Below are 56,610 nucleotides of genomic sequence, written 5' to 3'. Positions count from 1 at the left end.
CCTGATCGTATTCCGGATCAACGAGCATCTCGGCGCGATCCGCGATCGGGACGGGGCAATGCACTGAGGCGAACGGCACCCGGCCGAACGCGACCGACCGCGGGGCTGTGGTTAATCCGAAGTAGCACCCGCGCGCAAATGCCCGCGAAATTCCAACCGGGATTTTAAAACCACTCGCGTACAGCCTTCCGCATTGCCAAGACCAACGCGGGGGCGTCGTGAATTCCAGGAATTTTGTTGCCGTGAGGCCGGGTGCCGAGCCGGGCTTTACGACCGAGGATATTTTATGGGCTGTCGGCATCTGGTCGGTGATCCTGACCCTGGCGCCGGTGATCGTGTTTTATTTGCTGATGGTGGCGTGAGGGCATCCCCTCCGTCATTCCGGAGCGATGCGTGAGCATCGAATCCGGAATCTCGAGATTCCGGGCTCATGCTTCGCATGCCCCGGAATGACTCCAATATTCTCGACGACAAAAAACGCGCGGGAGCCGCGCGTTCTTTCCATTTCAAACCAAAACGGCGTTGTTACGCCGCCTGCTTGTGCATCGTACCGGACGCCGACGCCGTGCCGCGGATCGCCCTGATCGAGCGTTCGATTGCGGCCCACAGCCGATTGATCTCGGCGGCAGCGCGGCCTTCGGCATAATATTCGCGGGCGCCTTCGCCCTGGCCGAGCGCCATCAGCAGATCGGCGCGGTTGGTGATCTGGCCGCTCCACACCGGTGCGCGGAATTTCGCCAGCGCCTCGCGCGCGATCGCGACGATGCGGCTTTCGGCGCCGTCACGCTGCGCGGGCGCACCGTTGATCACGACGGCGTAGGGCTTGCGCATCGAGCGGCAGGTCTGGATGGTTTCCTGCACGGCGTTGACGTCGAACACGCCGGGCCGCGCCGGAATGATCACCATCGTGGCGTTCTTGATGGAGTCGTCGACCACGGCCGAGAGGTTCGGCGGCGTGTCGATGAACACCCACTCGATGCCGTCACGCTTGGCCTGGGCAACGATCCCGCTGACCGAGTTCACCGCCGTCTTGATCGCCGGCTCGTTGGTGCCGCGCAGTTTATGCCAGAGAGTCAGCGAGCCCTGCGGATCGGCATCGATCAATAGACAGGGCTTCGTTGCCTTGTGCACTTGCGCGGCGAGGTGAGCAGCCAGGGTACTTTTTCCCGAGCCCCCCTTACGCGAAGCGAAAACAATCACGTTCATACGTTGGCCTCCAGATTGACCCCAGGAGGCGAAAATGAATCAGCACGCTGATTCGCGAAAGAAAAAATTTCTTGCAATCCGCAAAGCGGCCAAGATTACCGGCGCGTTTTGCTTTTTGAGTCACACCGAACTTATGACGCAACCGCAAATGGAAGCGCTAAGCGTTTGATTTGACTCAGTGCCTAGCGTTTTCCGGCAGCTTTCGCGCGCTCGCGCTCGATCCACTTGCGCTCGATCCAGCCGAGCAATTGCGCGGTCGGTTTCTGCAGGAACGGAACGTCCTGCGCGAACAAAAGGAGTCCGAGCGGCAGCATCCAGAGTCCGAGCACCGGCAGGAAGCTGAAGATGCCGCCGATGATCAGGAGGATCGCGAGCGGAATCCGCACATAGCGCGACGACGGCTTGCGCAGCCACGCGACGAAGCGCGCCGGCTTTTCCGGCAGCTTGGCTTCGAACCAGGCGAAGTGCCGATCGATCTCTTGCTTGTAGTATTCGCTCACGCGTCCCACTCCATCCGTTCCACAGGCGGAACGGATTTGGCAAACCACACAAGTCCCACAGATGATGCTGCGTGACAGCGTCACAAGGCGTCAGTCTGTCGCGCATGACCGACTTGAAATCGCAGCCAGACGATCTACCGCGCATTTCGCGCGAAGCGCACGATTGCGCGACGACACGCGTCAAGCTGGTGACCCCTCGCCTGCGCGCGATGAGAGCCAGGTCAGTGGGCCGACTTCTTCGCCTTGTGCGATTTGGAGACCTTCCGCTTGGCAGGCCGCCGCTCGACGCGTTCGCTCGCCCTACGCGGCTCCGGATCGGCGTGGAAGAACACGCGGCAGGCCGGCGAGAGCTGCGCCTTGTTCCTGATCATGCAGGCCGTGATGCGATCGACGTCGGGAATCTCGGGGCTACAGAGCCGGAACGCGTCGGGCGTACAGGCCTGCTGCTGATCCGGCGTGTAGGCCTCACTTCGGCCCGGCAGCAGCAGCGCCGCCAAGGCAACCGCTGATATCAACGCAAACGAAAAACTCCTTGAACCGGCGATCCCCATGCATCCCCCCAAAGGTGTCACTAGGCGTCGTTAAGGCGTCGTGTCGGTCAGTTTGGGTGACGGGACAGAGAAGTGCAAGCGGACGCGATGACACGCCGGGCGCTAAGGGCGAGCGACCTTGCGATGGCCCGATCTTGCGATGTAGCTCTGAGTGATCTTGCGGATGGTACAGTTGGGTGGGCTCGAACCACCGACCTCCTGTTCCACAGACATAGCAAGGGCTCCGCCGGCACTACGCCATTCCCGCCATTCGTACGAAAACGATAGTATTATCAATATATAAGACCGTCGACCTCCGCCTTACCTGCGCTGCAATTGGGGCTATGGTGGTAGCTACTTGGTAGCTACAGAGGCGATAGATGGCCGTTTCGAATATCACGATCCGCGCAGTGCAAGCACTCAAGCCGGGCGAGACTATTTGGGATGCAGACCACCGCGAAGCAGTGCGTGGCTTCGGCATTCGGCGTCAACGGGACCAAGCGACCTACGTCCTTAAGTACCGAGTGTTCGGCCGGCAGCGCTTTGTCACCATCGGTCCTCCTCACGGCGCCCCCTGGACACCAGAGCTTGCACGCAAGGAGGCTAAGCGGCTGTTGGGCCTGGTTGCCAACGGTAAAGATCCGGCGGACGAGAAAGCCAAGGCGCGCCTGCAGGCGGCCGACACACTGCGAGCAATCGCGGATCAATATCTTCGTAATGCCAAGCAAAGGCTGAAGCCCCGGACCTATTCGGACGTAGAACGATACCTACTGGTCAGCTGGAAACCCCTGCATCCCGTCTCGGTCTTCCAGATCACCCGACGTCATATCTCGGCTCGTGTCGCTGACATCGCATCAGCTCATGGAGCGGTCTCAGCAGCCCGCGCCCGCACAGCCCTGTCCTCAATGTTCAACTGGGCTATACGCGAGGGCCTCGACATTGCTGCGAACCCGGTTCTTGGCACCAACCGACCCGTGCAGCCGGGAAGTCGCGAACGGGTCCTCACGGAGTCGGAGCTATCAGCCATCTGGCGGGCATGTGGCGACGACGATTACGGACGCATTGTGCGTTTGTTGCTGCTCACAGCGCAACGCCGTGATGAAGTGGGCAGCATGCAATGGGCCGAACTGGATTCCTTATCGGGGCTCTGGACGCTGCCAACCGCCCGGACCAAGAACCATCGCGAGCACTCGCTACCATTGGTGCCCGCCGCCCTAACTCTACTCCCGCACCGCAAAAACGGCCGAGCCTTCCTCTTTGGTGACGGACCCCGACGCAGCGGTGACCCGCATCGTGGGTTCTCCGGCTGGTCAAAGTCGAAGACGGCGCTTGATGCACGGATTGCGGAAGCCGTGGGCGCCCCCCTACCCCATTGGACCATCCACGATCTTCGGAGATCGGCGTCCACGGTGATGGCCGACAAGCTTGGCGTCTTGCCACACATCGTGGAGGCGATCCTAAACCACGTCAGCGGCCACCGGGCTGGCGTTGCCGGGGTATATAACCGCGCTCGGTATGCGACTGAGATGCGCGAGGCACTTCAGCGCTGGGCACAGCACGTTGAGGCCCTGCCAGCCGACAAGCTGGGAAAGGTCGCGGCGTGATAGCGGGCTCCGGGCTTTCACCACCTGGTGTCCTTACGGGGGACCTGCCAATACCCGTCTCGGTCGCCATTTTCTCAGGCCGTGGTTGGCCCGGATGTTTGCGTTTCAATTTGACCGCTCTCGCCAGCGTGGGGGTTTATCCCCATCGAGGTCGGCTCGAAGAACGCTTTCGCCTTTCGATGATTTCGCAACGCCGCGGGCCTGTAAGGACCAAAGCTCGTGAAGTTGCGGACCGAGTTCATAGCGAGCCGTTCATAGACCGTCTGGTGAAGTTGCGCGGTCTCCGGTACGTCGCGGATCGCTTTCGACCAATGGAGCGCGGTTCCGCCCATTCCGACCATGCATTCGTCGTGCATCATTCCATCGGCCGACGGATAGAGCCGTAGCAGGCTCTTGTCGACGATTACGCGACCCGCCTCGGGGATCTTGTCGGTGATAAATTCCACCATCCAATCGAGCGTGATGTCAGACAGCCGAGACTCATTCTCGGGATAGCTTCCCCCAATGTCCGCGTGGTTGCCCGCGAACCAGATCTGATCGAATTGCTCCGGCTCGCCCTGCCTGTCGGGCCACTTCACGGTTCCGCTCCCTCCCCATGGCACCCGTTTGAGGTCCTTCCGGCCTTCGTCGATCGATTGCAGCCTCGGCAACCGCAAAGCGGACGATCACCGGCTTCCCGTCTGCGGTAAGCGTGACAGCGCGCTCGGCAACCAGCACGCGCTGGCCGCCCGGTCCGAACGCTTGGTGCTGGTGCGTTTCACCTAGGCTCAGCCGATCCGCCGGGAGCTCCATCGCGGAATCCCACAGCGAGCGCGATCACAGAAGCTGCCCGCGGTCGTCGCTGACCTGCCAATACAGACCTGACAGAGGATCGGCGAAGAAGCGGCTCAGCCGTCAATGGCGTGCTCCATGCGAACTAGCTCGCGGATCTTGGCCGGCGAATCGGCGACCCTGGACAGTCCCACGGCACGGAAACTGCCCCGTACATCGCCGTGTCCACCCGTCGCGCTGATCATGTGCGGCGCCACGAGCCATGCCGCTGTCGAGAGCCTAGTCTTCCTTTTGGATTCCGAGGTCTTGTCGTTTGACCCCTTTCGCGACCGGGAGCCGCCAACCACGCCTGATCGCCATGACGCGAAGCAAGAAGCACGAAATCAGCGCGACGGTCGTCACCGCGGCCACCGGTAGCTGCAGCATATGGCCGATCACCACGATGGCCGCCGCCGCCAGCGCCGCGACCGCGTAGAGATCGGCGCGCAGCACGGTCGGAATCTCGGCGAGCAGCACGTCGCGGGCCATGCCACCGCCGATCCCTGTGACCATGCCAAGTACCGTCGCCATCACCGGATTGAGTCCGAACGACAGCGCCTTCGATGAGCCTGTGACGGCGAAAAGGGCTAGTCCCGCCGCGTCGAAATACAGCACCGCGTTCGTTAGGCGCACGATGAGGGGCGAGAAGTAAAAGGTAACAAGACCTGCGAGGAACGACACGCCGAGATATCGCCAGTCATCCACGGCTCCTGGAGGGACCGCGCCGATCAGGAGGTCACGGGTGATGCCACCCGAATTCCCCGCCGCGAAGGACAAGACCATGACCCCGAACAAGTCCAGCCCGCGCTTGGTCCCCGCCAAGGCCCCGCTAAGTGCGAAGACGAAAGTCCCGGTCAGGTCGAGCACGATAGGCAGCTTGTCCATCGGCGTTTCTCGCCTTCAGCTAGAGCTGGCTGGTCGATCCGGCGGTTAGCATCACCTATCCCGGCAGCCAGGCGCGGGCTGCAACGACCAGCGCTTCGACGCCGGTCCGCAGTGTCGGATGGAGAACGGGTGCGAATTTGGGACTGTGGTTCACCGGAAGTTCGTTGATCTTGTTCGCCTCCTTGGCCTTCGCGTAAGCTTCGGGATCGGTCCCGCCGACGAACCAGAAGACAGAAGGCACGTGCCATTCTGACCCGAATGATCCAAAGTCCTCGCTGGCAGGGGCCGGTCCCGTCGCTCGAACACGCTCGACGCCAAAATGTCCGCAGAATGCATCCACTACCCGGCTGCTGGCTTCCTGGTTGTTCACGTTCAGAGGGTACCGATCGATGGTCGTGATCTCTGGCGGCCGCGACGCTCCCGAAGCCGCCGCTTCGGCATTGGCGATCCGCTCGATCGCAGCCAGCATCCGTGAGCGCACTCCGGCATCGAAGGTCCGCACGTTGAGCTTGATAATGGCCTCGTCGGGGATGACGTTTTCCTTGGTACCTGCCTGCAGGACGCCCACCGTCAGTACGGCCGCGTCGGCGGCGGCCAGTTCGCGCGATACAATGGTCTGCAGGCGCAGTACGGTCGAGGCTGCCATCACGACCGGATCAATGCTGGCCTGCGGCATCGATCCGTGGGCGCCTCGCCCAAACAGACGTATCTGCAAGCTGTCCGCCGCCGATGTGATCGCGCCGGCTCGCCCTGCGACCGTCCCGGAAGGGCCAACCATGACGTGTTGGCCCAGGATCACGTCCGGTTTCGGAAAGCGCTTGAATAGACCGTCGTCAATCATGGCTCGCGCACCTTCACCCGTCTCCTCCGCGGGCTGGAAGACCGCCATGAGCGTGCCCCGCCAAGAGACTTTGGCTTCCGCCATGAGCTTGGTGGCTCCCGCAAGCCAGGTGACGTGCATGTCGTGGCCGCACATGTGCGACACCGGCACCGTATTGCCCTCCTTGTCCGTCGCTGTCGCGTTGCTCGCGTAGGCAAGGCCGGTCGTCTCCTGGATCGGAAGCGCGTCCATTTCGGCGCGCAGCATGACCGTAGGTCCCTCACCGTTTCGCAGAAGTCCAACGACGCCGGTTTTACCTATACCGGTTGTCACTTCGTAGCCGGCGGCGCGCAGCCGGTCCGCCGCCAATCCCGCGGTGCGAGTTTCCTGCATTGAGAGCTCCGGATGCGAGTGTACATCCTTGTAGAGAGCTTCCAGATCGGGAAGCATGCCGTCCAGGGCTTGCAGCGCTTTGGTCTCGCACATAGTTCCGATCCTTGTGAGATTTCGCCTAGCTAGAGCTTACGGCGGTCCGGCTTAGTCCATGGTCCCTTTCCGCTACCGTTTGGTGTTGGCTACGATCCACGCCTCAAATGCATGCATGAACTGCTGCAGGAACTTGCGTGTCTCCTCGTTGACGAGCTTGCCATCAGCGTCGAAGAGCTTGTCGGCTCCGCCAAGATAGGCTTCAGCTGCGGCATCGCAGGCACGTTCAGAAACACCTGAGACTGCCGCAAATGGTGGTAGCACCGAATCCGCCGATGGCGCCCGGCGAAGCGCTGACGACCGCTCCGGGCTTGCCGTTCCAAGCCCTCTTGCCGTACGGGCGCGATCCGATATCGATCGCGTTCTTCAGTGCGGCCGGCACTGACCGGTTGTGCTCCGGCGTGACGAAGAGAATGGCATCTGCAGCCCTAATGCGCTCACGAAAGGAAGTCCATACAGGAGGCGGCGCGTCGTCACTATCTTGATTGTAGATCGGGAGATGGCCGATTTCGACCTCGTTAAGGTTCAACGATCCGGGTGCGATCTCGGCAAGCGCATTCGCCAACTTCCGATTGATAGAATCCTTGCGGAGGCTGCCGACGATCACTGCGACGTCGCGAGTTTCGTTCATGCAGGAATTCCTTCTTTGTTGCCGGCTCCATAGCTCCCAAATGGCGCCATCAAATCGTGGCGGGTCTTCCCTAGCCCTCTATCCGGTAGTCAAAATCGCGCTCTGGGCGTGGGGCCCGAGACGAGTATATGTCTTGGTCCGATTGATACGGACACAACTCGCACCCGAATGTGTCAGCGGTGTTGACCTCACTGGCCGTCTTCAGCAGCGTTGTTCCATGCCGGCCTAGAATACTGACGCCGCTCGATTGCCTTCGCAACAGCGACATTGATTTAGATTGCCTGCGCTTCCCCGCAACTTCTCTAATGAGAATCATGGACGCTCGTTCCAGCGAGACTTGCTCCAGAGTTCAAGCACAACTCAAACCTGCGTGAGACAAGCAGCTCGAGATCGACTGGCTGCGCAACAAATGCCACACGACAATCTGAAAGGCCGAACTTCGGGCTCGCGATGCAACCGCGTGGCCCAGTGAAGTTGCGGCGAAGGCAGTAGATGTGATCCTCTACTCATCGCATGATTTGTCAGTTATCGAACTGGCTCACGGGTGTAATTTACTTTCCAATAGGCTGATTTGCCAGAACGTCACACTGGCGCGATTGTCTTGACCAAGTACTCGTCCAACAATGGAATGCGCTTACTCGTCGAACGGAGTCACATTGAGATTGCGGCTAAAGGCCAAGTAATCGTCCATGGCGGTCCAACTACGCCGCTCTCGATTTACAAGCAGTGCTCGTCTTATGGAGCAGAACCAATCCATCAGCCTTCTAAAGAATTCCGGGACGGTGCGCGGTTTCGACACAATGGTACTCGTACCAATCGGACCTATATTGCCGCCATGACCTTCGGTATCGAGATCGTCCTGCGCATCGCGCTCTACCTACACAGTGGACGACGGCAACCGCTCGTCTAGCCGGACGGCCTATTGCACCGTCCGGGCCGCTTTCTCTCGCCGACATCGTTGAGCAGTGGGAAGAAGAGCGCCCTACCGGTGTTATTGCCGAGCACTGTGATGATGACAGACGACATGCACCGTTTGAACGCACTAGCCAAGTCAAACGAGGAGCGACTCCCTAGGCTGGCCCGCTTTCTCGCGGGGAAAATGGAGAGAGCCACTGAAGTCGAGGATAGCACGCCCCTCAATGGCATCATTCGGACGGGCCCTCAGGTGCGCTATCGCGATAAAATAAGCGAAGTCAAAGACCTCGTTCTCGTCTACCCGCACGAGCTGGACATCGCGCTGAAGCATATCTCAGTCTCACGCGCGGATCGGATCGCCGATGCGTCGATCGATTGAGTTCAGTACACCGGACGATCTAAGCCGGTCGGGACTGTCCTAGGAGTGGAGAACTAGAAAGGAGAATGGGATGATAAGGGACGTCAAGAGACGGGAAGCTTATGTCACGGCGGCATCCTTCGTGGTTGCCATCGTCGCGATGGTCCTATTGGTCAACCTTTTCATGGAGTGATCGATAACGGCCCCTAGACCAGCGTGAGCGGGTTCTAGGGGCCTCCCTAGAGAGAACTTGCTCTGAGCAGGCGACAGGCAATGTTCACCTGTCGAACCTCTTCGGGGCGCGAAATGCCTATTTCAGGTCAATCGACCGATTTCGGGGCTTGTCGCTTCGGGGCTTGTAGCAATGAGACCGGGCAACGAGTTCGTTATCGTGATCTTTCGGGTAAACTCGCGTGCTTCCCGCATCCGAGGGCGGCTCGCTCGCACGGAACGATTGGGTCGAACGCTCGTCCATCATACCGTCTTGGCTCTCTTGCGCAGGGACCCTGCGATTTGCGAAATGGGGAACGCAGATACTTCCAAGCGATCTCCAAGTAGTTGACACAAAACGTACTGCAAGATGCCTCCATGGCGGATGTAGAGCACCTCCTGGGGTCGTGACGCGGGCGCTGACTTCGAACGCTCAGCTGTTCTCTCATCCGCCCGATCGGCCCGCAGCCGTCAAGCGCACTCGATTGCACGGATCCGCTCATGATGCCGGCAGTACCCCCCGCCGATGCTGTGAATTTCCCGCCCGTTAGCGAGAGGGTGGCGACCGACGAGCCGTCCACAAACTGGAGGGACACAATGCCATGCTGACGATATTCGACCGCTGGACCCGCTCGAAGCTATCGGCGATAATCACTCGGCTTGATTCACGGTCTCGATTCTGAGGACATCCATCCCTTCCACGGTGAAGTATGGCATGTGATCCCCCGCCTGAGGCCGACAAGCGCGGCCCCCAAACCCGATAGAACGGAAATCTGAGTCGGATTGGACGTGAGGTCTTCAGGCCAGACCAACTGCACCGTGCGTCTGCGTCTGCGAATGCCCCAATTCGTCCAGAACGCGACCCAAGAGCCGATCGCTACGAGTGATTTGACCTCGGGAGCGTTATCCGAGAGGATATTTGCTCGATTGATTTCAGCAAGCAGACACATCCCATCTGCCTCCTTGCTGCGCAGCTACGCGCGCGAGTGTTTTTAGGCGCGTATAGTCGGATTCGGTTAACGCGATGGAAGGTAGAGGCATCACTACACTCATTTCGTCAAGATAAACCGACGCGAGCTCCCGCAAGCAAGCGTTGGAACAACCTGTTGGATCGAGAGAGAATCCGGACGGGGCGAGTCTACCGTCCGGCTAAATGCCCAATTGCAAGCGTCCGCCATGCAGAAGGCGCCGCGTAACGCGCATATCAAACTCAATTGCGTGGCTCATAGCAACTCAAACATAGCCCTTGCTGACGTTGCGACCATTGCGGCGAATAGCGGCGCATCTACCTGGCTGATGCGACTGCGTTCACGAAATACACCGCTCCTGGTCCGCAGAGTAACTATACCGTTCAAGCAGCGCGAATAGGTCACATGCGGGCCGGAAACGTCCCGGCTCGTGCTGCCGCTAAGCCCATCCAATCGCGAAGAAGTCCTTTGTCATATCTCGAATGGGAGGCCCGTCGGCGAAGTTTTTCAATTGTATCGTCGGGATAACAGTGCTCAAAGTCTTCGCGGATCAAACTCTCAAGGAAGTCTCGCTCAGCTTCGTCCGTTGGATCCACGTAGTGGTGAGAAGTACTCAGCACAGTGTTGTCATCCGTCTCTGTTTATAGGGTTCTAGCTACGAACGCCGAGCGCAGACGTTATTCATTCCGCGGGGCACCGAATAAGCACCTGCCCCGCGGTGTTTCATCGCGATCACCAGTGCCCTTCGGTGCCTCAGGCAATCTGTGGCCCGCGGACCTCAAGGACCGTCAATCGTCGGAGGTCGCCGGTCCGCGTCTCCCAAGTGATCGAGTTACCGGCACTAAGGCCAATCAGTGCGGCGCCAACGGGCGTCAGGACGGAAATTCTTCGTCGGGAGATGTCCGCATCGTCCGGATAAACGAGCGTCGCAGTCCGAACGGTCCCGGTCGAGTCGTCCCGGAACCGCACTTCAGAGCCCATGCAAACAGTCTGTGCAGGATGACCATCCGCAAGCACGTGTGCCCGCTCCAGCTCCTCGGTTAATACAGAAGCCACATCAGGCATTTTGTTCTCCGCTGCTCGCGCGAGCAGCGACAGTCGCTTGTAATCATCGGCTGTGAGCGTTATCGGCGGCTTGATCTCGCTGCGCATGGTCGTATTAGTTGATGTTGTTGACATCGTGCTCTCTCCATTTTTTGCGTTCGGGTGGTGGCCCGACAAGATATGCTTGGGCCGACTCAGGCCGCAGACTTTGCTTTGTCTGGTGGTGTGGCTCCCGTCGCCGCGCCAGTTTGAGTAGAGCTCGTTCCACGAAATGAAGCGGCCCGAGCTTCTGGACCGATCTGAGCTGGCGGAATTCGGCTGCTCGGACTTGATTGATTGCATCGGATGCATACGCCTGTACGTACGGCGCGGTCCGACATGCTTGCAGGCGTTTTGGGCTCGACCGAACGCGATGCGCTTTAGTTTGCCTGCTGGAGCGCCCCGAGCTCGGAGCGGACAAGCACGCTGAGCTCGGGGCTATTCGCCCGCGATCGGATAACCTGCGAGACACAGGCCCAGAAAGAATGTTGCCAACCTCAACATGATAAAGTTCAAGTGGGCAGTGCTAGCATAAAGTCAAATGCGACATTTCGTCAGGAACGCATAGTGCCTCAAGAAGAACGGAAGACCCTTCTCAGACCGCAAGAAGGTGCGGCCCTCCCTCTGCCAGTAGCTTTCAGTGATTGATCGCCTCTGTCCGGGCGACCCGATCTTGCTAGAAATGAGCTACCCGTTCGCAGCAATGATCGCAGTCACTGACTCGTCAAGCGCCGAAGATTCCTTCACGAGCTATCCTGCAGGGCGGTAAGTTTGCGCCTCACCGGCACACCAAATCCAGGTGAGCAGCAGATGACGGCGTGGTCTGCCTTGCTGTGCGCTTGCGGTAAACATCTTCCGCGGGCTATTCAGAGCCCTTCTGAAGTAAAAACCTCAATTCCGCTCGCTTTTTGTTGTATCATGTACATTTGTCACGAGGTTCTCTGGCAAACGACGGCCGATCACCTGCTAAACGCGGAGATTGATAATGCCGAAGGAATACGAAACATCGAAGCAGCGAGAAAAGCGAGAACTGGACGAGGAACTGGACCGGCAGCTGCGGGAAACTTTTCCGGCCAGCGATCCCCCAAAAATCACGCGACCAGCCAAACGAACCCGACGGAAATCATCCGTTCGCGACGCTGGGCGAAGCCGCCGCTGAGCCAATTCGGGTGGACGCGGTGCATGGCGATCCGCGGACATGGAATGCCTGCGAACGCCATGCTTGCTGTGTAGGGGATTCCGCGCCTGGTGCTGGATGAGACCTGCGCGGCGAATTCCCGATCGATCCGTCACGCCTCAGAGGAGGCAGCCGTGGCCACCTTTGGAAGTCTGAGGTCAGGGCGAGTGGGAGGAACGATGAGAACGTCCACGTTCACGGACCGCAGAACTTCTTCTGTGACGCTGCCAATCAACGCTCGGAGCAACCCAGATCGGCCGTGAGTACCCAGTACGAGCATGTCCGGTCGCTTTTCCGCAACCGCACGCGCGATCACCTGCATGGGAAGGCCCTCGTCGACCCTGAGCGACCATCGCTGGGTGCCGAACTCATTGGCCACGAGAAAAGCGCTCATTTCCTCCATCGCCCCGTGGCGCTCGCTATCGACATATCCGCTGATGATGTCGGAGCTCGCACCAGAGCTGAGCAATCGTCTCTTAGCCACCGACGAGAAGGCGTGAAGAAGCGTTGCTCCGTCTTCCAACAGCCCGGCCGACAAACCGAAGCGGATGGCGTCGGCCGATGTTTCCGACATGTCGACCGGCACCAGAACCCGTTCGTAGTGCCGCTGCGCCTCGTTGTTCACCATCAGAACGGGATACTTTCCTCCGCGAATGACACGCTCGATAGTGGTCCCCGTAAAGATATCACGCAGAAACTGCTTGCGATGGGCCCCCATCACGATGAGATCGGCGCCGACCGCGGCGCTCGCGCGCAAGATCCCGTCGGAGGGGTGACCCCTGCTCACGGTCGCATGACAACGCGCGTCATGCAGCTCGGGCATGGACCCAATTTGCTCTGTCAGCACCCGCTGAGCCTCGCGCTCTTCCATGCGGACCAGATCGGCGGGCAGGTCTTCATCAACGATGTGAACAAGGTGCAGCTCGGCACGGCGGGCGCGAGCCAGAAGGCCAGCTTGACGCAAAGCGCGATGAGAACGCGTAGAAAAATCCGTCGCAGCGACGATGATCATATCAGAACCCTTATATTGGCGCCAACCTCGCCGAGGCGATCTCGGCAAGGCGGCGATTTGATTGCCTGAAGGTCGGCTCGTGGCCCGGCCGCACACAGGCGGCCCCGAGATCCGGAGCGCAGGAGCATGTCGCGGTCAAAACCGTGCGGGCGGCAGCGCGAGGTGACAAAGCACCTTCCAGCGTCACCCTTCTCGGTGATGCGGGATCGGCGGCGGACGGCGAGCGAAGGCCGCGCGGAATCCGTCGGGATCGTAAATCCAGACAAATAGGATCCACGAGGTCAGGACGAGCAGTGCCAAAAAGACAGACATAGGAACTCCCAGCTTGGTCAGAATCGTTGAGTTGCCGTGCCCGGGCGATACAAAAGCGCCCGGGTCACATGCCGATTTGCAGCCGGTTCTCCTGAATGTCTGGTCGCACTTTGGTCAAAACGTCCTCTATTTGGGATGCCGCAGAGCTTCGAGCGACATCCGCAAGATCAGGCGGCCGGCGAGGGCCGACGATCGGCCGGCTGAAGACGGCGAACGTGCACGCAGTTCAGCATCATGCCTACAATGGACTTAAGCATGCGCCGCGGGAGATCAATTGCGACATTTAGCCTGGCTTGCCCGCCGGAGCGTCGGCTGGAACCGCCGCATGAGGCAGCGCCCCGCCTACCTATCCGCTGGTTCACCCAGCTGGGCCCGTTCCGCTGTGTCGCGAAAGCGGGCTGCGCCGACGAGAATGGTCAGCGCGATCGGGGTGGTCACCGTGCCGAGTACGACGATCAGGATTTCGTGCAGCACAGCTCTGCTCTCCAGAACCGAGAAGCAGACCATCGAGGCGGCGGCGATGAAGACGGTGCCGAGCGTCGTGCCGAGCGTCGGCGCATGGACCCGCTCGTAGAATGTGCCTAGCCGCAAAAGACCCAGCGAGCCGATCAGTGTGACGGAGGCCCCCGTGAAAACCAGGACCGCAGTGAGTACGGCAGCCCAGGGAGGAAGGTGCTCGACGCCGTTCATTCGATCACCTCGCCGCGAAGGAGGAACTTGGCCAGGGCAACTGTACCGACGAAGCCGAACAGGGCCATGGCCAGAGCCGCCTCGAAATAGAGCGCCTCGCCCGTTCGAATCCCAACCGTCAGCAGCAACAACATCGCGTTGACGGACAACGTGTCGAAACCGAGAACGCGATCCTGCGCGCGCGGTCCGAGGAAGATGCGCAAAGCGCCGCAGCCGATCGCCAATCCCAGCAACACTTGCGCGACCAGGAGCGAGTAGGTCAGCATGAGCTGGCTCATTCGAATATCTCCAGGAGATGACGTTCGTAGCGGTCCTTGATGGTACGGATCCACTCCTCTTCATCGAAGAGGTCCAGAACGTGGATGGTCAACGCCCCTCTTTTGGCGTCGAAATTCACCCACAGCGTCCCCGGGGTTGACGTAATGATGCAGGCGAGCGAGGCCAGCCCGTAGGGGTCGCGCATGTCGAGGGGAATCTCCACAAAGCCCGGCGCTCGCTGTCGCCGTCCAAAGCCGAGAACGATCCGCCCCACCGCTAGATTCGAGCGAGCGATGTCGACGGTGACCAGTGCCAACAGTCGCAGAATGACGCCGGGTCGCCTGACCCGCAGGCTCGGTAATTCCAGTACGGTCAGGATCCGTCCGCCGACGAGCGCGACCACGCAGCCAAGCAGGATGTGCCCAAACGTGACAGCTTGATTGAGCAGCAGCCACAATGCGAGCAGGCAGGAGCTCACGATCGGAAAAGGCATCAAGCGTGTCATTTGCCCTCCACTTGTCGGCTGCCCCTGGCGCCAGTCTCCAAGACGTCGCTGACGTAACGCGCCGGCGCGTGGAGCGATTGCGCAGTGGCCTGCATGAAGCGGATCACGGGACCCGCCAGGACCGTCTGCGCAGCGCAGATGAACAGCAGGAACATGATCGGCGCCATCTCGATCACGCGCACGCGCGGCACCGTGCGATCGGGCGAGGCCCAAAAGATGCGGATTCCCGCGCGTGCCATCGCGACCAAGGTCGCGAAACCCGACAGGATCAATACCGTGAGCAGCGCCCATCCGCTCCCGGGAATGGCACCGCCCCGATGATCGGACGGATGCAGCGCCGCCGCGAGCAGCGCGAATTTGGCGATGAATCCGGACAGCGGCGGCAGGCCGGCGATGACCACCGCGCAGCCGATGAAGGCGACGCCGAGCAATCCCATGGTCGCCACGATGGCGGTGCCGACGTCCTCCTCGGCTTCGTCCCTCTCGTCCTCCTCTCCATAGGCCTCGCGCGTGACAGCGATCATGTCCGCTCCGGGTTCACGGCCGCGCTCGATGAGCTCGACGAGGAGAAAGAATGCGCCGATGCCGAGCGTCGAGCTGACCAGGTAAAAAAGCGCGCCACTGGTGACGCCGACCTGTCCCATCCCCGTGGCGGCGAGCACCGTTCCAGAGGATATCAGCACCGAGAAGCCGCCGAGTCGGGCGGTGTCTTGCGAGGCCAGTGTGCCGATCGCTCCGAACAGGATCGTCGCCAAGCCGGCCAACAACAAGAACTCCCTGCCGAAGCCGGCCGATGCGCCAGCGTCCTCGCCGAACAGCAAGAGCGACAGGCGCAGCACGATATAGACGCCGACCTTCGTCATAATCGCGAAGATCGACGCCACCGGCGGACTTGCGGCGGCGTAGGCGGTCGGCAGCCAGAAGTTCAAGGGCCACATTCCCGCCTTGAGCAGGAAGGCAACCGCAAGCACGCCTGCACCTGCTTCGAGCAAGCCGCGGCTCTCGGCGGCGACCGCCGGCACGCGTGCCGCGAGATCCGCCATGTTGAGCGTTCCGGTCACGCCGTAGATCAGGCTGACTCCGATCAGAAACAACAGCGAGGCGGCGAGGTTGACGACGATGTAATGCAGCCCTGCCTTCACCCGTGCAAGGCCGGATCCGTGCAGCAGAAGGCCGTATGACGCCCCCAGCAACAACTCGAAGAACACGAACAGGTTGAAGAGATCGCCCGTGAGGAAGGCGCCGTTGAGGCCCATCATCAGGAATTGAAACAGCGAATGGAAATGCGCGCCTGCCCGGTGCCAGCGTGCAAGGGAGTACACAACTGAGGCCAGCGCGAGGGCACTGGTCAGCAGCAGCATCAGAGCCGACAGCCGATCGAGAACGAGGACAATTCCGAACGGCGCAGGCCAATTGCCCAGACGATAGACGTCGCTTGTGCCGGTATCGGAGATTCTGAGCAGGATCGTGGCAATGCAAACGAGGGCAACGGTTGTTCCGACGTTGAGACCGGCAACGATCCACCGGTGCCTCTCTCCGTTGAGCAGCAGCATGCCGGCACCTGCCAGCAGGGGCAGGAGGATCGGGGCAATGATCAGACCAGAGGCGCCGCTCACGCTTCCGGCTCCTGGCCGTCGACATGATCGGTCCGGGCGAGGCCGCGGGATGCCAGCAGCACCACGAGGAAGAGCGCGGTGGTCGCGAAACTGATGACAATTGCAGTCAGTACCAGCGCCTGCGGGAGCGGATCGGCATACCGCGCAGGATCTCCGGCCTCCTTTGCGATGAACACCGGTGCCCCCGTCCGCACTCGCCCCATGGCCACGATGAACAGATTGACCGAGTAGGAAAGCAACGACAGGCCGATGATAACCTGAAAGGTGCGCGGTCTGAGGATCAGCCAAGCGCCGGACGCCGCAAGCGTACCGATACCGATCGCCAGCACGAACTCCATCAGACCAGTTCCTCCCTCGATGGCTCACTGGCCGAGCCTCGGCCGCTCTGAGGCGGAACTGCGTAGCGACGCAGCGATTGATGCGCGATCGCGATGAGCATCAGCACAGTAGCGCCGATGACGAGTGAGAACACGCCGACGTCGAAAAGGAACGCGCTCGCCGTGGGTACGCGGCCGACCAGCGGCAGCTCGGCATACGCAAAGTACGAGGTCAGAAACGGATATCCGAAAACGCAGGCGGCGGCCCCCGTGCACCCGGCGAGCAGAAGCCCGATCCCCATCCAACGTACCGGCATGACGTGCAGACGAGCTTCCACCCATGACGTGCCGCGAGCCATGTACTGCAGGATGAACGCGGTCGCCATGGCGACGCCGGCCACGAAGCCTCCGCCCGGAAGATCGTGCCCGCGCAACAGCAGGAAGACTGCCACGACACCGATCACGGGAAACATCAGCCTCATCATGAGCGACGCCGTCTCCGTCGTATCCTTGGCGGTGTCACCCTTCTGTCGGTCGGGATGCGCCTCGTCGTGGCTGTCCTGGGCGTGCTGCTGTTCGGGAACGGGGATGCTCTCCGGCGCCGGACGGAAGCGGCGCAACAGCGCGTAGACGGTGAGCGCAACGACGGCGAGAACTGTGATCTCACCCATTGTGTCGAATCCGCGGAAGTCCACCAGGATGACGTTGACCACGTTGGTTCCGCCACCTTTAGTATAGGCGTTTTCGACGAAGTATCGCGAGATGCTGTTCGCATCGGGATGCTGCATGGCTGCAAACGCGAGCGTCGCCAATCCGACGCCGACGGAGAGCGCGATAGCGAAGTCACGCACGCGGTGCCATCGAATCCTGCCGGCTGGCGCTTCCGCCCCGGCCGGGGCGATACGTTTTGGCAACCATCGCAAGCCGAGTAGCAGGAGCACTGTCGTGACCGTCTCGACGACGATCTGCGTCAGGGCCACGTCGGGAGCCGATAGCCATACGAAGGTGACGCAGGTCACGAGACCGGCAGACCCGAGCAGGATCAGCGCGACGACACGATGAAATTTGGCCTGAATCGCGGCGCCGACCGCGCAGGTGGCTCCGACCGTCCAAAGCAAAGCGAACGCAAGGTCAAATGTAGTCCGCAGGGGATCCGCCAGCGGGACGCCGCGCGAAAAGAGCGGCAGCAAGGCGGCGAGGAACGCCGTGCCGACCAGGACCCTCAATTGTGGCTGGAGACGTCTCGTCCCGAGCTTGCTCTCGAGCCAGCGTGCAAGACGCCAGGATAACGTCACCATCATCCAGTCGAAGATCTGCTTCCCGCTGAACCGGCCGAGTAGAGGCGGCCCCTCGTGAACGAGAAGGTAGGAGCGCAGCATCACATAGACCCCGACGCCGCCAACCATCGCCAGGCCGCTCATCAGCAATTCGGGCGTGAAGCCGTGCCAGATCCTGAGACTGTACTCCGGCATGTTGGAACCGAGCACGGCGGCAGCGGCGGTATCGAGGACCGGTGCAACGGTCAACGCCGGGGCGATGCCCACCACGACGCATGCAAGCACGAGAAGCTCGGCTGGAAGCCGCATCAGGAGGGGCGGCTCGTGAGGCGTGTGCGGAAGGCCGACGGGGGCGGGACCGAAGAACACGTCGCGAATGAACCGGAGAGAATAGGCAACGGTGAAAGTGCTTGCCGCAGTGACGATGTAGGGAAGCGCCTGATCGACGAATGAATTGTCATGGACTTCGATTGTCTCGGCGAAAAACATCTCTTTCGAGAGGAAGCCATTCAGCAGCGGCACGCCGGCCATCGATCCGGCCGCAACCATGGCCAGCGTCGCGGTGATCGGCATGAAGGCGTAGAGACCGCTCAAGCGCCGAATGTCGCGCGTGCCGGTTTCGTGGTCGATGATGCCCGCAGCCATGAACAGCGAGGCCTTGAAGGTGGCATGGTTCATGATATGAAAGATCGCCGCGATCTGCCCGAACGGCGTGTCCAGCCCAGTCAAGAGCGTGATCAAGCCAAGATGGCTGATGGTCGAGTAAGCCAGCAGGCCCTTTAGATCCTGCTGGAATACCGCGAGAAACGCGCCCAGCAGAAAGGTGATCAGACCGGCCGATCCTACCAGCCACAGCCATTCGTTCGATCCGCCGAGGGCGGGCCAGAGTCTGACCAAAAGAAACACACCCGCCTTCACCATCGTTGCCGAGTGCAGATAGGCGGATACGGGAGTCGGAGCAGCCATCGCGTGCGGCAGCCAAAAATGGAAGGGAAATTGAGCGCTCTTGGTCAGGGCGCCGAGCAGGATCAGCACGAGCGCGGGAACATAGAGCGGATGCGAACGGATCGCCTCTCCTGACGCCAACACCTTGTCCAGGTCGTAGCTGCCGACGACGTGACCTATCAGCAGGACGCCGGCAAAGAGGCAGAGTCCGCCGCTCGAGGTGATCACCAGCGCCATCCGTGCGCCGTCCCTCGCAGCCGAATTGTGATGCCAATAGCTGATCAGCAAGAACGAAAACAGGCTGGTCAGCTCCCAAAAGAAAACGAGCTGGAGCAGATTGCCGGAGAGCACGATCCCCAGCATCGCCCCCATGAAGGCGAGCAGGAGAGAAAAGAACCGCGGAACGGGATCGCTAGGCGACATGTAATAGCGGGCGTACAGCACCACCAGAAATCCGATGCCGGTGACCAGCATGGCGAACGCCCAGGCGAAGCCATCGAGTCTCAGTGCGAACGAAAGCTCAAGTTCGGCAATCCACGCCGTGCGCCAGCCGACGACCCCGCCGTGCGTCAGGCTCGGATAGGCCACAGCAATGATGCAAAAGGCTGCAAGTGCAACTCCTCCGGCGAGCCATGCCGCAGCATTGCGCGCATGGACCCGCAGGAGCGCCGCAATGAAGCTCCCGACAAAAGGAAGGACGAGAACGGCAAGGAGGAACATGCCTTCGCTGCCCCAACTGCTAGTGGAGGGTATGTTTTCGCGACCCATCTTGCTTAGCCGAGACAGACGCACATCGCCACTGTAAGGTTTGGCGCCATTGTGCGAGGTCGACCGGCATGCCCGGGGCCACTCGCCAGCACTCGTTCACAATCGAACGGTTCAGATCCAATGAGGGAAAGTGCCGACCAAGGCAGCAATTGCGGCCGCCAGAGCGCCAAAAAACGCATACAATCCGCAGAGCGCGATCACCCGCCAGCCGCTTAGAGCAAGGGCCTCGCCGTCTTTGGCCTCACTGAACTCTGATCGGCGTCGCATGTCGTGGATGCCATTCGTTGTTCCGCGCAGGTGGATCCAGCGCAATATAACGACGTGTTGCGGAACTGCGGCTCACATTCACGTCAAAGGCCAGCCCGGCCCGATTAAGGCGACAGAGTTAGGGCCCTCAAATGCGGACCGAAATACTGTCCCGCGTACTATGTGCGTGTACAATTGTGTAGGCGGATGGCCACCCGCCTGCTTCACCTAGCAGGGCTCTTTCACTCGAGCTTCAGTGTTGCAAGCGACTGTGCGGTTTCGCCGCAATGTCGCCGACGGGCTAAGGTCACTATATTGGTTGTGTTATGGCTTATAGGATCGACATTGATAAGCGTGCGGCGCGCTTTGATCTTCACGCCGGCCTCCTTCATGCAGGCGGTTAGCCGGACGGTGTGCGCGCCGTCCGGGCTCTTTTCCAGCTTTCGTGATCTCCACCCGAGAGATCGAATTGAAGCAGAAGGAGTTTGTCATGCTGCCTCTTCCAAAAATCGCGCTCACCGCATCTGACTATCCACGGCTCGAACAGCTCGCCCACATTGCCGCCCGACAAGGAGACTTGGACGGGATCTTCCTTATGGGTGAGATCAACCGGGCCGAGATCGTACCCGAAGAGCCGGAGGATCTCCCCTCGTTCGTGACCATAGGATCGTGGGTCACCTATTCCACCAACTGGGGCGTTCCTCGGCGAAGGGTCCAACTGGTCTGGCCCGAGGAGTGTCAAGCGGATCTTGCCCGCATTTCAGTTTTGACACCGCTAGGTGTGGCTTTGATCGGACTCCAGGTCGGCGACCAAATGCCATACTTCGTTGCCGGCTGTTTGAACGTTGTCAGGGTGCAAAACGTGGCTCAGTCAGATGCCGAGGTAGTGCCACTCGTGCGCAGGGCGGCGCGGCGGCAGAGCAAGCCGTTTAATGATGACCCAGGGCCCACTGCGGCATAGGAGAAATCAATGGCCAATTTCGAAGCCGAGAAGCGTCAGCCGATCGACTTCGAGACACCCGGCAGGCGCACAAGAGGTCTGACCTTTCTGTCGGTTTCGGAATGACAGCCGGACAGGTCGGTCGATCGGCGATGCAGGACCACCATACGAGCGCGGATTAGAGCACGTTGTCCCCTCGTGCATGTAACGGATCAGTCAGGCCGCCGCAAACTTGCAGCCCTACGCACTTGAAACCTCGTCGGGCCGAAGAACGAGAGCAGGATATGAGGAAGACTAAAGGCGCGGAAATCACTCTGTTGACCATTCTAACAGCCATATTGTTGCTCACCGGCGCTGGAGCTGTTGTTACGTGGGGAGCGACCACCGGTGTGGAAATCGGAAAGCATGGCTGGATAGCCCTTGGCCTCGGAACATTCTTCTCCCTGCTAGTCGGTTGCGGGCTGATGGCACTGATGTTTTTCAGCAGTCGCAGCGGTCACGACGATATGGCGGACCCCTTCCGTCGGACAGAGGTCAGATAGTCGTATCGTGCCCCTCATGACGGCCGGACAGTCGCCACCGAGGAGAAACATTCGACCCTCTGAAACTAAAGGACGCCCGTTGAGTCTTTGCATTCTATCGAGCTCGGCAGTGCCACGTCCGGGTGGTCAGCTGCACCGACGATGTCAACGATCTATATCTTGCAGATGGAGCGACATCGAGCAACACCCCGGTCGCCGTACCGGTTGCCCGTGGCGCGCGCAGCGCCTGATCATACTTCCTACCGGCTAAGCCTGCGCTCTTGACTATTTTGTTGTGCCGCAGCTCTGTCCGCTAACCGAAACGCCGTATGATTTCTCGAAGACCAGCGAGCTGATCGAACGGGCAGCGAAGGGTGCCGATTGTCCCGGCGTTCATGCGCAATTGAGGATGCACAAGCACAGGCACAGAATTAGGTGGTGAGTTGAGCGGTGGCTGCTTAGAACCGGCATGAGCGATGCTCCACCTTCTCGCATTGAACCGCGGCCGCTCGAGCTGCTATCGAAGGATGCAAGTCTATCCGCACCTATCATCTTTTCTGAGGTTGACGCGCAATATTTGTCGCTTGTCAAATGCGCACAAGAGACAAAACTAATGGCGTGACGTTAAGCGCGGTCTTTGGATATCTGAAGTGCTTCGGTGTGAACAACGGCGTCATCCAATCCCGTCGCCGGACGACCGGAGCACATCGGTCGCCTCGCGCCGCGTCTATGCCCGTCGCATTCAATACGGAGGTAGCGCGATGAATCCGACAAGAACGCTTCACGATTTCGGTCAAAGCTTGTGGCTCGACAACATCACTCGCGATTTGCTCAACGATGGCACTCTGCAACGTTACATCGACAAGCTCTCGGTGTCGGGACTGACGTCGAACCCCACAATCTTCAATCATGCGATCAACAGCAGCACAACCTATGACGTCGACATTTCCCGGCAGGCATTGCCGACGAAATCGGCTGAGGATCTTTTTTTCGATCTGGCCCTGGCAGATTTGACCCGTGCCGCCGAGTTGTTTCAACCTGTTTTCGCCCGGACAAATGGGATCGACGGCTGGGTGTCGCTGGAAGTCTCGCCCGCCTTAGCTCATGACAGCGACAAGACCGTCGAGGCGGCGCTCGAGCTTCACCGGCGTGGCGGCAAGCCCAACCTGTTCATTAAGATTCCCGGCACTGCGGAAGGGCTGCCTGCCATCGAGGCGGCTATCTTTGCCGGCGTTCCCATCAACGTCACGCTGCTTTTTTCACGCGAGCAATACGTCGCGGCTGCCGAGTCCTACCTGCGCGGCGTCGAGCGGCGCATCGCGGCGGGGCTGAATCCGGCAGTCGCCTCGGTCGCCTCGCTCTTCGTCAGCCGCTGGGATGTCGCAGTCGCCGACAAGGTTCCGGGCTCGCTGACAACCCGACTCGGCATAGCCGTGGCTCAGCGGACCTACAAGGCTTATCGAGAGTTGTTGGCCTCCCCGCGCTTCCTGCGCGCCGCCAACGCCGGCGCACTACCTCAGCGCCTGCTATGGGCTAGCACCGGCACCAAAGATCCGCACGCCTCCGATATCCTCTACATCAAAGCGCTCGCGGCACCTTTCACGATCAATACGATACCGGACGCTACCCTCGAGGCCTTTGAAGACCACGGCGAGATCGACACGACGCTCGATCCTGACGGAGGAGACTGCGAGAGGGTTCTCGCCGAATTTTTGAAGGTCGGTATCGATATCGACGTACTCGCTGCCAAGCTGCAGAACGACGGCGCCCAGTCTTTCGTCAAGTCTTGGAAAGATTTGATGGGCCGTATCAACTCTAAGGGGATCGCGATCCGCAAAGCGAGCTGACGTAGACGGGCATAACGTCCCGTACACCGGGCTTTGTGCGGGAGCATTAGCGCCCTGTCCATCCACCAGACCGGCCCGCCCACCCAGTGCTTGCTTTACCTCATTCACGGCTCGATGCGCGGGAGCTTCGGCATTCTGGTCCTTGCCGGCCCTCGGCATCCCGGACCGGCCGCTTGGCCGTCATCGGGTGTTCGACGCACGTCAAACGCTCGTCATCTTCGATATCCGGATTGGCCATCCTCCATAGGTGACTGCGCACGACGAAATGGCGCCCATCGGACTTCACCTTTACGTTTACGCCGATTTCCGCTGCGCTCGCGGGTCGCCAGCCGGGGCATTTCAAAGCCCCGAAAATGACTTGGATATTGCATCGAGTTTGCGCTGCAAACTCTCGCCATTCGTCCAGCGCGTCTATCTCTGGATTGAACTCCTTAGCGTTGCCAACTCGAGGAACGCGTCTGCTTGCCGTCTCAGCCCTTCGGATGCCATCGCCGGTGTGGTCTGTACACTCGACACGACCATGACTCTGACCCCCGAACGCTGAACCGCTTCGACGAGGGTACGAAAATCGCCGTCGCCAGAGAAAAGGAACAGTTCATCCAGTTGTGGGGCGATCTCGAGGGCGTCAATGGCAAGGTCTATACCAATGCTGCGTCGCGACCTCCTACCCTCATCCTCATGGCGCTTGATCAACTTCGTACGGACGGTGAACCGATTGACCTCGAGCCAGTCAGTGAGAGGCTGAACGCCGCCGGCCGCGCTCTCTCTTATCGCCAAGTAGAAGTAAGACCGGACTATGACCCCGGATTTTTCGAATTCCAGCAACAATCTTTTGTAATCGATCTCGAAGCCAAGGTTTCTCGCTGTCCGATCCAGATTGGCTCCATCGATGAAGGGCGCTCTTCGTCCCGTCATGCCTCTTGCTTCCGCGGCGATCTGAGCCGCCCGCTCCTTTCGCGCCAACGTGCGCAGTCGTTCCTAATGATCTCCCGAGATCCGAGGCAATACTTGGAATTGGTGGAACGGTGGCGGCGACGAAAGCGTCCACTCCAGCGTAGTCGCGCCGGGTCCCCACGGTTTACCCGCTGCCGTCTCCTTCCGGACGAAGGCATGCACCATGGTCGCGAAGAACGTGATCAGACCGGCGGCGGAGAGATAGGACCCGATGGAGGCAATTTGATTCAGGCCGCCGAATGCGCCCGGATAGTCTGCTATTCGTCGCGGCATTCCCGACAGTCCGAGGAAATGCATCGGAAAAAACGCAATGTTGACGCCGACAAACGTCAGCCAGAAGTGCAGTTTGCCGAGGGTTTCCGAAAACATGTATCCGGTCATCTTCGGAAACCAATAATACCAGCCTGCAAAAATTGCGAACACGGCGCCAAGCGACAGGACGTAATGGAAATGCGCAACGACGTAGTAGGTGTCCTGCAGCGATCGGTCGATGCCTGGATTGGCAAGCACAACGCCGGTGACCCCACCGATCGTGAATACGAAGATGAATCCGATAGCCCACAGCATCGGCGTCCTGAAGGTTATGGAGCCGCCCCACATTGTCGCTATCCAGGAAAAGATCTTGATGCCCGTCGGCACAGCGATAACCATGCTGGCCAAGGCGAAATACGCCTGCGCGCTGCTGGACATGCCGACGGTGTACATATGATGGGCCCAGACGAGGAATCCGATGACCCCAATCGCAAGCAGCGCATAGACCATCCCGAGACCGAAGATCGGCTTGCGGCTGAACGTGGAAACGACATGGCTCACGATGCCAAAACCCGGCAGGATCATGATGTAGACCTCGGGATGACTGAAGAACCAGAACAGATGCTGATACAGGATCGGGTCTCCGCCGCCTTCACGACCAAGCAGCGGTTCGTGAATGACCTCAAGGCCGCACTAAACGCCGCGTGGCCGCGGCTGTCGGCAGATCGGAAGAAACTAAACCCGACGTTCCTCGCCATTGTGAAGGCCGGCTTCAAAGCCGAGCGGATCGATGATGATGATAATGGGTCGGTTGCTCGGGATAACCAGATTCTCACAGAAGAAGAGGTTGGCGCCGCCCTTCAAGCTGCGTGTGAAGTCGATCAGGAGCAAGGATTTGATGGTGATCTATATCGGATCGTCGTTTGTCTGGCCGCGACCGGCGCGCGGTATGCCCAGGTCAGGCGAATGCGCGTGGGTGACGTACAAGTTTCTGCATGGCGTCTGATGGTGCCGGGTTCCTACAAGGGGCGCGGGGGTAATAGCGGCTCAGTCCCGGTTCCAGTGGGTGACGATGTAATTGCGGTGCTTTTGCCCGCAATCGCCGGGCGGCCAAGCGATGCACCTCTTTTTGAGCGATGGATCCATGAACAGGAGCCGAGGGGTATCGCCTGGAAAAAGTCTGAACGTGGTCCGTGGAAAAGAGCCGAACTTGCACGTCCTTGGAAGGCCATTCGCGAGCGCGCCGGTATGCCGAAGGTCACTCCCTTTGCTTTGCGGCACTCGAGCATCGTGCGAGGCCTCCGAAAGGGCTTGCCCATCCAACAGGTCGCCAAACTGCACAACGCCTCAGTTAAAATGATCGAGCGGCACTACGCGAAATACATTGCGAGGGCGGCAGTCGTATCCCTGGTGCCGCGGAGTAATGGAAACGTGGTGCCGATGGGGAAACGCGCGTAAGGGACATCCTTCGGTCTTGATCGAATTCATTCGCCTGATGTCGCCGGTATGCGTTTGGAGGCCTTGAAGCAAGCCCGGCCCCAACGCCCCGTTGAAACGGCTCACCTAGCAGGGCATCGCCGGAGCTCCGACCTGAGAGCTCCAGTTCGCACCCGTACGCATCCAGGACTTCCTGAACGATGGCAAGGCCCAGGCCCGCAGCGCCGCCTCGCTCGTCCAGGCGGACATTCTCACCGCACGGGGAATCAATCTCACGATTCTTCTTCCTCAGCATAGGCTGCGCTTGTACTCAACCGCGGTAACGATCGCGCAAATTTTGCCATTTGGCTCGACGAGGTGTGAGGCATCAGGCCGCGCTGTCGATTATCCGCCTTCGCGGCCGCCCGCAACACGGTGAGCGCTGCACCCAATGTAGCAGCATCGACATTCGTTGAATACGTGGCATAGATCGGAAACGAGAAGTGAGGCGCGCCCGGGACCAGATGGAGTTTTCCTGATGCCAGATGGGGCTCAACGGCATGCATTCGGAAGTAGCCAGAACCACCCTCCAACAGAACAAAGTTGAGCGCTAAGGGACCAAGATTGGCCACCAAGCTGGTGGTCGCATCTGGAAAACTCACCGCATGATGAAGGGCACAATCCGGTCCCCATTCGACGTGAACGTATCTGGGATCATTTGCGCGATACGTCTTGAGGTCAGTTGTTACCAGAACGAGCTCTTCCTCAATCAGCAGGTCTATCTCCAAACCAGGTCTATGCTGGGGCGCGTACATGATCGCGATATCCACGAGTCCGGCCGCTACGTGCGTGATTAGATCTTGAGGAACGTCGACATGAACGCGAAGCGCTATGTCTGGGTGCGCGCGCCGCATCATCCTGACCCACTCGACCAGAAGCGGTTGCCACAAGCTGACCTCGCTTCCAACCGTCAAAACTGCGCGGTGTCCTTCAGGTACCGCGACCTGCTGTTTTGCGCGCTGCCACAGTTGTACGAACGTCGGAGCGTAACGAAGGAATTGTTCACCCGCCGGGGTTAAGCTCGCGCCGGCTTTATTCCGAACGAAAAGCGGTCGTCCGAGCTGCTGCTCAAGGAGGCGCACGCGTGCGCTAACCGTCGTTTGCGCGACATGCAAACGGTCGGCGGCTTTGATGAAGCTTCCGGTAGAGACGATTTCTAAAAAAGTCCTGGCAAGCTCAATATCCATTCGTCGCAGCCTCTTCGCAAGTAAAGTCGCGCGTCATGACATCCTTCCTTCCCCCTCCATTGAGAGGCCGGGCGCCGTCGCAAGGGCGCCAACCGTAGAATTCACGCATAAGCTCAGGAGATAGGTCACGACGACTATCGCTGTGGTCGTCAGCACGCCACTTCAAATTATCCGCATTTCGAAACTCACATAGGGGCCACCAGATCGGCAATATTTTTGCGACCGTCCATGCCTTTCAACGGGACCATGTAGATCGTGCTGACGAGCTTGCCCTTGTGATCGAGAAACGGACCATCCGGCAGCGTCTTGGGATCGACATAGAGCGTCCCCATCCCGGGTATGAAGTCCGGAAGCTTCACCGGTTCGCTGACCTTCTTGTAAGGTGCAGGCGGTGGGGCGTTGCAAACGCTTTGCGCCGCCGCTGGAACCGCGGACAGTGCGAGGATATACCGCAGCTGCAAGAGCTATAAGATATCTGCGCATGGGAGACTCCCGATCCGATCTATTTGATTAGACGACTATTTATCACTGTCCCTTCCCGAACGCCGGTTAATGCTGGACGATCAATCAAGTTGCTGCACTACTTCCCGTTATTGCGCTGAATCAATATTCTTCGACATAGGTAGCCCAGCCAGCGCTGGCTCGCGTTGTCTGGACATTTAACTCCAGAAGCACTCTCAAGGGATGGATCTGTGTCGGAAGACGGCTTTCGGTCAGCCACTGCTGCCGTATTGCCTCCTTGGCCGGGAGAGGCAGGTTCGTCGTCATCCCGTGGCCCGGTCGCAATCTGAGCGGTGCCGAGCGATCCTACGGTGTGCAATACTTCCGATGACTCTCGCGATGGTCCTGAAGAATCGAACCCAGCTTGGGGGGCCACAATGGATGGAAGATGCGCCCTTGGCTGCCAGATGGTTACGGCTGCGGATGCACCATCCACATGGATAGCCGTCTCCCCTCCAGTTCAGTATTGTCTGGTGATTCAATTACGGTGCACGCGTCGGCGGCGCCCAGCATCGACCGGTCGTTGCTTCGGCGTATGACGAAATGGCGGGTTCTTCTCGGAGCTTGATCTGCGCCCGCTCTTCGCTAGATTATTGTGCCTGATAAAAGCGCTGGTATTGCCTTGCTTCAGTAAAGTAGATTTGCGCCCTTCGCATCGGAAAAATCGCCTCGCGATTCAGCAATAGTGCGCCGGTTTAGTTTAGCCGCGAGGGAGGTGCGCTCAAGGTACGATGGCTCAAACTCCGCCAGAATTTGCAGCGCAGCCTTATCCAAGAGTTGGATGTTGTGATGTTTTGTGGCAATTAGTCCTTGACGTTTGAGCTCGCTAAGCATGCGGTTCACGTGAGGCGTACTCAACCCGATAGCATCAGCGATGATTTCCTGAGAGTACGGTAGTTCAAAAGCGTCTTCAGAAGCGCATCCAACAGCTTTCATTCGAAAGTGCATCTCCAAGAGACCATGCGCAACTCGCTCAAGCGGTGATCTACGACCAGCCCTCACAAGATGATTGGCATATACCGATGCTTCACGGGCTGCGTACGAGATGAGTGCGATTGAGATGTTGGGTCTTTCCCTGCAAAGGTCGGTAAACGCCTCAAAGGAAATTCGATGCAGAGTCATTGGCGTTGCAGCCGTGACCGAAAAGATCGAGCGCTCAAAGAAGGACGCAGGAAATCCAACAATATCTCCTGGCAATACTGCATTGATGATCTGCCTGCCGCCTTTGCGCAGCAACGTGTAGTGGAAGGCGAACCCGCTCTCGACGAAGTCCAATGTCTTGTATTCATAACCCTGGACGATGATGTCTTGCCCCTTTTTCACTGTGACCTTGCGATCGAGCACACGACCCAGGGCTTTCAGATCCTGGGCATCAATCACTCCGTGAGCCAAGAGCTTGATAACGAACGGGTGGCCCTCGATTGGATGGCCTGTGGCAACATTTGCACCGGCGGCGAGTAGAGCTCTCATTCGACATTCCTCCAGATCTGCACGTTGAGGCTTTTACCGTTGGCGCGAGCGTCCTGGGCCAATGCCCGGGCGGCCGGTGCGCCGAGCAGCGCGGCGAGGATTGTGGGACAGAAGACTTTCAGGTTCATCGGTTTTCTTCCAAAGTTGTTTCTGTCAGCGACGCGAATGACCCCTAGGACGACATCATTCCCATTGAGAAATCTCATCGACGGGCCGATCATCGCTGTCAGAAAGTTCTTATAAATGCGCTTCCCCTGACGAACGCGTTTTCTGTCTTACATTGGTCGGCTCTGCCTTGCGCAAAAGCCGTTATGGAACCTCTCTTCGTTCTGACGTTCGATGTCGTTGACCCCGGTTGCGGGGCGTAGCCTGCTTCTCCTCGCGTTCGAATTCGTTCAATGCTGCCGCCTTGATGCCGCTGATCAGACTGTGAACGGCATTTGCTGCAGCCGCGGGCTTCCCGGCACGAATCGCCTCCACGATGTCGCGCCAGTTGTTCGACCACTCTTGTCGATGTTTTCGGCTCTCGAAGACCCGCCTGGTCAGCGACAGCGTCTGACGACCGAGCGAAAACAGGACCGCACGCGCGATGTCGTTCTCTGACGCTTCGGGCAAATACATGCTTAGTTGGTAGGCGACGACAATGTATTCGTCGACATCGCCACGATCGTTCGCCGCGAAAAGCGTTTTTGTCCCCTCATCAAGAATTGCTTGAATGCTCTTCGAGCGAAGGACCGCGACTTCTTCGGCGCAGATCGCCATCAGCGCGGATCGCACGGAGAAGACGTCCTTCAGCCGTTTCTCCGTCAGCTTGGCGACTGACGCCCCGCGATGAGACAGCATCACAACCAGCCCCTCACGCTCTAGCAAGCGAAGAGCCTCGCGGACCGGTCCCCGACTGACCTCGAAATGTTCGGCCAAGCGCATTTCGTGAAGCCTTTGTCCTGGGACGTACTGCCCCCGGATGATCTGCTCGACCAACTTCTCCGCAAGTTGCTCGGGGAGCGTCTTGACTGCACCCGGCCTTGAACCGAACGAATTGAAGAACGCACCCGTAAGATCGGTCCGACTTCCGAATCTCTCAGCCGCACCATTGAGACTTCCGAATTGGTCGTTGGTCGCCGACATCAGACCCTCGTTAAACGTGACTAAGCGCGGACTGCGCCTGATGCTGCCGGATAGGCGGCAACGCCCTGCCTAGTCGTTCTTAGTTTGCGTTCTTCCTGCCATTTTGGCCGTACTTTGTCAGATTGTCAACAATCTGATTGACGACTAGCCGCGCGAGCCGCGAGATTGTGGTGCAGCAGCTGATCAGTCGGGTTGTTCAGATGTCACTCCACGCGCATCGCGCTGACGACCTTCCGTTCTCGGAATTTCTGCGAGAGGAACGATTTCCGCCGCGGCGGTTGGGTGATCGCCGATCATAATGCCTACGACTCATCGGCGTAGGCGGTGGCTCGGGAGGCGCACGCCATCGTCGTGTCTGTAGATTATCCGATGGCGCGAGAAGGCAAGTTACCGGCTGTGCGACACGGCCGTCGAGGCCTACGGCCGCGTCCTAGACTAGTATTACTGGATATCGCGCGGCATCGACGAGCGGCCGGTCCGCGCGAACCGGATCCGAAAGTCCGCCGGCTGCCGAGAACACGTTTTTGACCGTCCTCACCGAACTCGGCGCCATGGTTGCCGAGTTGCAGCCGACACGGTCTGGCGGCAGTGTGAGAACACTGGCCACCGCGGACGAACAACCGGGAAGAATGATGCCGATTACTGCGATCGATGGGCGAAGATCGTAGATGCCCGACGTTTCGGAACGACAGGATGCCGAGGAGTGGGCACAGCGCTGCGGAGTGGTTCAGACACGATCCCGCTCCACAGCATCGGCGTTCTAAATGTTATGGAACCGCCCCACATGGTCGCTATCCAGGAAACGAATCGATGTCGCGACCGCACGGAAGACCCTCCAATTGATGATCAATCATGATCTTGATGTTTGGATATACACCGCGGATGACTGGTTCATCCGCGACGAGAACGCTCCTCATGTTGCGCGCGAGACGTCGATGGTAAGGTTCGAGGCAAATGTTGTGACGTCCTTCAGCGACGAACAATTGGTTCGAGCTGTGAAGATAGTCGGTGTCTCCGATGACCTTAAGCTGGTGGCAGATTGCGAAGAAGTCGCTCAGCGCACTCTGGGCAAGACTGCGAGCGCTGCTCGTTCTCAGCCCTACTATCTTGATGTGACTTATCCAAAAGCCAACAAGGGAACAGTCGTGACCACCTTGTCCAAGCTTTTCGATATTAGACCTAGCCAGATTGCCACAATCGGGGACATGCCGAATGACGTGTTCATGTTTCGCGCGAGCGGCTTTTCCATTGCTATAGGAAATTCCAGCGATGAAGTGAAATCTCAAGCAAGCGCGGTTACGGATAGCAATGAGAATGATGGTTTCGCTAAAGCGGTGCGGAAGCTTATCTTGCGACCAGCAGCCTCTTGACATGGCGTTGAATACTGACGCTCGGTTATCATCCGTCGAGACCGCAGGTCGCGGAGGCGAGCCCGATCTTGGGGACGTCAGCGCGCGTCGTCGCCACTTCCCGCACTCGTCCGCGACGAGCGCGTGGCAGTTCATATTGATTTCCGTATGATAATGGTCGCGACGAATCTTTGCACTGCCGCGTGTGGCCATATTGACCTATTCCTCTGGCAATCCGTGATGCGCTCGTGTCGTTAGCAGGCCGCGCCGTGCTGGCCTGCATTGCCGCTCGATGGCAGCCGACGATATAGCCCATCGTTGTGACCCGGCCCGCTTCCAATTCCTTCAGCCGGATGAGATTGGCATGCACCTCGCGCGTGGGTGGCTTTGGCTCGGGTCGAACCTTTCCGCTTCCGCGCGCCGGGGCTCCGTTCCATAGAGATCCGTCGCATAAAAGTTTGCCAGGGCTCCGCTGGAACGCAGCTACTTCAATGTTGCAAGGTAGCCAATGATGTCCGCCCGATCCGTCGTGTTCTTCAGCCCCGCGTAGGGCATCCTGTTTCCGGGTACGGCCTTCTGCGGCGATTCCAGATACGCATTGAGCGTCTTCTCGTCCCAGACGATTCCGGAATTCTTCATCGCGTTACTGTAGCGAAAGCCGGGAGCCGTTCCCGCCGTCCTGCCGACAATCCCTACCAGGCCCGGACCGACACGGTTCGTATGGTCCGTGGCATGGCATGCCGCGCAAGCCTTGAAGACGCTCTTTCCGTGAGCGTCATCCTGTGTGTAGGCGGGGCTCGCGGTTGAGCCTGCAAGCATGAGCGCGGCGATAAATACGCCGAACCTTCCCGTGTTCTTCATTGTTGAACTCTCTTTGCGAACGGGCTTAGAGGTGGCGCGGCCGTGCGACATAATCGTTGAGATCGTCCCCGAGTCTCAGCGCGAGCGCTCCCAACGGTCCGGTCGGATTGTAGCCCGCGTTGAAGGGGTAGACGGACGCCCCGACGACAAAGAGGTTCTCTGCGTCCCAATGCTGCAGATGGGGAGACACAACGCTGGTGCCGGGATCACTTCCCATGATCGTACCGCCTGTCACATGGGTGGTCTGGTAGACACGACCGTCGTAGGGTCCCTTACGGGGTGCCGTCGGCGGCGCGACGTCGGCGCCTGTCGCTTTGGCGATCTCATCGATCTTCTTTGAAAGATATATCGACATCTTGTGCTCGTTCTCGCGAACGTCGAACGTCATGCGCAGAAGGGGTTGTCCATAGGCATCGACATAGGTCGGATCGAGATCGACATAATTCTCGCGATGCGGATACCAGCTGCCATGCGCGGATATGCTGAAATTATGCGCGTACCAATCCGCGTTGGTCTTCTTCCACGTCGAGCCCCATTTCGGCGTTCCGGGCGGCACGGCACGACTCGTGATCGGCCGTCCGTTGGTCACATTAGCGTAGATGTATCCGCCCCCGAGGAAACCGAGTTTGCTGTGGTCAAAATTGTCGCCGTTGAATTCGTCGATCACGGTCTGTGAAGCGCCGGAAGCAAGGAACGGGTTGATCCAACGGTCCTTGAAGAAGACATGTGTGCCCGACATCGTCTGGTGGCAGAAATTCCTGCCGAGCACCCCATTGCCAGTCTTCGGATCGTAGGGCGTGCCGATCCCCGCCATCAGCAGAAACTTGTTGTTGGACATGGTAAAGGACGAAAGCACAACGACGTCGGCTGGCTGTTCATATTCTTCGCCGGTCACACGGTCTATGTAGCGCACGCCCGTCGCGCGCTTGGCCTTGCGATCATAGAGGATCTCGAGAACATGGGTTCGCAAGCGCAGCTCGAAACCCTTGCGCTTCCGCAGCATCGGGTAGAGCAGGACTTCAGGGCTTGCCTTAGCGTTGGCTTCGCAGATGAAGCGTTCGCAGTGACCACAGAACTGGCATTGACCAAGCTGCATGCCGTCAGGGTTGGTATAGGCCACCGGTGAGTTCGCCGCCGGCATGGGAAACGGTTTGTAGCCGAGCTTTTTGGCCGCTTCGGTAAAGATCACGCCCGCCTCGGTGATCGGCAGCGGCTTTTGCGGGTATTCGTTCTGCCGCGGTGCCTCGAAGGGGTTTCCGCTGTCCTGTACCTTGCCGCGCAGATTGCCCGCTTTGCCGGCAATACCGAACAGCTTCTCGAATTGGTCGTGATAGGGCTCCATTTGAGCATAGGTGACGCCCCAATCCTGGATCGCCATGTCGGCCGGAATGGCCTTCTTTCCATAGCGATTCTCGAGATGGGTGCGCATTTCCGGATCATGCTCGCCCCAGCGCCAGGTTTGGCCGTTCCAGTGATTGGCAGCACCGCCCATCCCCTCCCCCGGCTTGAAGGCCTGAAGGCGTCGTATCGGCAGGGCCGTCTCGCCACCATTATGGCGAAGCGTGTAGGTCTGGATGGACCAATCCTGAAAGAGGTTGCCATGGACGTCCCAGCGCAGTTCGTCGCGCTGCGAGGGCAGACTTGTTGCGGCGCTATGGGTGCGGTCGTCGCCGCGCTCGAGGACGAGAACGTCGACGCCTTTTGCCGTCAGCTGCCTGGCGGCCAGCGCGGCTGTAAATCCTCCGCCAACGAAAACGACAGTGCGGTGCTTTAAGCGTGTAGCCATGATTACCTCCCTTAGGCGAAGTCGGCGATCGATTTCGGATCGGCGGCACCAGGGAAGGGCTTGCCTCGAAAATCGATCATGTCCTGCGAATAAACCGCAGGAAGGCCTGGATAGCCGATGGCTCTCCAGAACACCTTGTCGACATTGCCGCCGTAAACTGGATCGGCGAAACACGCTTGCTCAAATAACGGATAGACGAGTTCGTTGAACCACGAAGCGAGCGGGACGCTCTCGTCTGTCACCTTGTCATCGGCAATTTCGTGAAGAAATTTGTCCGCGCCACTCTCATCCAATTCACTGAAGCGTTTGCCGTACTGCCTTTGGCAGGCCACATCTGCGGCAGCGAGCCCCGCCTTGAAAAACTGCTCGGGTGTGAGCGGTAATTGATAGCCCAGCTCAGGTTTACCTTCTCGCCAGGGGCCGCGCATATATAGCCGCGCGCCCTTGCCGAAGCCGCCGGCGAGTTGCCGATCGATGAAGACCCCAAGCCCGCAATCGACGCCGCCGGGTGTCAGCGCATCCGCCGGACACATCACGTTGACCATTGCCTCGACGAAGCCGGCTTCGTCTGGTCCGAAGGACAGATAGCCAGGTACTGGCAGCGGTAGTTTGCTCTCGCCGGAGCCAGCGGCAGAATTCGCGGTCTGGGCGGTTGCAGGCTGGGCCGCTTCTACAAGAACAGTGGTTGTGGCGGCCGTGGCGAGGACGGCGCGCGGCGACATCGAAGCTGCGCCGACAACCCCGGCGAGGAAGTCACGCCGGTTCGCACGAAGGGTCTTGTCGATCCGATCATTGGTCATGGGAGTTTCATTCCTGTTTGCAGATCACGAAACAATGGCGCGACAATCCAGGTGAGAGGCGAACGACATTCAGACTCTGCCTGAGTAACCCGCCGACAAGTAGTGCCGCGTCAGCATCGTCTTAACTTGTATGCTGTGTCTCATCCGAAATAGCCTCTAACAAGCGAATTTAATTGACACTTCAGTGCATCATTTGTGTTGATGAAGCATCGATATCGAACTCGTCGGAACCTTCTTGGAAATCGTTTCGACAGGAAGCTTTGTCCGGGCGTCGGAGCGTCTCAATCTCGGTCAAACAACCATGAGCGCCCGTATGCGTCTTCTTGAGCAGCAGTTCGGGCGGTCGCTGTTCGTGCGCAACAAAAGTGGGGCGGCGCTGACACTGGCCGGCGAGCGGTTTTTGCGGCATGCGCCGACGTTCGAGCAACTGTGGCAGCGGGCGCGTCACCAAGTGGCGTTGCCGCCTGGTTACGGCGCCGCGTTGACCATCGCCAGCGAGGTTACGTTATCGCAAGCGTTCTTGGTCGACTGGGTGCTGTGGATGCGGCGATCGCTTCCTGACATCGCGCTTCGCGCCCACGTCGACGTGCCGCAAGGTTGAAAGGAGGCATGCATTCGATACAATCGCTGTGGACGGCTGCATCATAGACCGCTCCCGAGTATGTAGTAATACCGATCGGTATCCTCTCAACATCAAACTCGCTGATCGGGTTGGCCTCTCGCGGTGGCTGACCACCCTCCATTGTCAAGGATGCCGCCGCGGCGTGCGGCTACAAGTGACCTTGCCTACGCGCCCGCGGTTCAGCTTGCCCCTGGGCGACCTCTGATCGGAGCCATCCTTATCGTCGAGAGAAGCACGAAGGACGTCCTTTCCGATGCCATCGGATCAGCATCATTCTTTTGGCCGTCCTGCTGCGCCTCTTCGCCGTTACCGGGATTTGGATGGTCGCTACCTGGAGCTCTGCGGGCGAAGTAGAGATGAGCAAGCATGGGTGGATCGCCATGGGCCTCGGAACGTTCTTTTCCATCATAATCGGTTGCGGTCTCATGGCCTTGATGTTTCACAACAGCCGCAGCGGCCACGATGACGTCGCCGACCCGTTCCGCAAAAGACGAAGCCGCCAGCCTAGGGCGCTACTGGGACAATTTGCCAAGGCTGCTGCGCGCATCAGGCGCCGGCAGCGCCGGCATTGGGGTAAAACAGTTGCTCGCCATTGACCTTGTAATCGGCGATCGCCTTCTGGCCTTCGGCCGAAACCAGCCAGTCGATGAATTGCTGGCCCAATTCCTGCTTTACACTGGGATGCTTCGCCGGATTTACCAGTATGACGCCATACTGGTTGAATAGCCGCTTGTCGCCTTCGACAGCGATGACGAGATCACCCTTGTTTTTGAACGAGAGCCAGGTGGCGCGGTCGGCGAGTACATAAGCCTTCGAAGCCGACGCGGAATTGAGCGCAGCACCCATGCCCTGGCCAATCTCCTTGTACCAAGGGCCCTTGTCCTTCCCGATGTCGACGCCCGCGATGCCCCAGAGTTTGAGTTCAGCCTGATGCGTTCCGGATTTGTCGCCGCGAGAAATGAACGGGACGCCCTTGTCCTTCAGTGTTTTGAGTGCGGCAACGATATCCTTCGATCCCTTGATGCCGGCAGGATCGCGTTGCGGGCCGACCAAGATGAAGTCGTTGTACATTACCGGGTAACGCTTGACGCCGAACCCCTCCGCTATGAATTTTTCCTCCGCGACCCTAGCGTGGACGAACACGACGTCGGCGTCGCCACGGCGGCCGGTATCGATCGCCTGGCCCGTGCCTTGCGCGACGACCCTCACATCGATTCCCGTCTTCGACTTAAACAGCGGCAGGAGGTGGCCGAACAAACCGGAGTCTTGCGTCGAAGTGGTTGAAGCCACCAGAATCGACTTTTCCTGCGCGACGGCCGTGGCGGCAAATACCACACCGGCAGCGACGGTAATCAGCAAGCGGCTTATGAACATCTTATATCTCCTACCGGTTTTATCAGACGAGCAATTCTCCGGCGAGGAATGTTCTTGCTTCGCTGCTCCGCGGTGCACTGAAGAACGACGATGCGGGACCGGATTCGATCGCCCGGCCTCGGTGAAGCAGAATGATTTCGCCCGCCAGCCGCCGGGCTTCGCCGAGATCATGGGTTGCCATCACCACCTTGATGCCACGCTGGCTCACCGCGCGGATGATATCCTCGATCGCCTTGGTGGCGGCGGGATCGAGACTCGCGGTCGGCTCATCCAGCAGGAGTATTTCTGGGTCGCGGGCGAGCGCGCGAGCCAGCGCGAGTCGCTGCTGCTCGCCACCTGAGAGCCGGCGAGCGGGACGATCTGCCAGTTCTTCGAGGCCGACCAACGCGAGAAGATCGCCAATACGGCGGTTCTGTTCCACTCGCGCGACGCCTGACCCACGCAGCGCATAGCGGACATTGCCACCTACACTGCGCCTGAACATCACGGGGCGCTGGAACACGATGGCTCGCCGCGTCGGGGGAGCATCCTCCCGTCCCCCCCAGCTTATGTGCCCCTGCGATGGAGCTGCCAGGCCCATCGCGGCGCGCAGCAGCGTGCTTTTCCCAGAACCGTTTGGGCCGACTAAAATCGTCGGCGGTCCGGCGTTTAGCGTCAGTGCGATGCGATCCAGGATCGTCACCGCCCCGGCTGCGACCGTCACGTTCTCGAACCTGATCGGCAGATCTGTGATTGGCGCGCGCATAGTCACGCCGCCATTCGCTCGCCCGCGCGACGCGCGGTCCAGGCGAGTGCGTTGACCGCGACCACAATCGCAATCAGCACCATGCCGAGCCCGACGGCCAGCGGGAGGTCGCCCTTGGAAGTCTCGAGTGCAATCGCCGTCGTCATCGTGCGGGTAAATCCCTCGATGTTGCCACCCACAATGATGATCGCGCCGACCTCCGCTGCCGCACGGCCAAAGCCAGCCAGCAGCGCGGTGACGAGACTAAAGCGTGCATCCCAGATCAGTGTCATCACGCGCTCGGCCGGACCGATATTCATCGCAGACATTTCATCGCGATATTCTGTCCACAAATCCTCGATGGTCTGGCGCGTGAGCGCGGCGATGATCGGGGCAACCAGCACCGTTTGCGCGATTACCATCGCCTTTGGCGTGAACAATAGGCTCCACGACCCTAGTGGACCCGACCGAGAGAGCGCCAGGAAAACCACTAATCCGACCACCACGGGTGGCAGGCCCATCAGCGCGTTGAGCACGACGATGACGCCCTCCCGGCAGGGAAACCGTATCAGCGCCATCAAGGCCCCACACGGCAGACCGATTAGGGCGGCAAGTAATACGGCGGAGAGTGTCACCATGAGCGACAGCCGTACGATCGCCAGGAGCTCCGGATCACCGGTTAGTAACAAGTGAACCGCAGAAACGTCGTCCGGCATTTGTTGTACCCACCTTGTCTATCTTGAGCAGATGCCGCGGTGCCTGACTGCGCCAAGCGCTTCATTATCTTGGCATCGGCCTTTCTTTCTCCTGTCCTCGATCTGATTCAATGCGACATCAGGGTTGGAACCACTGTCGATTCGAGAATGTCGCGGGTCGCACCACCTAACACGAATTCACGAAGCCGCGAGTGACCATAGCCGCCCATTACAATTAGATCCACCGATTGCTGCGCAGCATGAGAACGAATCCTAAGTGATGCGTCTTGGCCGTGAGCGACAATATTTCTAAGTTCGACAATTACACCGTGTCGTGAAAGATGGTGCGCGATGTACAGTCCGGGCATGCCGTCATCAGGCTTTGCTCCAGTTGCAACAGTTACCACTTCAACCTGCTTGGCTCTCGTTAGGAATGGCATGGCGTCAGCTATAGCACGCGCCGCGTTATGACTGCCGTCCCAGCAAACGAGAATCCGGTCAAACTTGACTCCACCTTGCTGGAACTGAGGAACGATCACGATTGGACGACCGGATCCAAGCAGCGCGGCCTCGATCATGACCTCGTCGGAACCGTCGCCTTCCGGGTCAGCTTGAGGAAGGATCGTCAAATCGAACCTTCGCGCAGTGCGCGCAAGGAGTTCAGGGAGGTTGATCGCTCCTGCGTTGAGAACCATCGATTCAGCGGAGAGGCCCTCTCGCTGCCACGCTTTTTCGAACCGGACTTTTGCAGTCTCCGCCGCGGCTTCGACCTCGCGACGATAGTGATCTAGAACAACCGTCGCTGCACCATCAAACAGCGCACCAACGGTGACCAGGTCTTGCACAAACGTAACACCCGTGAGGTGCGCATCGAAAGCCCTCGCGACTGCTGCGGCGTACTCCACCGCGAATGAGGGCTCCTCGCCCGTCGGAAGCGTCACTAGAATGTCCTTGATCATGATCACTCTCCACCTGTAGCCGCATAGACGCCGTACTCGGATCACCTGGCCTGGGTTTGGTTCCTGCGAAGCGGGCGGTCCCACGGGGCACCATTGCAAACTGCGCTCGGACCCCCACGCTGCAGTCATCACATAAGCTGCACTAAGTAGAGCAGGCCGCCGAGACCGCCGACCAGCCCCATGGTCACCCCAATCACGATCATGGCGGCCCCTATAAAAGAAACATCCCGCACGGCAGCATCACTCGGTGCTTTCGAGACAGATCAGGCCATCCAGATCGACGATCGGGTACCGATGGTGACTTCCTCCGCCCAAACAACACTTGATTGGACACTGCAGCCTCCGTGCATCTAGTCAATTCGCGGCAAGACCTTAAATTGATGAAACGGCGGCGGCGACGACAACGTCCACTCCAGTGTGGTCGCGCCGGGCCCCCAAGGATTGTCGGCAGCCTTCTCCTTCCGGGCGAAGGCACAGACCATGCCCACCAAGAACACGATCAGACCAGCCGCCGAGATATAAGACCCGACCGAGGCAATCTGGTTCAAGCCTCCAAATGCGTCGGGATAATCTGCAACTCGTCGCGGCATCCCGGACAAACCAAGGAAATGCATCGGAAAAAACGCTAGGTTGACCCCAACAAATGTCAGCCAGAAGTGCAGCTTGGCGAGCGCTTCCGAGTACATGTATCCAGTCATTTTCGGAAACCAATAGTACCAACCCGCGAAGATCGCGAACACGGCGCCAAGCGACAGTACATAATGGAAGTGGGCAACTACGTAGTAGGTATCGTGCAGCACCCGGTCGATCCCCGGATTGGCGAGCACAACGCCGGTGACGCCGCCGACCGTAAATACGAAGATGAATCCGATCGCCCACAGCATCGGCGCTCGAAATGTTATGGAGCCGCCCCACATGGTCGCAATCCAAGAGAAAATCTTGATGCCGGTCGGCACGGCTATCACCATGCTGGCAAAGGCAAAATAAGCCTGGGCGCTGCTTGACATTCCGACAGTATACATATGATGAGCCCAGACTAGAAAACCGATAACTCCGATTGCAAGCAGAGCATAGACCATTCCTAGATAGCCGAAGATCGGCTTGCGGCTGAAGGTGGAAACGACGTGGCTGATGATGCCAAAGCCTGGCAGAATCATGATGTAAACCTCGGGGTGACCGAAGAACCAGAACAAGTGTTGATACAACGCCGGATCGCCGCCGCTTTCCGGCGCGAAGAAGGTTGATCCAAAATTGCGATCGGTGAGAAGCATCGTGATAGCGCCGGCGAGTACGGGCAGCGACAGCAAAAGCAGGAACGCCGTCACGAGAACAGACCAAGCGAATAGCGGCATTTTGTGCAGCGTCATGCCCGGGGCTCGCATATTGAAGATAGTGGTGATGAAATTGATCGAGCCGAGAATTGAGGATGCCCCAGCGATATGCATTGACAGGATAACGAAATCGACTGCCGGCCCCGGGTGGCCCGACGTCGACAACGGGGCGTAGAGCGTCCACCCGGTACCAGCGCCGCTCGAGGCCGGCGCGCCTTCGACGAACACCGAGATGACGAGCAGCGCAAACGAGGCTGGCAGCAACCAAAACGATATGTTGTTCATGCGCGGAAACGCCATATCGGGCGCGCCAATCATCAGCGGCACCATCCAGTTGCCAAATCCACCCATCATCGCCGGCATGAGCGTGAAAAAGATCATGATTAGACCATGGCCGGTTACGAACACGTTGTAGGTATGCGTGTTGATGAACATCTGCAGGCCAGGCTGCTGCAACTCCATCCTAATCACGACAGAAATGATCGCACCGATCAGGCCGGCGCAGATTGCGAACACAAAGTACATCGTGCCGATGTCTTTGTGGTTGGTCGAATAAAGATAACGCCGCCAGCCGCTCGGAATTGCATGGGCTTCCTCATGCGCGTCAACAACTCTCGACACAGTCGGCATCACCAGCTCCGAATTCGGTCAGATTTTCCGGGCATCCAATCTGCCATCCGTCTCATCGACGGACACATCAAGCAAACGAAATTAATTGCAGTCTGAATGCAGTATTTCTGGTGTTGTAGCTGACCAATCGTACCAGCGATGCAGCTCGAAGCGGCTGGGCCGACAACTTCTGACGAATATGCAGCGATCACCTTCTGCCAAGGATCACGCGATTGAACGCGCTCTCAAATGCTCTGAGACCACAGTGAGATTGACCGGCTGGCAAGCGACTTGCGAGCTTCTTCCTATAATCGCCAAGAAGGCTTCGAGTATCTAGGAGTTACCGTCGGATATATCTCGTGGATCTTGCGGAACTCACGCGCGATCTCCCCATAGCCGATTGCATCCAGGAAGTCGCAGAGAACCGTGTCCGCCTCCGAATGCACGTCGGAGCAGTTGTCGTTCCTTTGCAGAGATTGAAGTCTATTGATCGCGTCTTGCTTTGTCATCGTGCACTCGATTTGTGAGTTTGGAGCACACGGGCAATGCAACCGTCCTCCTTGCGATTAGACACCAAGCTGCAGGTCCGGCGAGCCGGATATGACATCGAACAGATGCTATTCACGGCGGCCTTTCCGCGATCAACCAACTTCTCAAAGCTTGAGATCGGCACGTCGCACTTCGGGATCATCTATGAGTTTCATGGCGGACCCGCCAGAAACAGAACGACGTGATTCCGCGACGTAGCCAGCAAAGGGCTGGCTAGTAGAGGAACAAGGTAAGTTCACCTTTTTCCCCGCACCTTCAGTTGTTGAATCGACGTAACGTTGCTCGACCGGTGCTCGGACTTTACGGCTACGAGCACGCTGCATGGCGGCTCATGCAGAATTGATTCGCCTACGGACCCATTCAGCCAGCGCGCAAGCGTCCCTTGATCCCGATGACCAACGACGATCAAATCTGCCCCTATCTCTCTTGCGGACAGAATTATCTGCTCCGTTGGCTTGCCGTACTTGAGTTCGGCAACCGCCGTGCATCCGGCACCGCGTAAGCGTTTCGCGCCCTCATCGAGCACGGCTTGAATTACGAACCGTTGATTGTCGGGGATGAAAGACATTGCCTCAACGATGAGCATGCTTTCGGACGGGTCTATGATCGCAACAAGATGAACCGTTGCATCACACAACGACGCCAGCTTTTCGGCTTGAGCCAGAGCTTCGCGGCCATCGGGCGATCCGTCGAAAGCCAAGAGAATATTTTGGTACATGTTAGAGCTCCTTTTTGCACCCCGAGCTACTGAGCCGACGATAGATGCATCTGGCCGCCCGTGGCCCCACCCCTGCGCTCGCATCGGACCCGGCCCGCGGCTGCCGAGTACGGTCCCTCACGGGATTGCTTTGGTACCAAGACAACTTGGGGCAGGCAGCCGCACACTTTGTCAGGCCTGGCGCCCGCTGCTGCGAATAGGTATCAAAACTGGCCGCGGACGTCGTTCATCGCTCGGCCCGAGCTCAGGGAGCAATGACCGATCGTTGCCAAACGTTTCGGAATTGACCCAATGCCGACGAACGTCCACGGCTTGCCTTAGGCTTCTGAGCAAAGAACTCACCAGCCTACCTCCCGAAAACGAAATTCGTGTCATCCGGATCTCCACTGTTTGCATCTCGCCGCGGGCGCCAATCGGCCCGCTCCCGCCATAATCAGCGTATGCCCCCTACAGATTTGGACAAACGAAAAGTCTCATCACTTAATATCGACTTTATTGATAGGGGTCCGCATGGACACAGAGCTGGCAAGACCCTTACTGACCGCATCACGAGTGGACGCTGCATCAGCGACGCTGGCCTCACACACCGTCTTCGAAGAACAACTTTCTTGAGGCAAACCGACAATATTTCTCGCTTGTGAAATTCGGTCAACGGGCGAGAATTGAGTGGGAGCCTACAAGCAACAGACGGCCTCAAGGAGTCGGAAAGCTGCAGCTCCTCATCTCGTTTTTGCGGGGAAACGAAATCATGCAGAAAGTCTGGTTATCACAACAAGCTGGGATAAATGAGTGCGATCCTGTTCACTTCGGCTATTGGTCTCAGGAGGAAGTACTGAATTTTCTCAGGGAGCTTCTTGAACGCGAGCGCATCGGCGTCAAAGCATTCGCCGCAATCGGGCGCGCGGCCGAGGTTCACGTTGCAGATCTGGTTTTTGAATCTGAACTGGCCCAAGGGGCGATCTGCGTTCTACTCAAAAAGGAGATTGCCATGCGAGGAGGAACCGATGGGGCTCGCAGCAAAACGACAACCACTATGCCTGGCGCAAACAGCAGTCTTCAGCGGGTGATCGCATTCGCAAGCTGCAACCAGACTAGGTTGGCCGATACGATCGAAGAAGCCGTCTTGAATATCTTCGATTCAAAACTCAATGCGAAGCTTATGTACCTGCTGCTGCTGCACCGTAAGCAGGTCGAGCAACTTGACAACCTTATCGCTTAGGCCGACTTCCTGATCTTGGTCGACTTTCCCTCAGGCTACGGGAAACGTCTTCGAGCAGAGTTTGTAGCTAACAGTCCAGACTAATCGGTTGCTTGGTGAATGTTGTCCACTATCACAGCGCCAACTCTGACATTGCTGCTTCTGGCAGTTGTTGTCGGCCTCGGCGGCGCCATCGTGTGGGCGCTCTGGGAGATTGAGCGGGCGTCCAAACCGCGACGCGGGAGCGACCGTTTTGGTTAGTCAGGTTCATGCAGCGCCGCTGTGTATGAAAATTGGAGGACCTAATGGCCGCAAGAGAGACTTTTGCACAACGAGAAAAGAGAGAGCTCGACCTTCAGTTGGATGAAGAACTCGAGGGCACATTTCCGGCAAGTGATCCCCCAAGATTACTCGCTTTTCCAATGAGTCTCGCCGCTCTCCGGACCGAATAGAAAAGAACGCTTTTATACCGAAGAATGATTGACTTCCGTTGAGCAGGCATCGCGGCTCCAACCCTAGTCGAGAACATCTCAATGCACTCGTGCAATGACCTTTAATTTTGTAGAGGACCACGTGATGGCGGACTCCAAGTTGAAGGGAACGACGAGCATACCGAACGGTCTTGTCGATGCAATTCTTGGAACAGTTTCGGATGCAATTCTTGCCACGGATACCGACGGCTTTATCACCTTTTGGAATCCTGGGGCGACCCGGATATTCGGCTTCACCTCCTAGGAGGCTGTCGGCAGTTCTCTCGATTTGATCATTCCGGAAAATCTCAGAGCACGCCATTGGGCAGGATACCACCGGGTAATGGCAACCGGCGAAAACCATTACGGCCAAGGCGCCCTTTTGTCCGTGCCCGGATTGACCAAGGACGGACGGCGTATTTCTGTCGAGTTCACGATCATCTTGTTGCACGACCAGGGAAGAGAGCTGGTTGGAACGGCAGCCATCCTCCGGGACGCAACAATGCGTTTTGAAGAACTCCGCGAACTGAGGCGTCAGCTCAGGAAATCGAATCGGGGTGGCGCCTCACCGATTGTCAACACCGCGACTTCCCCAGGGAAAGTGGGAGTGTCAAATGACTGCACTTCCTCGTCTCGAGTCTCAGTATGATGCATTTCTATTCGCATCCATTTGCGAAGCAGATGAGATGACATTAAGCGTCTTGTCTGTACTCGCACGTCACGACGTCGATCCATGGCAAGAGGCTGCTCGCTTGGCGCAACTTTCCAAGGATCAGGCAGTAAGCAGCCTTGCTTCGAAGATCTGGAAATCCAACAGCGAGCGGTGGTCCGCGTCAGAGGCGAGCATTCTGGCGGCACGTTTGATCGAACTTCTGCCCTCACATCGCCGTCCCAGTTCCAGCCAACTCTGGGCAGATGACGGCAACGGCCGGCTGACATTTTGGATAGTCGCCGGGATGCTATTTATGTCAATCGCGATATCTGGAAATAGCATACAGAAATTGGCCAGGGACTCCAGCGGCCCGGATCATAGCGTCGGCATGGCCATACAGGATGTTTCGGTCATACGATCGCCCCGCGGGATTGGAACAGACTGACCCGGCGAAGATTTTGGAGAATATCAATGAGCAAGAAAATCGTTGCCGAGAACATCAAGCTCAAGCGGGCATACGACCCGGCTCGTTCGGGCGATGGCACTCGAATACTGATCGACCGGCTCTGGCCGCGCGGCGTCAGAAAAATAGATGCTGCGATCGATCTATGGGCTAAGGATATCGCTCCGAGCACGGCGCTACGGAAATGGTTCGGACATGATCCTGCTCGTTGGCATGAATTTCGACGCCGCTACTCGGACGAGATACGTCGGCATCAAGACAGGTTAGACGAACTGCGCGCCCTCGCTCGGAAAGGACGCATTACGCTCGTTTTTGCAGCACACGATGAGGCTCACAACGACGCTGTCGTCTTGAGGGAGACCCTCCTTGGTCGGAGCATCCCTCGAAAGTCTTTTCCTCCTCCCTCGTCATCGCTCTGACCGCATCAATCGCGGCTTTGCAGACCGCCTCCCCTGATTATGCGCAAGTGTGTTCGCGGCGCTCTGTTCCTGGACCGCCGTGACATTCAAACATAGATTGGATTTAGTACGCATGCTGGCGGGCTGTGGATCATTCAAGGACAAGCCCAGGGCTGCGCTCACTCTAACCGAAAATGGCGACTCCGGGCGCGCCCCGTTCTCGATATCGAATTCCTGGGTCAGGGGAGATCGAGCGATCGAGCGAGCCGTGATGGGGGCGCCAATAGAGGACGGGCCAAATCGCCCGACTGATGGGAGTCAGGATTACAACCTGACTGGTGCCGGCGTCTCCAAGTCGGGTAGAAGCGCGAGCGCGATGACAACCCGTGCGCACCGCGCCCTTTCCTCCAATGACCGGCTAGATGGCGCGCCGCACCTTGAGCACGGTCAATTCACGCCTTTGGCCGGTCCTCGTGTGGAACGAAATGGTCTGATTGACCGAAAGTCCGAGAAGCGCGGCGCCGATCGGCGTCAACACGGAGACGCGCCGACACGTGATGTCTGCATCAAACGGATAAACCAGAATGATCTCCTGAGTCTTTCTGGTCTGTTCGTCCCCACTTGGCTGCCAAGATTGACGATGTCCGGTCGCAGCTTCTCCGCCGGGAGAACGTGCGCACGATCGAGTTCTTCACGAAGATATTCGCATACGTCCGTCATCGGCCCGCTCGTCAGCGACGACAATGCGGAGAGCCTGGCGAAGTGGTTCGCATCAATTGCAATTGGAGGCCTCATTTCAACTACCTTTTCCCGATGCATTTCTTACTCCTTAACGTTCATCGAGCGACTCAGCTCGCTTTGCGCCTTACCCGCTTTAGGCGGCCTGGGGACCATCATCAGGCCCGGGAGACGTGGTTGAATGCCGAGTGGTCCTGCGGCGGTCTTTGCGCAGGAAGCGTAAGGGAGCGCCCGACGGCGCTACGACACCCTCTACTATTACGGAGTGAATTCCACCTTCGATATTGAAGAACTTCATGCGATGTCCGATGCCTAATCCGAGAACGGCGGCACCCAATGGTGAAAGCACCGACAGTTCTATTTGACCGTTTCTAAGTTCCTCTGGGCAGACCAGAACTTTACTTTCAGAGCGTCTACCGCCGTCGACCCTATATGTTACCCATTCGTTTATGCAGGCGACGCCGTCAGGCCTCTTGTCGGTGTCGAACACGATGGCCCGACGGATCTCCGACATCAAAAAGCTACCGACCGGATGACGCTCTCTCAAGGCGTTATCGGCCAGCCGTTCAAGACGCGCGAAGTCTCGTCGCGCGATGATGATTGGTGGTAAATGCTCAGCCATATCGACTCCTACTTCCACCTGCTTGCGCCGTTCACTAACTAAAAAGCCTACTACGAACGCTCGCGCTCTGAAGAAGCCAGACATATGCTCCGCATCTCACGAGCAAGATCGACGAGGTTATCGGTGTATTCGCCAAGCGCGTTCAGTTGATCTCGACAATGTGCACCCGAAGTCTCGATCGCCTCCATTCCAGTTTTCACGCCCGCAAGCCGGACTAAATATTCAAGCGATTTCAACCCGCTGGCGCCGGACAATTGCATGATCTTGCGGTTATGGTCGGCGATAGTCGTAAATGCAGCGCCGGCGGCTTTCATGTACAATCGGCCTATCTCTCTCGCCTCTGTCATCGTCGCTTTCTCGTAAGCATGCGGCGTAGGCCGCCGGCTGGCCGGTTTGTCCGGTTACCGGCTAAACCTCGTCGGGCTTTTCGGCCTTCGGCTTAACGATCGCCGCGAGCACCTGGCGGCGTTCTTCAATGATCCAAGGAGCGTCCTTGTGGATCTGGATCAGATTTTTGAGGTTCTCGATTCCATCATCGGTGAACGCCATCACCCCGTCTTCACCGACACCGACGACCCATAGCTGGCCATCCTCGGTGTCCATTTCTTCGGCGACCTCGAACAGCCATTCCTCGTCTTCGCCGAGCATCTCAGCGACATGGCTGAGAGTGAACACGTGGCTGACCTTGTTGACGTGCCCCATCAAGCCGCCTGTGCCGCAAGGCCTTGCTGTTGCGCGGTCTTCCAGTTCCAGGGCAGCAGCTCATCGAGCCTGTGGGCGGAGTGGGTGGCGATGCGAGCGAGTACATCGGCGAGCCAGGCCTGAGGGTCGACGTGGTTCATCTTGGCAGAGACGATGAGGCTATACATGGCGGCGGCTCGGCGCCCTCCGCGGTCGGACCCACAGAATAACCACGACTTTCTGCCCAATGCGATGCCGCGCAGCGCTCTTTCGGCTGCATTGTTCGAGAGGCAGACGCGACCATCGTCGAGGAAGCGTGTGAAGGAGGCCCAGCGCTTGAACATGTAGTTCATGGCCTTGGCCAGATCGTGACCGCGGGAGAGCTTGGCGCACTGCTCGCGCATATAGGCTTCCAGATCGGCGACGAGCGGTGCGCTCTGCGCCTGGCGAACAGCCTTTCGTTGGTCGGCGTTTTGGCCATTGATACAGCGCTCGATCTCGAACAGAGCGTCGATGCGGCGCACGATCTCCATGGCGACGGGCGAGATGACGATCTCCTTCTTTCCGGCCGCTTTGCGCCGCGCGTTCTCCTCAAGATCCGCCATGGCGAAGAACGGGCGCCGGGCATGGACCCAACAGGCCGCTTCGCTGATAAGCCCAGGACTTCGCTCGGGCTCGTAGAGCTTGATGTATCCGCCGAAGGCGTCGGCCTGGAGGATGCCGGTGTAGTTGGCCAGATGCGTCTGCGGATGCTCACCACTTCGATCGCGCGAGTAATAAAACATCGCCGCCGGCGGATCTGAGCCGCCGAAGGGGCGGTCGTCCTTCACGTAGACCCAGCATCGCGCGATATCGCACTTGCCCAAGGCCAGCACGGGCACGGTGGTGTCATCGCCATGGAGGCGTTCGGCTGCCATGACGTGGGCTTCCAAAAGCCGCGACAGCGGCTCCAATACCGTGCAGCACGCCCCAACGGCGTCGGCTGCGGTCGACAGACTGATCGGCACGCCCTCCAGCGCGTACCGCTCGGTCTGCCGGTTCAGAGGCTGATGCTGGCCGAACTTCTCATGGAGGAGCATGGCCAGCAGTCTTGGCCCCGCCCATCCTCGCGGGATCACATGGAATGGTGCCGGTGTCTGGCTAATTTTCTCACAGTCGCGGCATGAGAACTTCTCGCGCACCGTTTCGATCACCTTCCACTGACGCGGCACCGATTCCAGCGTCCGGGTCACGTCTTCGCCGAGCTTGCGCAAGCGATTGCCGCCGCAGCATTCGCACGCCGTCGGCGGATCGATCACCACCCGCTCGCGTGGGAGATGCTCGGGGAACGTCTGGCGCTCGGCGCGCTTGCGTATAAATCCGCGTACCGTCGTCGTCCTCGCGACAGCTCGTTCCGCCGCCAGCTCGTCTTCTGTGGCGTCAGCTTCCAGCTCTTCGAACGTCAGCGCCAATTGGTCGATCAACCGCGATGATCGTTCAGACCGTTGTCCGTGGATCTGACGCTCAAGCTTGGCGATCCGCAGCTTCTGCTGGGCGATCAGCGCGCCGTCTTCCGAGGCTTTCGCGCGGGCGACCGCGAGTTCCGCTACAACCTCTAACGCCTTCGCGCGCTCGACGGCCAAAGCCTCTTTCAGAGCCGCAATGTCATCCGGAACAGCGCCACGATCAGCATCCATGCAACGCAGTGAATCACATATCGAGCGCGTTGTGACTCCCCAAAATTCCAGTAGCTGCAGATTTCTTCTGCTCAACCCGCGCTCTGTGGCCTCCAGCTTAGTTGTGGTAGGGTCGAGGACTGGCGCGCCGCACATCCAAGAGCCTTGGATGTGTACGTTTCCAGCCCCCGCCTCATCGCACGCAGCATGCGGATTTCCCGCACTACGCGCCCCCATTCGCTTCGCATCAAGGTTTATGGGACCTATCACGCTGGGCAGCTTTCGTCAGCCGTGTTTTACCCGGTAGTCGTTGAACAGCTTCAGGGTATCGTACAGCCATGATTTACTCCACTGCTCCCAGCCGAAGCCCTTTCGTTGCCGTGCCCGCGCCAGATGGCGCCTGACCTTCTTCTCCACCCAATCTCTGATGTAGCTGAAACACCTGCCAGAGTGTCCAGCCGAAAAGTAGTTCACCCAGCCCCGGAGCTTCGGATTGATCAGGTTGATGACCCTGCCAATCGGTTGCGATCGGTGCCGACGAAATACTTCCTTCAGATCCCGCAGTAGCGCCGTTCGCTTCTTCAGCTTGGGCGTGTAGTGCGGCCGCATCGCTCCCCGCAAGCTGCGGATGTAGCGAAAGTCAAAACCCAGAAGGCCGAAGCTCTTGCCTCGCCCTAGATCGACTATGCGGCTCTTCTCATCATTGATTTCAACCTGCAGCTTGTCGAACTCCTCTCGAAGTCGCTTGGTCACAGCACCAATCAGCCAGTCATGACGTTTGTGGGCGTCGATCAAGACCACCAGATCGTCCGCGAAACGCGCGTATTCGACATTGATGTACTTGCCGCTCCGTGTGACTTCTCGCGCTCGCTCCAGCATCTTGTCAACCTCGTTGAGGTAAAGATTACTGAGCAAGGGCGAAAGCACACCGCCTTGCGGAACTCCCTTCTTGCCAGCGGCTTTCAGCATAACTTTTAGGAGATGCATGACGTCCGCGTCGTTGATCCGCTGCGCCACCTTCGCCAATAGCCGGTCATGCCGGACGTTGTCGAAATAGGCTCGCAAATCAAAATCGAGAACGCGTGTCTTCCTTTGAGCTATTGCATCTGTCACTCGCTTGATCGCATCATGCGCTGTCCGCTTAGGCCGATACCCAAACGATCCCGGTTGGAAATCCGCCTCGAAGACAGGTTCGAGTATGAGCTTGAGCGCACCTTGAACCACCCGATCACGGACCGCCGGAATCGAGAGGATGCGAACTTTATTCCCATCCTTCGGTATTTCCTGTTTCCGTGCCGGAAGTGGCCGATAGGTATGCCCGGTCAGTTCGTCCCGCAACTGCTCAAGCAGAGCGTCTACGCCTAGCGCTTCAATGGCCTCGAAGGTCACCCCGTCTATTCCCGGAGCGCCGTCGTTTTCTTTGGCCATCTCATACGCCGCGCGTAGCGTTTCCACTTTGCAGACGTGAACGTATAGACCCCAGAAACGCCAGGACGGTTCAGCCTTCGCCTTGACGTATAGTCTCCTCCTCAGGTCCTGCAAATCAATGGACGCCTTTGTCATCTCGTCCTTGCCTTCCTTACGTTAGAGACGTCACAAATGGCAGGGCCCCTTCGCTCCACGGGGGTTACTCCGCTTCACAGCTACTGCGGACCCGGCCGCCACCCTCTCGTCTTCGGCCGCTTTCCCGGTGTCGCCGGTTATACAGCCTACCTTGCTCCGACAATTTCTCGCCGGGGACGAGGAGGGCTTCTCCAGTTGCTCAGCATGTCCTTGTCATCGTGCTGTCGCTTCCACCCCGCCGAAGTGAACAGCCGCATCGGTCAGATTTCGGCTGTCTATGCTGCCTTCGCCTTGAAACCGCGGGCTCGGCCTTCGGGTTGCTGACTTTTTCGAGGCCACAACGCGTTCTCTCTCGATACGGCCCGATGACTCGTGATCTCCCTTTCCGGAGACCTTGTCGATAGGCTTCAAAAATTCGGTTTCCCTCCTCTCTGCTATCCAAACTACAGGGCTCTGACTTTTACCCTGGTGGGATTGCCTCCCACTGGACACGCCAGCCTTTGCTGGACACACGATTCCTCCAGTCAATTCCTTCCAGCATATAGGCCATCTGCGCCGCCGAGATTGACACCGCACCAGCCGATGCTGAGGGCCAGATGAACTTGCCGCGGCCCAGGCGCTTGGCATAGAGCGACATGCCCAACCCGTCATGCCATAAAATCTTGACCAGATCGCCGCGGCGACCGCGGAAGATATAGAGATCGCCAGCATGAGGATCGCGCTTCAAGCTCTCCTGTACCGTCAGGGCCAGACTTTGCATGCCGCGGCGCATGTCGGTGTGGCCGGTGGCGATCCAGACCCTGACGCCGCTCGGGATCGGGATCATTGCCGCCTCAGAAGCTCAAGCACCCGCTGCAGTGCCTCGGCGTCAACATCCCGGTCAACGCGAACGCGACAGCCGCCGCTAAGCTCGATCTCGATTATTCCGGCCCCTGGACGCTGCGCAGGAGCCGAAGACGGCGGTTGTGGCGCGTACCTCGGTGCCAGAGCCGACGTAAAGGCGATCTCCACAGGAACAAGCGCTGGCTCGGCATCCCCGCTCAGCCGATCCTCGCGCGCCAACCGGCGCCACGTGAACAATTGGCTCGCAGACAACCCGTTGCGCCGAGCCGTCACTGACACCAATCGTGGGCCGCCATAGCTTTCGGCAACGATCCGTTCCTTTTCTTCCAACGTCCAACGGCGTCGAGCGCCCGTCGAGACAACTTCCAGTCGGGAGACCTTCGAATTAGGCATATGGTCAGTCATACGCCTATGTCTTCACCCTCCATCGCACCGCGCAAGGCGGCCCTCGCCGGAGCGATACGCTTTCTCCATCGGTCACAATCATCTCGATCACACAGTCGAAGCACTAGTCCTCCGTCGCCTTCGCCGCGTGGCAGCCTCCGCAGCTCCGCGCTAATAGTCTCGTCTGCCGTCGCGCAACAGTGCGCGTTCGCCTTAAGACTCAAGCGAAACGATCGCGGTCCGTGTGCTCTGGAGCGTCATATCGAGCAGGGTGGCATTTGTGTGGAAACTTATTCCCCGGACCGCCAAAGGCCGGCCGGGTTACTTGCCAATTTGCAAGTGGCCCGCGTGGTAAGTTTTTTGATCGAGCGAAATGATTTCCATAACCAAATACTTGGCGCGACAAGTCCACGAAATCAAGCTGCCTAAGTCACCCGCGCCGTTTTGTCGCTAACATAGTTGCCTCGTTCCTCCACCTAGACACTGTCGCATCATGTCGAATTCAGACGGCATCTAGGTGGCGCTGCAGTGGTTGGCGTTCGTTACTTCGTCTCTCTCGCGCGCGCTAGTGCACGTGCTTGTGCGTGTTCAATTGTGCATGAATGCGCTGATGATCGAGACCTCCTTCGGAACGCCACGGGTCCGTGCTAATCGCCGCTCGCTCAATCAGCTTGCTCGTTCGCGAGAAATCGTATGGCGATCCGGTTAGCGGGCACAGCGGTGACACAGCAAAATAGTCAATGCTGTGATCGAGACCCTGCAACTCGTTCATTAGCTGTCGCGAGATCAGCAACGTCAACGCATGCAGCACGTTTTGCAACCGCCCCCGCCTGCGGCCTCTGAAAAGCGCATTCGTAACCCGTGGGAAGAACGATCAATCGCCGAGCGCCACGGGTGACGGCTACCGTGACCGGAGTGTCACTTGATACTGCTCCATCCCGAGATGGAGACCGTTGAAATGTACCGGCGCGAACCCGCCGGGGACTGCAGCGCTCGCAATGATGGCCTCTACAGCCGGATCCCTTCAACCGAGGGCTTGCCTGCATAGTAGGCACCGTTTAGCGCTCCGACGCTTGAGCCGACGACCAGTTCGGCGGCGATGACGCGGCTCGCCAGCGCGTGGAGCATGCCGACGTGAATGGCTTCAAAGCCGCCGTCACCGGCGAACACAAATGCGGTTCTCGATCGCTCATCATGACTGGACACTGGACGCCGGCTCCTGGGTTTGAGCGCATTTATTAGGATCGTGCGGCCGGCAAGCCGCAGGGTTCTCAGCGCACAAGGTTTCGCTCCATGTCTAATTCGACCTGCAGGCTAGCAAGGTCGCGGTAGATCGAGGCGACCGCAAGCACGCGGCCGTTGCGCTTGTATCTCAGCACGCAGTCTTTGGCCGTGACGCTACTGTTGAGAGCAATCTCGTCCCACGACTCGGCATGGCCGACGTAGTTGATCCTTACGTCGTAGTGCTTACTCCAAAAAAATGGCACCGCATCGAACGCCTCACGCTGTCCCAGCATGTTCCGAGCGGCGGTTTGTCCTTGACGCTCCGCCACCACCCAATGCTCGACTCGGATATTTTCGCCTGAATGCGGATCGGGCCAGCGCGCGATATCACCCGCCGCATAGATCCCGACGATGCTGGTTTCAAGATAGGCATTCACGGTAACTCCGCGCTCCAGCGAAAGACCAGCCCGTTCGGCTAGGTCGAGTCGCGGACGCACGCCGACGCCGACGACCACAACGTCGGCATCCAACACGCCACCGCTTTTCAGTATCGCGCGCTTGCCATCGATCTCGGCCACGGTATCCCCGAGATGGAAGATAACGCCCTGCTCTTCGTGCAGCGCGCGTATGAATTCTCCCATATCGGACCCAAGCACGCGCTCCATCGGCCGTTGCTCCGGCGCAACGACGTGGACCTCGATATCTCGCGCACGCAATGCTGCCGCGGCCTCGAGGCCGATGAAGCTGGCACCGATCACGGTTGCGCGGCGTGCGCCGTTCAGAGACCCGACGATCGCCCGGCAATCCGCAAGCGAGCGCAGCGTGTGGACGTGCGGCTGGTCAGCGCCCGGGATCGGCAGCTTCACCGGCTCCGCACCTGTCGCCAGAAGTAAACGGTCGAAGGGAATATCGCCGCCACCTGCGATGACGACGTTGCGCTCCTTGGTATCGATCGCGAGGACTTCCGTATTGAGCCGCAGATCGATACCGGCTTCAGCGTAGAAGCTGTCTGGACCCAACGGCAACCATTCTTCCGGTGCGCTGCCAGCGAGATAATCCTTTGACAGGTTCGGCCGATCGACTGGCGACACGGTATCGTTGCTCAGCATGACAATGCTGCCGCGAAACTCCTGCCGCCTCAGCATCTCGGCCGCAGCGAACCCCGCTGCTCCGCCGCCGACGATCACGATCTTGCCGGGCGCATCAACGGACCCCTTGATGCGCGGTTTCGGCTGTTCGCACCTTCGCCGAACGAAGATGCGATCGCCTTCGTACTCGACCTGCCAGACCGCGAGCGGGGTGAGCGCCGGCGCGCGAGTTGCTTCGCCAGTCCGCAAATCAAAACAGGCGTGGTGCCATGGGCAGCGGATGCTCTCGCCGACCACGAGCCCTTCGGCGAGCGGTCCGTGATAGTGGCTGCAATGCGCGTCGACGGCAAAAATCTCCGGGCCGAAGCGTACCAGCAGAACATCCTGATCGCCGACATGCCCCAATAGGGTCTCGCTCGTGAAGATGCTAAACTCGATGCCATGCGCCAGATCCGGACCACTAGGTTGGAGTTTCTTTTCCGCCATGATTCATCTCCTTAAGAGGTTCATTTGCATCAAACGGCCATGCCGAGGAACTCCTGGCGGGTAAGCGCACTGTCACGGAAGCACCCCAGCATCCGGCTCGTTACCAGATCGGTGCCGGGCTTATGCACGCCGCGAGTGGTCATGCAGTGGTGCGTTGCCTTGATGATCACGCCAACCCCCCGCGGATTAAGCACACCGTTGATGGTGTTCGCTATTTGCGCGGTCATCTTTTCTTGAATTTGCAGGCGCTTGGCATAGACGTCGACCACCCGGGCCAGCTTAGAGATTCCGACCACGCGGCCATTTGGGATATAGGCGACCCAGGCCCGGCCGGTGATCGGCGCTATGTGATGCTCGCAATGGCTTTCGAAGCGAATGTCCCGCAGTACAATCATTTCGTCATACCCTTCGATCTCCTCGAAGGTCTTTTCCAGAATCTCAGCCGGGTTCTGGCCGTAGCCCGAGAAAAACTCCTCGAACGAACGGGTCACGCGAGCCGGCGTTTCGATCAGGCCGTCTCGGTCTGGATCTTCGCCAGTCCATCGGATGATGGTTCGTACCGCCGTTTCGACTTCCGTTCGGCTCGGCCTTTGGTTTTCTGTTTGCGACCCTCGTCGGCCCAGCAAATGCACATTTGGATTCATCGATATACCCTTCTAGACCGAAGTCGATGCGGCGCTCGGCTCACTTGTTGACGTCCATTGGATGCCCCGCGAGCAGAAAGGTTCCCGAGCAAGAGCCGGATATCAAACCTTGACCCCCGACAACGTAACTTGACGCTCTGCTTGGACAAACGAAAATACTTGGCGGTGCGAAGCAGAATTCGTGCTTGGTGGAGCAGCGGTCAGCGGTGCTTGCCGTCGACCTCCATTGCGCGACATGCGGACTCCATCAACCTCGAATAGTCAGGTCGATGGCAGCCAACTATGGCGTCGACTGTTCCGGACAACAAACATGAAGCTCCTTCCCTGCGAAGCCCGCCGTTGCGCCTTCGATCTTGGAAGCATTGATATTGCAGTAAACAGGCAACGAAATTCGGTTGTCCAACGCATCAGTTGGTGGGTATGAGTCCCCAGGTCACCGCGGTATCTAGATAGAGTATCCGCTGTGACGCGATCTTAGCGCAGCGCTGGATACTGCCCTGTAAGATTGCGCGGCAGGTCGATCCGCCGCTGTTCGCGCGCCGCCGCTTCGTGCGTCGGGTGCAAGATGTCTTCAGAAAGACGTGCCCATGAAACACATTGAGCGAAGTCATTTCGAGCAGCGGCCGTCCATCGTCCTGACAGCGATGGACCGTGACGCATTGTTTGCTCTGCTTGGCGACCCGTCGAAGACAACGGATGTGGCGGCTGCTTGCTTTCTT

Annotated in this window: 55 protein-coding genes and 4 pseudogenes (2 of these 59 running past the window's edge); 17 read left to right on the top strand and 42 right to left on the bottom strand. The window is 58.8% G+C overall.

Going from position 1 to position 56,610, the window contains the following annotated elements; translation table 11 throughout:
* Together ACVIYL_RS15350 and ACVIYL_RS15345 are read left to right on the top strand one after the other, a co-directional pair.
* Positions 1-67: the 3' portion of a DUF4282 domain-containing protein gene (locus tag ACVIYL_RS15350; RefSeq protein WP_028340592.1), read on the top strand. 230 nt of this gene lie to the left of the window's left edge; only the last 67 of its 297 coding nucleotides appear in the window; its start codon lies beyond the left edge, outside the window; its stop codon occupies positions 65-67.
* A 151-nt stretch (positions 68-218) separates the two neighbouring features.
* Entirely contained in the window at positions 219-362 is a 144-nt protein-coding gene (locus ACVIYL_RS15345) for a hypothetical protein (protein WP_225648038.1), read from the top strand.
* A 163-nt stretch (positions 363-525) separates the two neighbouring features.
* Here ACVIYL_RS15345 and ACVIYL_RS15340 read toward each other — a convergent pair whose 3' ends face one another.
* The gene (locus tag ACVIYL_RS15340) at positions 526-1,206 is read right to left on the bottom strand and encodes an AAA family ATPase (protein ID WP_456779049.1); all 681 of its coding nucleotides are present in this window, start codon (positions 1,204-1,206) and stop codon (positions 526-528) included.
* A gap of 34 nt (positions 1,207-1,240) precedes the next feature.
* Here ACVIYL_RS15340 and ACVIYL_RS15335 point away from each other — a divergent pair, with 34 nt between their 5' ends.
* A complete protein-coding gene (locus tag ACVIYL_RS15335) occupies positions 1,241-1,375 on the top strand; it encodes a hypothetical protein (RefSeq protein WP_283068049.1) in 135 nt (44 codons plus the stop codon).
* 13 nt (positions 1,376-1,388) lie between these two features.
* Here ACVIYL_RS15335 and ACVIYL_RS15330 read toward each other — a convergent pair whose 3' ends face one another.
* Positions 1,389-1,715, bottom strand: a complete 327-nt coding sequence (locus ACVIYL_RS15330; RefSeq protein WP_018273595.1) for a hypothetical protein — start codon at positions 1,713-1,715, stop codon at positions 1,389-1,391.
* A gap of 212 nt (positions 1,716-1,927) precedes the next feature.
* Positions 1,928-2,221, bottom strand: a complete 294-nt coding sequence (locus ACVIYL_RS15325; protein ID WP_456779048.1) for a hypothetical protein — start codon at positions 2,219-2,221, stop codon at positions 1,928-1,930.
* A 395-nt stretch (positions 2,222-2,616) separates the two neighbouring features.
* Here ACVIYL_RS15325 and ACVIYL_RS15320 point away from each other — a divergent pair, with 395 nt between their 5' ends.
* Entirely contained in the window at positions 2,617-3,840 is a 1,224-nt protein-coding gene (locus tag ACVIYL_RS15320; protein ID WP_456779047.1) for a tyrosine-type recombinase/integrase, read from the top strand.
* Positions 3,841-3,914: 74 nt separating this feature from the next.
* Here ACVIYL_RS15320 and ACVIYL_RS15315 read toward each other — a convergent pair whose 3' ends face one another.
* The 4 genes and pseudogenes from ACVIYL_RS15315 to ACVIYL_RS15300 form a co-directional block, all read right to left on the bottom strand.
* Complete coding sequence (locus tag ACVIYL_RS15315; RefSeq protein WP_456781832.1) at positions 3,915-4,490, bottom strand: phospholipase effector Tle1 domain-containing protein; 576 nt, start codon at positions 4,488-4,490, stop codon at positions 3,915-3,917.
* Between the two features lie 400 nt (positions 4,491-4,890).
* Complete coding sequence (locus ACVIYL_RS15310) at positions 4,891-5,535, bottom strand: trimeric intracellular cation channel family protein (RefSeq protein WP_456779046.1); 645 nt, start codon at positions 5,533-5,535, stop codon at positions 4,891-4,893.
* Between the two features lie 55 nt (positions 5,536-5,590).
* On the bottom strand, positions 5,591-6,841 hold the full coding sequence (locus tag ACVIYL_RS15305; RefSeq protein WP_456779045.1) for a M20 family metallopeptidase: 1,251 nt from the start codon (positions 6,839-6,841) through the stop codon (positions 5,591-5,593).
* A gap of 72 nt (positions 6,842-6,913) precedes the next feature.
* Positions 6,914-7,472: pseudogene (locus tag ACVIYL_RS15300) on the bottom strand (NADPH-dependent FMN reductase).
* A 1,009-nt stretch (positions 7,473-8,481) separates the two neighbouring features.
* Between ACVIYL_RS15300 and ACVIYL_RS15295 the strand changes: the two are divergent.
* The gene (locus ACVIYL_RS15295; RefSeq protein ID WP_456779044.1) at positions 8,482-8,766 is read left to right on the top strand and encodes a hypothetical protein; all 285 of its coding nucleotides are present in this window, start codon (positions 8,482-8,484) and stop codon (positions 8,764-8,766) included.
* Between the two features lie 1,910 nt (positions 8,767-10,676).
* On the opposite strand, the gene rnk is transcribed toward ACVIYL_RS15295, so the two are convergent.
* The 8 genes from rnk to ACVIYL_RS15255 all read right to left on the bottom strand — a co-directional run bounded on the left by rnk (position 10,677) and on the right by ACVIYL_RS15255 (position 19,835).
* Positions 10,677-11,102: a nucleoside diphosphate kinase regulator gene (gene rnk / locus ACVIYL_RS15290; protein WP_456779043.1), complete on the bottom strand. Its 426-nt coding sequence runs from the start codon at positions 11,100-11,102 to the stop codon at positions 10,677-10,679.
* A gap of 1,193 nt (positions 11,103-12,295) precedes the next feature.
* Positions 12,296-13,195, bottom strand: a complete 900-nt coding sequence (locus ACVIYL_RS15285; protein ID WP_456779042.1) for a universal stress protein — start codon at positions 13,193-13,195, stop codon at positions 12,296-12,298.
* A gap of 654 nt (positions 13,196-13,849) precedes the next feature.
* Positions 13,850-14,197, bottom strand: a complete 348-nt coding sequence (gene mnhG, locus ACVIYL_RS15280; RefSeq protein ID WP_456779041.1) for a monovalent cation/H(+) antiporter subunit G — start codon at positions 14,195-14,197, stop codon at positions 13,850-13,852.
* Complete coding sequence (locus tag ACVIYL_RS15275) at positions 14,194-14,475, bottom strand: K+/H+ antiporter subunit F (protein ID WP_122400504.1); 282 nt, start codon at positions 14,473-14,475, stop codon at positions 14,194-14,196. Before ACVIYL_RS15275 ends, mnhG begins: the two co-directional genes overlap by 4 nt.
* Entirely contained in the window at positions 14,472-14,960 is a 489-nt protein-coding gene (locus ACVIYL_RS15270) for a Na+/H+ antiporter subunit E (RefSeq protein WP_456779040.1), read from the bottom strand. Before ACVIYL_RS15270 ends, ACVIYL_RS15275 begins: the two co-directional genes overlap by 4 nt.
* Positions 14,957-16,576 (bottom strand): monovalent cation/H+ antiporter subunit D, encoded by a 1,620-nt coding sequence (locus ACVIYL_RS15265; RefSeq protein WP_456779039.1) that lies wholly within the window; start codon positions 16,574-16,576, stop codon positions 14,957-14,959. Before ACVIYL_RS15265 ends, ACVIYL_RS15270 begins: the two co-directional genes overlap by 4 nt.
* Positions 16,573-16,914: a Na+/H+ antiporter subunit C gene (locus ACVIYL_RS15260; protein ID WP_456779038.1), complete on the bottom strand. Its 342-nt coding sequence runs from the start codon at positions 16,912-16,914 to the stop codon at positions 16,573-16,575. The genes ACVIYL_RS15265 and ACVIYL_RS15260 overlap by 4 nt, the downstream gene beginning before the upstream one ends.
* Positions 16,914-19,835, bottom strand: coding sequence for a monovalent cation/H+ antiporter subunit A (locus ACVIYL_RS15255; RefSeq protein ID WP_456779037.1), 2,922 nt, complete (start codon positions 19,833-19,835; stop codon positions 16,914-16,916). The genes ACVIYL_RS15260 and ACVIYL_RS15255 overlap by 1 nt, the downstream gene beginning before the upstream one ends.
* Before the next feature lie 763 nt (positions 19,836-20,598).
* Between ACVIYL_RS15255 and ACVIYL_RS15250 the strand changes: the two genes are divergently transcribed.
* The 3 genes from ACVIYL_RS15250 (at position 20,599) to tal (ending at position 23,437) form a co-directional block, all read left to right on the top strand.
* Positions 20,599-21,090, top strand: a complete 492-nt coding sequence (locus ACVIYL_RS15250) for a GreA/GreB family elongation factor (RefSeq protein WP_456779036.1) — start codon at positions 20,599-20,601, stop codon at positions 21,088-21,090.
* Between the two features lie 263 nt (positions 21,091-21,353).
* Complete coding sequence (locus ACVIYL_RS15245; protein ID WP_456779035.1) at positions 21,354-21,611, top strand: hypothetical protein; 258 nt, start codon at positions 21,354-21,356, stop codon at positions 21,609-21,611.
* A 740-nt stretch (positions 21,612-22,351) separates the two neighbouring features.
* Positions 22,352-23,437 carry a transaldolase gene (tal, locus tag ACVIYL_RS15240; protein ID WP_456779034.1) on the top strand — a complete coding sequence of 362 codons (1,086 nt, stop codon included), beginning with the start codon at positions 22,352-22,354 and terminating at the stop codon, positions 23,435-23,437.
* A gap of 411 nt (positions 23,438-23,848) precedes the next feature.
* Here the strand turns inward: tal and ACVIYL_RS15235 are convergent, their stop codons facing one another.
* Both ACVIYL_RS15235 and ACVIYL_RS15230 read right to left on the bottom strand, forming a co-directional pair.
* Positions 23,849-24,352, bottom strand: coding sequence for a LabA-like NYN domain-containing protein (locus ACVIYL_RS15235; RefSeq protein ID WP_456779033.1), 504 nt, complete (start codon positions 24,350-24,352; stop codon positions 23,849-23,851).
* 63 nt (positions 24,353-24,415) lie between these two features.
* Positions 24,416-25,297: pseudogene (locus ACVIYL_RS15230) on the bottom strand (cbb3-type cytochrome c oxidase subunit I); the annotation flags it as partial.
* On the opposite strand from ACVIYL_RS15230, the gene ACVIYL_RS15225 reads away from it, so the two are divergent.
* Positions 25,196-26,101 carry a tyrosine-type recombinase/integrase gene (locus ACVIYL_RS15225; protein ID WP_456779032.1) on the top strand — a complete coding sequence of 302 codons (906 nt, stop codon included), beginning with the start codon at positions 25,196-25,198 and terminating at the stop codon, positions 26,099-26,101. The pseudogene ACVIYL_RS15230 and the gene ACVIYL_RS15225 overlap by 102 nt on opposite strands.
* Before the next feature lie 251 nt (positions 26,102-26,352).
* Here the strand turns inward: ACVIYL_RS15225 and ACVIYL_RS15220 are convergent, their stop codons facing one another.
* From ACVIYL_RS15220 to ACVIYL_RS15200, 5 genes are all read right to left on the bottom strand, one after another.
* Positions 26,353-27,306, bottom strand: a complete 954-nt coding sequence (locus ACVIYL_RS15220) for a LysR family transcriptional regulator (RefSeq protein ID WP_456779031.1) — start codon at positions 27,304-27,306, stop codon at positions 26,353-26,355.
* A gap of 185 nt (positions 27,307-27,491) precedes the next feature.
* Positions 27,492-27,767, bottom strand: a complete 276-nt coding sequence (locus tag ACVIYL_RS15215) for a hypothetical protein (RefSeq protein ID WP_456779030.1) — start codon at positions 27,765-27,767, stop codon at positions 27,492-27,494.
* A gap of 667 nt (positions 27,768-28,434) precedes the next feature.
* Complete coding sequence (locus tag ACVIYL_RS15210; RefSeq protein ID WP_456779029.1) at positions 28,435-29,277, bottom strand: Crp/Fnr family transcriptional regulator; 843 nt, start codon at positions 29,275-29,277, stop codon at positions 28,435-28,437.
* Complete coding sequence (locus ACVIYL_RS15205; protein WP_456779028.1) at positions 29,274-29,405, bottom strand: hypothetical protein; 132 nt, start codon at positions 29,403-29,405, stop codon at positions 29,274-29,276. The genes ACVIYL_RS15210 and ACVIYL_RS15205 overlap by 4 nt, the downstream gene beginning before the upstream one ends.
* A gap of 181 nt (positions 29,406-29,586) precedes the next feature.
* On the bottom strand, positions 29,587-30,405 hold the full coding sequence (locus ACVIYL_RS15200) for a GntR family transcriptional regulator (protein WP_456779027.1): 819 nt from the start codon (positions 30,403-30,405) through the stop codon (positions 29,587-29,589).
* 439 nt (positions 30,406-30,844) lie between these two features.
* Here ACVIYL_RS15200 and ACVIYL_RS15195 point away from each other — a divergent pair.
* Positions 30,845-31,024: pseudogene (locus tag ACVIYL_RS15195) on the top strand (DNA polymerase IV); the annotation flags it as partial.
* A 145-nt stretch (positions 31,025-31,169) separates the two neighbouring features.
* The gene (locus tag ACVIYL_RS15190; RefSeq protein ID WP_456779026.1) at positions 31,170-31,775 is read left to right on the top strand and encodes an HAD hydrolase family protein; all 606 of its coding nucleotides are present in this window, start codon (positions 31,170-31,172) and stop codon (positions 31,773-31,775) included.
* 462 nt (positions 31,776-32,237) lie between these two features.
* Here ACVIYL_RS15190 and ACVIYL_RS15185 read toward each other — a convergent pair whose 3' ends face one another.
* From ACVIYL_RS15185 to ACVIYL_RS15175, 3 genes are read right to left on the bottom strand one after another with little or no spacing between them, the layout of a single operon-like run.
* Positions 32,238-32,615, bottom strand: coding sequence for a c-type cytochrome (locus ACVIYL_RS15185; protein ID WP_456779025.1), 378 nt, complete (start codon positions 32,613-32,615; stop codon positions 32,238-32,240).
* Between the two features lie 25 nt (positions 32,616-32,640).
* On the bottom strand, positions 32,641-34,401 hold the full coding sequence (locus ACVIYL_RS15180; protein WP_456779024.1) for a GMC family oxidoreductase: 1,761 nt from the start codon (positions 34,399-34,401) through the stop codon (positions 32,641-32,643).
* A gap of 11 nt (positions 34,402-34,412) precedes the next feature.
* Positions 34,413-35,201, bottom strand: a complete 789-nt coding sequence (locus ACVIYL_RS15175) for a gluconate 2-dehydrogenase subunit 3 family protein (protein ID WP_456779023.1) — start codon at positions 35,199-35,201, stop codon at positions 34,413-34,415.
* 235 nt (positions 35,202-35,436) lie between these two features.
* Here ACVIYL_RS15175 and ACVIYL_RS15170 point away from each other — a divergent pair, with 235 nt between their 5' ends.
* Positions 35,437-35,802, top strand: a complete 366-nt coding sequence (locus tag ACVIYL_RS15170) for a LysR family transcriptional regulator (RefSeq protein WP_456779022.1) — start codon at positions 35,437-35,439, stop codon at positions 35,800-35,802.
* A 567-nt stretch (positions 35,803-36,369) separates the two neighbouring features.
* Here the strand turns inward: ACVIYL_RS15170 and ACVIYL_RS15165 are convergent.
* The 6 genes from ACVIYL_RS15165 to ACVIYL_RS15140 all read right to left on the bottom strand — a co-directional run bounded on the left by ACVIYL_RS15165 (position 36,370) and on the right by ACVIYL_RS15140 (position 42,782).
* Complete coding sequence (locus tag ACVIYL_RS15165) at positions 36,370-37,197, bottom strand: extracellular solute-binding protein (RefSeq protein WP_456779021.1); 828 nt, start codon at positions 37,195-37,197, stop codon at positions 36,370-36,372.
* A gap of 22 nt (positions 37,198-37,219) precedes the next feature.
* On the bottom strand, positions 37,220-37,942 hold the full coding sequence (locus ACVIYL_RS15160; RefSeq protein ID WP_456779020.1) for an energy-coupling factor ABC transporter ATP-binding protein: 723 nt from the start codon (positions 37,940-37,942) through the stop codon (positions 37,220-37,222).
* 2 nt (positions 37,943-37,944) lie between these two features.
* The gene (locus ACVIYL_RS15155; RefSeq protein WP_456779019.1) at positions 37,945-38,637 is read right to left on the bottom strand and encodes an ABC transporter permease; all 693 of its coding nucleotides are present in this window, start codon (positions 38,635-38,637) and stop codon (positions 37,945-37,947) included.
* Between the two features lie 107 nt (positions 38,638-38,744).
* On the bottom strand, positions 38,745-39,575 hold the full coding sequence (locus tag ACVIYL_RS15150; protein WP_456779018.1) for a universal stress protein: 831 nt from the start codon (positions 39,573-39,575) through the stop codon (positions 38,745-38,747).
* A gap of 350 nt (positions 39,576-39,925) precedes the next feature.
* Positions 39,926-41,536, bottom strand: a complete 1,611-nt coding sequence (gene ctaD, locus ACVIYL_RS15145) for a cytochrome c oxidase subunit I (RefSeq protein WP_456779017.1) — start codon at positions 41,534-41,536, stop codon at positions 39,926-39,928.
* A 763-nt stretch (positions 41,537-42,299) separates the two neighbouring features.
* The gene (locus tag ACVIYL_RS15140) at positions 42,300-42,782 is read right to left on the bottom strand and encodes a universal stress protein (RefSeq protein ID WP_456779016.1); all 483 of its coding nucleotides are present in this window, start codon (positions 42,780-42,782) and stop codon (positions 42,300-42,302) included.
* A 748-nt stretch (positions 42,783-43,530) separates the two neighbouring features.
* On the opposite strand from ACVIYL_RS15140, the gene ACVIYL_RS15135 reads away from it, so the two are divergent.
* The 4 genes and pseudogenes from ACVIYL_RS15135 to ACVIYL_RS15120 all read left to right on the top strand — a co-directional run bounded on the left by ACVIYL_RS15135 (position 43,531) and on the right by ACVIYL_RS15120 (position 45,984).
* Entirely contained in the window at positions 43,531-44,001 is a 471-nt protein-coding gene (locus ACVIYL_RS15135; RefSeq protein ID WP_456779015.1) for a DUF6306 domain-containing protein, read from the top strand.
* A 555-nt stretch (positions 44,002-44,556) separates the two neighbouring features.
* Positions 44,557-44,991 (top strand): annotated as a pseudogene (locus ACVIYL_RS15130) (PAS domain-containing protein); the annotation flags it as partial.
* A gap of 73 nt (positions 44,992-45,064) precedes the next feature.
* Positions 45,065-45,547, top strand: a complete 483-nt coding sequence (locus tag ACVIYL_RS15125) for a hypothetical protein (RefSeq protein ID WP_456779014.1) — start codon at positions 45,065-45,067, stop codon at positions 45,545-45,547.
* Positions 45,548-45,573: 26 nt separating this feature from the next.
* Positions 45,574-45,984, top strand: a complete 411-nt coding sequence (locus tag ACVIYL_RS15120) for a DUF488 domain-containing protein (RefSeq protein ID WP_456779013.1) — start codon at positions 45,574-45,576, stop codon at positions 45,982-45,984.
* A gap of 397 nt (positions 45,985-46,381) precedes the next feature.
* Here the strand turns inward: ACVIYL_RS15120 and ACVIYL_RS15115 are convergent, their stop codons facing one another.
* The 11 genes from ACVIYL_RS15115 to folE form a co-directional block, all read right to left on the bottom strand.
* Complete coding sequence (locus tag ACVIYL_RS15115; protein ID WP_456781831.1) at positions 46,382-46,522, bottom strand: GreA/GreB family elongation factor; 141 nt, start codon at positions 46,520-46,522, stop codon at positions 46,382-46,384.
* A gap of 315 nt (positions 46,523-46,837) precedes the next feature.
* Positions 46,838-47,323 (bottom strand): GreA/GreB family elongation factor, encoded by a 486-nt coding sequence (locus ACVIYL_RS15110; RefSeq protein WP_456779012.1) that lies wholly within the window; start codon positions 47,321-47,323, stop codon positions 46,838-46,840.
* A gap of 50 nt (positions 47,324-47,373) precedes the next feature.
* The gene (locus ACVIYL_RS15105) at positions 47,374-47,637 is read right to left on the bottom strand and encodes a hypothetical protein (protein ID WP_456779011.1); all 264 of its coding nucleotides are present in this window, start codon (positions 47,635-47,637) and stop codon (positions 47,374-47,376) included.
* 94 nt (positions 47,638-47,731) lie between these two features.
* A complete protein-coding gene (locus ACVIYL_RS15100; RefSeq protein ID WP_342723942.1) occupies positions 47,732-48,025 on the bottom strand; it encodes a hypothetical protein in 294 nt (97 codons plus the stop codon).
* Positions 48,025-49,680, bottom strand: coding sequence for an IS66 family transposase (gene tnpC / locus ACVIYL_RS15095; RefSeq protein ID WP_456779010.1), 1,656 nt, complete (start codon positions 49,678-49,680; stop codon positions 48,025-48,027). The genes ACVIYL_RS15100 and tnpC overlap by 1 nt, the downstream gene beginning before the upstream one ends.
* A 264-nt stretch (positions 49,681-49,944) precedes the next feature.
* Positions 49,945-51,222: a group II intron reverse transcriptase/maturase gene (gene ltrA, locus ACVIYL_RS15090; RefSeq protein WP_456779009.1), complete on the bottom strand. Its 1,278-nt coding sequence runs from the start codon at positions 51,220-51,222 to the stop codon at positions 49,945-49,947.
* A gap of 460 nt (positions 51,223-51,682) precedes the next feature.
* Positions 51,683-52,048, bottom strand: a complete 366-nt coding sequence (tnpB, locus tag ACVIYL_RS15085) for an IS66 family insertion sequence element accessory protein TnpB (RefSeq protein ID WP_456779008.1) — start codon at positions 52,046-52,048, stop codon at positions 51,683-51,685.
* Positions 52,045-52,458 (bottom strand): IS66-like element accessory protein TnpA, encoded by a 414-nt coding sequence (gene tnpA, locus ACVIYL_RS15080; protein WP_456781830.1) that lies wholly within the window; start codon positions 52,456-52,458, stop codon positions 52,045-52,047. The genes tnpB and tnpA overlap by 4 nt, the downstream gene beginning before the upstream one ends.
* Positions 52,459-53,457: 999 nt before the next feature.
* Positions 53,458-53,619, bottom strand: coding sequence for a patatin-like phospholipase family protein (locus ACVIYL_RS15075; protein WP_456779007.1), 162 nt, complete (start codon positions 53,617-53,619; stop codon positions 53,458-53,460).
* Positions 53,620-53,720: 101 nt separating this feature from the next.
* Positions 53,721-55,247 carry an FAD-dependent oxidoreductase gene (locus ACVIYL_RS15070; protein ID WP_456779006.1) on the bottom strand — a complete coding sequence of 509 codons (1,527 nt, stop codon included), beginning with the start codon at positions 55,245-55,247 and terminating at the stop codon, positions 53,721-53,723.
* Between the two features lie 29 nt (positions 55,248-55,276).
* Positions 55,277-55,891 (bottom strand): GTP cyclohydrolase I FolE, encoded by a 615-nt coding sequence (gene folE, locus ACVIYL_RS15065; protein ID WP_456779005.1) that lies wholly within the window; start codon positions 55,889-55,891, stop codon positions 55,277-55,279.
* Between the two features lie 587 nt (positions 55,892-56,478).
* On the opposite strand from folE, the gene ACVIYL_RS15060 reads away from it, so the two are divergent.
* Positions 56,479-56,610, top strand: partial view of a GreA/GreB family elongation factor gene (locus ACVIYL_RS15060; protein WP_456779004.1) — the 5' portion only. The gene runs 339 nt beyond the window's last position; 132 of the gene's 471 nt are visible here — the first part of the coding sequence; the start codon lies at positions 56,479-56,481; the stop codon falls past the right edge of the window.

The organism is Bradyrhizobium sp. USDA 3315 (genome assembly GCF_054056795.1).
The sequence above is the reverse complement of the archived record's forward strand: the minus strand, read 5'-3'. Positions and strand labels throughout refer to the sequence as shown.

Bases quoted from the DNA above. Each gene is read 5' to 3' on its own strand.
- tnpC (WP_456779010.1), bottom strand. From the start codon at position 49,680: ATGGATGCTGATCGTGGCGCTGTTCCGGATGACATTGCGGCTCTGAAA.
- ACVIYL_RS15135 (WP_456779015.1), top strand. From the start codon at position 43,531: ATGCAGAAAGTCTGGTTATCACAACAAGCTGGGATAAATGAGTGCGAT.
- ACVIYL_RS15335 (WP_283068049.1), top strand. From the start codon at position 1,241: ATGAATCAGCACGCTGATTCGCGAAAGAAAAAATTTCTTGCAATCCGC.
- ACVIYL_RS15180 (WP_456779024.1), bottom strand. From the start codon at position 34,401: ATGGCTACACGCTTAAAGCACCGCACTGTCGTTTTCGTTGGCGGAGGA.
- ACVIYL_RS15100 (WP_342723942.1), bottom strand. From the start codon at position 48,025: ATGGGGCACGTCAACAAGGTCAGCCACGTGTTCACTCTCAGCCATGTC.
- tnpA (WP_456781830.1), bottom strand. From the start codon at position 52,458: ATGCCTAATTCGAAGGTCTCCCGACTGGAAGTTGTCTCGACGGGCGCT.
- ACVIYL_RS15125 (WP_456779014.1), top strand. From the start codon at position 45,065: ATGACTGCACTTCCTCGTCTCGAGTCTCAGTATGATGCATTTCTATTC.
- ACVIYL_RS15245 (WP_456779035.1), top strand. From the start codon at position 21,354: ATGAGGAAGACTAAAGGCGCGGAAATCACTCTGTTGACCATTCTAACA.
- ACVIYL_RS15305 (WP_456779045.1), bottom strand. From the start codon at position 6,841: ATGTGCGAGACCAAAGCGCTGCAAGCCCTGGACGGCATGCTTCCCGAT.
- ACVIYL_RS15155 (WP_456779019.1), bottom strand. From the start codon at position 38,637: ATGCCGGACGACGTTTCTGCGGTTCACTTGTTACTAACCGGTGATCCG.
- ACVIYL_RS15070 (WP_456779006.1), bottom strand. From the start codon at position 55,247: ATGGCGGAAAAGAAACTCCAACCTAGTGGTCCGGATCTGGCGCATGGC.
- ctaD (WP_456779017.1), bottom strand. From the start codon at position 41,536: ATGCCGACTGTGTCGAGAGTTGTTGACGCGCATGAGGAAGCCCATGCA.
- tal (WP_456779034.1), top strand. From the start codon at position 22,352: ATGAATCCGACAAGAACGCTTCACGATTTCGGTCAAAGCTTGTGGCTC.
- ACVIYL_RS15255 (WP_456779037.1), bottom strand. From the start codon at position 19,835: ATGTTCCTCCTTGCCGTTCTCGTCCTTCCTTTTGTCGGGAGCTTCATT.
- ACVIYL_RS15165 (WP_456779021.1), bottom strand. From the start codon at position 37,197: ATGTTCATAAGCCGCTTGCTGATTACCGTCGCTGCCGGTGTGGTATTT.
- ACVIYL_RS15220 (WP_456779031.1), bottom strand. From the start codon at position 27,306: ATGGATATTGAGCTTGCCAGGACTTTTTTAGAAATCGTCTCTACCGGA.
- ltrA (WP_456779009.1), bottom strand. From the start codon at position 51,222: ATGACAAAGGCGTCCATTGATTTGCAGGACCTGAGGAGGAGACTATAC.
- ACVIYL_RS15185 (WP_456779025.1), bottom strand. From the start codon at position 32,615: ATGAAGAACACGGGAAGGTTCGGCGTATTTATCGCCGCGCTCATGCTT.
- ACVIYL_RS15310 (WP_456779046.1), bottom strand. From the start codon at position 5,535: ATGGACAAGCTGCCTATCGTGCTCGACCTGACCGGGACTTTCGTCTTC.
- ACVIYL_RS15205 (WP_456779028.1), bottom strand. From the start codon at position 29,405: ATGAACCTGAAAGTCTTCTGTCCCACAATCCTCGCCGCGCTGCTCGGC.
- ACVIYL_RS15210 (WP_456779029.1), bottom strand. From the start codon at position 29,277: ATGAGAGCTCTACTCGCCGCCGGTGCAAATGTTGCCACAGGCCATCCA.
- ACVIYL_RS15285 (WP_456779042.1), bottom strand. From the start codon at position 13,195: ATGATCATCGTCGCTGCGACGGATTTTTCTACGCGTTCTCATCGCGCT.
- tnpB (WP_456779008.1), bottom strand. From the start codon at position 52,048: ATGATCCCGATCCCGAGCGGCGTCAGGGTCTGGATCGCCACCGGCCAC.
- mnhG (WP_456779041.1), bottom strand. From the start codon at position 14,197: ATGAACGGCGTCGAGCACCTTCCTCCCTGGGCTGCCGTACTCACTGCG.
- ACVIYL_RS15150 (WP_456779018.1), bottom strand. From the start codon at position 39,575: ATGATCAAGGACATTCTAGTGACGCTTCCGACGGGCGAGGAGCCCTCA.
- ACVIYL_RS15260 (WP_456779038.1), bottom strand. From the start codon at position 16,914: ATGGAGTTCGTGCTGGCGATCGGTATCGGTACGCTTGCGGCGTCCGGC.
- ACVIYL_RS15270 (WP_456779040.1), bottom strand. From the start codon at position 14,960: ATGACACGCTTGATGCCTTTTCCGATCGTGAGCTCCTGCCTGCTCGCA.
- ACVIYL_RS15175 (WP_456779023.1), bottom strand. From the start codon at position 35,201: ATGACCAATGATCGGATCGACAAGACCCTTCGTGCGAACCGGCGTGAC.
- ACVIYL_RS15120 (WP_456779013.1), top strand. From the start codon at position 45,574: ATGAGCAAGAAAATCGTTGCCGAGAACATCAAGCTCAAGCGGGCATAC.
- ACVIYL_RS15295 (WP_456779044.1), top strand. From the start codon at position 8,482: ATGATGACAGACGACATGCACCGTTTGAACGCACTAGCCAAGTCAAAC.
- ACVIYL_RS15190 (WP_456779026.1), top strand. From the start codon at position 31,170: ATGTTATGGAACCGCCCCACATGGTCGCTATCCAGGAAACGAATCGAT.
- ACVIYL_RS15105 (WP_456779011.1), bottom strand. From the start codon at position 47,637: ATGAAAGCCGCCGGCGCTGCATTTACGACTATCGCCGACCATAACCGC.
- folE (WP_456779005.1), bottom strand. From the start codon at position 55,891: ATGAATCCAAATGTGCATTTGCTGGGCCGACGAGGGTCGCAAACAGAA.
- ACVIYL_RS15160 (WP_456779020.1), bottom strand. From the start codon at position 37,942: ATGCGCGCGCCAATCACAGATCTGCCGATCAGGTTCGAGAACGTGACG.
- ACVIYL_RS15320 (WP_456779047.1), top strand. From the start codon at position 2,617: ATGGCCGTTTCGAATATCACGATCCGCGCAGTGCAAGCACTCAAGCCG.
- ACVIYL_RS15225 (WP_456779032.1), top strand. From the start codon at position 25,196: ATGGCTCACGATGCCAAAACCCGGCAGGATCATGATGTAGACCTCGGG.
- ACVIYL_RS15140 (WP_456779016.1), bottom strand. From the start codon at position 42,782: ATGTACCAAAATATTCTCTTGGCTTTCGACGGATCGCCCGATGGCCGC.
- ACVIYL_RS15110 (WP_456779012.1), bottom strand. From the start codon at position 47,323: ATGGCTGAGCATTTACCACCAATCATCATCGCGCGACGAGACTTCGCG.
- ACVIYL_RS15235 (WP_456779033.1), bottom strand. From the start codon at position 24,352: ATGACGGGACGAAGAGCGCCCTTCATCGATGGAGCCAATCTGGATCGG.
- ACVIYL_RS15275 (WP_122400504.1), bottom strand. From the start codon at position 14,475: ATGAGCCAGCTCATGCTGACCTACTCGCTCCTGGTCGCGCAAGTGTTG.
- ACVIYL_RS15200 (WP_456779027.1), bottom strand. From the start codon at position 30,405: ATGTCGGCGACCAACGACCAATTCGGAAGTCTCAATGGTGCGGCTGAG.
- rnk (WP_456779043.1), bottom strand. From the start codon at position 11,102: ATGTCAACAACATCAACTAATACGACCATGCGCAGCGAGATCAAGCCG.
- ACVIYL_RS15340 (WP_456779049.1), bottom strand. From the start codon at position 1,206: ATGAACGTGATTGTTTTCGCTTCGCGTAAGGGGGGCTCGGGAAAAAGT.